Raw genomic sequence first — 56388 nt, forward strand, 5'->3', positions numbered from 1 at the left:
GCTCTCCCACAGCTTGAAAGAGAAGAGGTGTCCAGGTTATGGCCTGGGAGTTCCGCAAGCTCGGCCCCGGTGAGAACGTGGCGGTTGAGGCGCAGCGTGACCCGTTCGCCGCGCCCAAGTGGGCGCCTCCGGTGTGGCACATGCCCGAGGGCCTGGTGCTCATCGTCAACGCCGTCCGCGCGCTGGTGCGGACGGTCGTGTTCCTGGTCCGCAACATCGTCCCCGTCTCGGTCCTGTCCGGTCTGGGCTGGCTCGGCGTCCGGTTCGGGTGGCTCGTCCCCGTCCTGGTCCTGGCCCTCGTCGCCGTGGGCTTGGGCGTGTGGGCGGTGGTGGACCGTCCGTCCTTCGTCCGCTGGATCGCCCGTCGGGCCCGTGCCCGGTGGCGACTCATCTTGGTGTACCGGCGGGACTGGCAACCGGTCCTGGTCACGGCGGGCCTGACCAAGGTCCACAAGGGGCGGGAGTACCTGCCCTCCCTGGTCCGGGTCCGCTGCGGCCCGACCTCGGACCGGGTGCTGGTCCGCATGTTGAAGGGGCAGGCTCCCGACGCGTGGGAGCGGGTCGCGGTCAACCTCGCGCACGGCTTCGGCGCTTCGCTCGTCCGCGTCCGGGTCGGGGACCGTCCGGGACGGATCTGGCTGGAGTTCGTCCGCCGTGATGCCCTTGCCGTCCCGATCCCGGCCTTGCCCGTTCCGGACGCCTCCGCGGTCGACCTTCGGGCGCTGCCGGTCGGGCGCACTGAGGACGGCTCACCCTGGCTCCTGCGGCTCCTCGGGACGCACGTTCTCATTGCGGGCGCGACAGGGGCCGGCAAGGGCTCGGTCATCTGGTCCACCATTCGCGCGCTGCTGCCGCTGATGCTCGCGGGGCTGGTGGAGGTGTGGGCGGTCGACCCCAAACGCATGGAACTGTCCTTCGGCCGTCCCCTGTTCGAGCGGTACGGCCGGTACAGCGATGACCCCAAGGGCGGCATGGTCGAGCTGCTGGAGGCGGCGGCCGAGGACATGAACGCTCGCGCGGAACGGTTCGCGGGGGTGACGCGGTCGTTCACGCCGTCGCATGAGTTCCCGTTCCGGGTCATCGTTGTGGACGAGCTGGCGTTCCTGACCGCCTACTGCCCCGAACGCGACCTACGCAAGCGGGCCGAGTCCGCGCTGGCCGTGCTCACCTCACAGGGCCGGTCGGTCGGCTATTGCGTGATCGGGGCGCAGCAGGACGCGCGCAAAGAGGTCAACAACCTGCGCAACCTGTTCCCCGACCGCATCGCCCTGCGCCTCGATGAAGACGAACAGGTGGACATGGTGCTCGGCGACGGCGCCCGCGACCGTGGCGCCCTCGCAGACCAGATCTCCTCCATCCCCGAGATCGGCGCGGGCGTCGGGTTCGTCCGACTGGAAACCTCACCTGACCCGGTCCGGGTCCGGGCGGCCTACGTCTCCGACAACGACATCCACGACATGGTCGCGCTCGGCCTGCCTGACCTCGACATCAAGGGGGCTGCGTGACCAACTCGGTTCCTCGCGTGACCCAACCCACCCTCGACGCTCCCGAGGTCTCCCCGTCCCCTCCGGCCGAACCCGTTCCGGAACCGGTGGTCAAGACGCTGGCTCCACTGGCGCGGGGTGTGCTGGAAGCGGTCGCGGTCGAACACGGCGTCTGTATCCGACCGGTGCCCATGCGGCGGGTCGACCTGCACACGGGCGCGGCCGAAATGGTCTACGTCCCCTGCGGTCACACCCTGGCCTCCGTCTGCCCGTCCTGCGCCGAACGCAAGCGCAAACTCCGCGCCGTCCAGTGCCGCCAGGGCTGGCACCTCACCGAAGAACCCGTCATCACCCGCGCCGACCCCGACATCGAGCAACGCGCCTGGATGGAACTGCGGGCGCAAGCTGCGGCGGCCCGTGACCGCGCGGCCGAGGACGGGACGGCGGACGGGGAAGACGCCTCGTTCTGGGATGCCGTGGTGCGTGACCTCGACAACGAACTAGAACGAACGGGCGTCCGCGGTGCCCTCAAGACCGAGGAGGGCAAGAGCCGGCGCACTCGGTCGACTCGTCGGAGGCAGGACGCGCCCGACCTTCCCCGGCGTCCGGTCGACTCCCGCACCCTCGGCAAGGTCTTCCACGGCAAGGACGGCCAGACCTTCCGGCCCTCGCTGTTCCTCACCCTCACCCTCGACTCGTACGGGCGGGTGCGGGGTGACGGAACACCGGTCGACCCTGAGTCGTACGACTACGCGCGGGCGGCCCGTGACGCCCTGCACTTCTCCAAGCTGGTCGACCGATTCGTGCAGAACCTGCGCCGGTTCGTCGGCTACGACGTCCAGTACTTCGCCGCCGTCGAACCGCAACGCCGTCTCGCTCCCCACCTGCACATGGCCATACGCGGAACCATCTCCCGCGCTGAACTGCGTCAGGTGGTGGCAGCCACCTACCACCAAGTGTGGTGGCCTCCGACCGACCGCGTCGTCTTCGACGGCGAACACCTGCCCGTCTGGGACGAGATCGCGGGCCAGGACGGCGGCGGCTACCTCGACCCGGCAACCGGCGAAGTCCTCCCCACCTGGGATGAGGCCCTAGACGCCCTCTGCCAGGACGACGATGCCGAACCCCTGCACGTGGTGAAGTTCGGGCGACAGATCGACGCGCAAGGCGTCCTCGCCGACTCGGCCGACTCCCGACGCTGCATCGGCTACCTGACCAAGTACCTCGTCAAGGGCGTGGCCGAGTGCCACAACGCCGAGACAAGCGCGCAGCGTGAGCACGTCGACCGCATGGCCGAAACGCTCCGCTACGAACCGTGCTCGCCCACGTGCGCGAACTGGCTGCGCTATGGCATCCAGCCCAAGAACCCCCGCAAAGGCATGACACCGGGCTACTGCAAGGGCAAAGCACACCGACACGAACACCTCGGCTACGGCGGACGCCGCGTCCTGGTCTCCCGCAAATGGTCCGGCAAAACCCTCGCCGACCACAAAGCCGACCGCAAAGCCTGGGTGCTGGCTCGCTTGGCTGAGGCTGGCGTCCCCGTGTCGAACCCGTCCGACCCGCAAGCGGTCCACGTCTGGGAGAGAGCCGGCCCCGGTGACCCCGACGTGAAACCCGCCGAACAACGGCTCTTGCTGCTGATCAACGAACGCATCCAACGGCGTCGCCAACTCGACCAAGCAACGTCGACCGAACTTTCGGCAACTGAGAGCAGGGAGGCCGCCTGATGGCGAACCAGAAGGGGAAGCGCCGGTTCGGCAGCATCCGCGAACTGCCCTCGGGGCGCTTCCAAGTCAGGTACCAGGGACCGGACGGCAAGATGCGCTCGGCCGGAACGACGTACCCCACCAAGCGTGAGGCGGAACGACAGCTCTCGCTGATGGAAGCGAAGCTAGTCACCGGCGACTGGACGGACCCGCAACGGGCCAAGGTCAAGCTCTCCGAGTACGCGGCCAAGTGGATCAAAGAGCGGCCGGACCTGCGGGCGCGTACGGTCGAGATCTACACAGGTCTTCTCCGCCGTCACATCACGCCCTATCTCGGCAATGTGCCCATCGGCAAGATCGACACGGCGACCGTCCGCGAGTGGCGGGCAACCCTGATCAGCGCTGGCGTCGGGGCGTCCGAGGTGGCAAAGGCGTACCGGCTGCTGCGGGCCGTCCTCATGACGGCGACCGACGACATGATCATCTCCCGCAACCCGTGCCGGATCAAAGGTGCCGGTGAAGAGAAGCCGGACGAGCGGCCGGTCCTCACGGTCGCCCAGGTCCTCAAGCTCGCCGGGATGGTTCCGGAGCATCTGCGCGCCCTCGTCCTCCTCGCGACGTTCGCAAGCCTCCGGTGGGGTGAAGTCGTCGCGCTGCGCAGGATGGACCTCGACCTCAACGCCGGGACGGTCACCGTTCGGCAAGCGCAAGTCGAGTTGGACACCGGCGAACTGATCATCGGGCCGCCCAAGTCACGGGCTGGCCTCCGCACCGTGGCACTCCCCCAAGCGATCATCCCGGACCTGCGGCGGCATCTCGGCAACTTCACCGGGGCCGAGGATGACGCGCTGATCTTCACGGGCAAGCGTGGCGGCGTCCTGCGGCGGGCTAACTTCCGGCGCGCTACCAAATGGGGCGCGGCCGTGGCCAAGCTCGGCGTGCCGAACCTGCACTTTCACGATCTGCGCCACACCGGGAACACGTTCGCGGCCGAGTCCGGCGCGACGCTCCGCGACCTCATGGAACGGATGGGGCATGACAGCGTGCGGGCCGCGATGATCTACCAGCACCGGACGGCGGGCGGTAACCGAGCCATCGCCCAGGCCATGGACAACAAGATCAACAACGAGAACCCGGACGACGACGATGGGGCGGCCGGATCGCTCGCGCTCGTCGGCTAATGGCACGCTAATGGCACGAAGACCCTGTTCCCATGATCGGGAACAGGGTCTTTTCGCTGGTGGGCGCGGACGGTTTCGAACCGCCGACTCCTCGCTTGTAAGGCGAGTGCTCTACCCCTGAGCTACGCGCCCGCGTTGCCGGGAAAGCGTACCCGGTTCGTGGGGGCGATCGCGAAACGGTATTCAGGAGGCGGGGGTGAGGCGGGTCAAGGCGGCGGCCAGGCGGTCGGCGGCGGTGGGGACGGGGGCGGGCGGCATGCCGCCGGCGAGGGTGAGGGCGAAGCGCATGAGGGCGGGGCGGGTGAGGCCGTGCCGGGTGGCCAGGCGCATGACGCGCGGGTCGTCCATGGCGCGGGTGAACGCGCGGCCGAGGGTGAAGGGGCGGCCGTTGGCGCGGCGGACGGCGGACGGGTAGCTCTGGAGCGCGTGTTCGGGGAACGGGGCGTGGAAGGCGGTGGTGATCACCTCGGCGGCGATGCGGCCCGCTTCCAGGGAGTAGGCGATGCCCTCGCCGCTGAACGGGTTGACCATGCCGCCGGAGTCGCCGGCGAGCAGCAGCCCCGGGAGGTAGTGGGGGCGGCGGCTGAAGCCCATGGGGAGGGCGGCGCCGCGCAGCGGGCCCGTGGCGTTGCCGTCGGTGAGGCCCCAGGCGGACGGGACGCGCTCCAGCCAGCGGGAGAGCAGGCGGTGGTAGTCGGGGTGCTGGGTGCGCAGGAGGGCGACGCCGACGTTGCAGGTGCCGTCGCCCACGCCGAAGATCCAGCCGTAGCCGGCGGGGGCGAGGTCCAGCCAGATCTCGAGGTGGGCGTCGTCGTGGCGCGGGCTGCGGTAGTAGCGGCGGCCCGCGATGCCGATGGGGCGGTCGCGGCGGGGGTGCAGGCCCAGCGCGACGGAGAGGCGGGACGAGGCGCCGTCCGCGGCGATGACCAGGCGGGCCGCGTGGGTCCCGGTGGCGGTGCGGACGCCGGTGACGCGGCCGCGGGTGCTGACGGGGGCGGTGACCTTGGTGTTCTCCAGGAGGGTGGCGCCGGCGGCGACGGCCTGGCGGGCCAGGAGTTCGTCCAGGCCGGAGCGGGTGCGGGTGAGGCCGTGGCCGGACGGCCACGGGAGTTCCAGGGTGCGGCCGGCGCCGATGAGGCGGACGCCTTCGGTGCGGAACCAGCCGGAGAGGTCGATGTCCAGGGCGCGGAGCTCGTCGACGGCGCGGGGGGTGAGGCCGTCGCCGCAGATCTTCTCGCGCGGGAACGACGTCTTCTCCAGGACGAGGACGTCCAGGCCGGCGCGGGCCAGGTGGCACGCGGCGGACGAGCCGGCGGGGCCGGCTCCGACCACGATGACGTCGCGCATCACAAGTGCCGGTTGAACCAGTCGGCCGCCTGGGTGGTGACCTCTTCGAGGGCGCCGGGCTCCTCGAACAGGTGGGTCGCACCGGAGACGATGTGGATGTCGGAGCGTTCGAGCTTTTCGTGCGCCTGCTCGTTCAGCCGGAGGACCTCCGGGTCGCGGCCGCCGACGATCAGCAGGACGGGGGCCTGGACGCGCGGCAGGGACGGGCCGGCGAGGTCGGGCCGCCCGCCGCGGGAGACGACCGCGCCGATCCGGGGGCGGGCGGCCGCGGCGGCGAGCGCGGCGGCGGCGCCGGTGCTGGCGCCGAACAGGCCGATGGGGAGGCCGGCGGTGTGCGGGGCGGACTCCAGGCCCTCGGTGAGCCGGTCGACGGCGCCGATCAGGCGGAGGGTGAGGAGCTCGATGTCGAAGCGCAGGGCGGCGGTGACGCGGTCGACCTCGTCCTCGTGCCGGGTGAGCAGGTCGATGAGGAGCGTCCCGATCCCGGCGGCGTTCAGGCCGTCGGCGACGGCGCGGTTGCGGGGGCTCAGCCGGGAGCTGCCGCTGCCGTGCGCGAAGAGGACGACGCCGGTCGCGCCGTCCGGTATCGCCAGGTCGCCGGCGAGTTCGGCGTCCCGCAGCCTGAGTGTGATCATGTGTTGGGCGGCTCGGCGCTGATGTCGGCGAGGGCCGACCGCTCGTCCCGCTGGACGGCCAGGTCGCCGATGGACACCATGCCGATCGGGCGGTCGCCGTCCACGACCGGGACGCGGCGGACGGCGTTCTCGCGCATCAGCCGCACCGCCTCGTCGGCGTCCTCGCCGGGCGCGACCGTGATCATGTTGGTGCTGCAGATCTCGGCGACGGTCGTGCCGGACATGTCGCGCTGCGCGGCGACGGCGCGGACCACGATGTCGCGGTCGGTGACCAGGCCGCGGAGCCGCCCCTCGTGGACGACGAGGACGTCGCCGATGCCGTGCTGCCGCATGAGGTCGCCGACCTCCACCAGGGACGTGTCCGGAGACACCGCCACGGGCACGGGCGTCATCACCTCGTTCACCTTCTGGGCCATGAGCGAACCTCCCCTCTCGGGCGCTCGCCTACCCAGCGGCGGACGGGATATGTCTACCCGGAGGAGTCGGGCCCGTCCTGCTCGGCGAGGAACCGCTCGAACTGGGCGCCGAGCTCGTCCGCGGTGGGCATGTCCTGCGACTCGGCGAGCAGGTTGTCGCGCTCGGCGGCGCCGGCGAACGCGTCGTACTGCTGCTCCAGGGCCCGGACGACCTTCTCGACCTCGTCGTTGCCGTCGACCTGCTCGGCGATGTCGGCGTCGGTGGCGGCGGCGGCCTCGCGGAGCGGGTCGGCGGGCAGCACCAGGCCGGTCGCGGAGACGATCGCCTCCAGCGCGGCGACGGCGGCGGCCGGGTAGGCGGACTGGGCGAGGTAGTGCGGGACGTGCACGGCGAACCCGACGGCGTCGTGCCCGGCCTCGCCGAGCCGCAGTTCCAGCAGCCCGGCGGCGCTGCCGGGCACCTGGACCTTGTCGAACCACGAGTTCTTGGTGATCAGCTCGGGGCGGGTGGCGTGCGCGGTGGTGCCGACGGGACGGGTGTGCGGGACGCCCATCGGGATGCCGTGGAAGCCGACGACGACGCCCACGCCGAGCTTCTCGACCAGGTGGACGACGGACGAGGTGAAGCCCTCCCACAGCCGGTCGGGCTCCGGCCCGGACAGCATCAGGAACGGCGTGCCGGCGTCGTCGCGCAGCAGCCGGACGACCAGCTCGGGCGCGTCGTAGGCGGACCAGTGGTCGCGGTCGAACGTCATCGGCGGCCGGCGGGCCCGGTAGTCGATCAGCGAGTCGACGTCGAAGCGGGCGATCACGCGGTGCTCAAGGGTCTCCAGGAGGTGCTCGCGCACGAGCTGCCCGGTGGATCCGGCGTCCACGAAGCCGTCGAGGCTGTGCAGCAGCACCGGACCCGTCATCTCCGGCAGGTCGGCGTCAAGCTCGTACAGATCCTCAGGGTTAAGCAACTTCTCCCCCACCTCTACATGTCGTAAGCCCAACATTAGGACATGCGGAGGCTCATCCCCGGATCGGACGTGACACCGGTCACCCGAAGACGCGGCTGGCGAGGAAGTCGTCCGGGTGGAGCGTGGTGAGGTCTTCGCGGCCGACCTCGCCGCCCTGGGCGAGGAGGCGGTTGGCGTGGCGGAGGCGGGCGCGCTCGACGGCGTTGCGGACGGACCGGGCGTTGGCGAAGCGGGGCTGCGCGCGGCGCCGGGACAGGTAGTCGCGGAAGACCGCCTCGGTCTCGGCGGCGAGGACGTAGCCCGCCCGCTCGGTCATCAGGCGGCCGATGGCCTCCAGCTCGTCCGGCTCGTAGTCGGGGAAGTCGATGTGGTGGGCGATGCGGGAGCTCATGCCGGGGTTGGACGCGAAGAAGGAGTCCATGCGGTCCTTGTAGCCGGCGAGGACGACGACGAGGTCGTCCCGCTGGTTCTCCATCACCTGGAGGAGGATCTCGATGGCCTCCTGCCCGTAGTCGCGCTCGTTCTCGGCCCGGTACAGGTAGTACGCCTCGTCGATGAACAGGACGCCGCCCATCGCGCGCTTCAGGACCTCCTTGGTCTTGGGCGCGGTGTGCCCGACGTACTGGCCGACGAGGTCGTCGCGGGTGACGGAGACGAGGTGGCCGCGGCGGATGTAGCCGAGGCGGTGCAGCAGTTCGGCGAGCCGGACGGCGACGGACGTCTTGCCCGTCCCCGGGCTGCCGGTGAAGCACATGTGCAGGTTGGGTCGCCCCGAGTCGATGCCGAACCGGGCCCGGACGCGGTCGACGAGCAGCAGCGCCGCGATCTCCCGGATGCGGGTCTTGACCGGGGCGAGGCCGACGAGTTCGGCGTCGAGGGCCTCCAGGACGGAGTCGGCCTGGGACTCGGCGCGTTCCCTGGCGAGGTCGACGCGGGCTCCGGGAGGGAGCGGCTCCCCGGTGGCGGGAGCTTCGGAGGAGTCCACCGGGGAGCCGTTCTGGCGCATCCCGAAGCCGGGGCGTCCGCTCAACGTCCCGCCCCGTAGCGGTCGCCCTCGGGGCGGTCGAGCGCGTACGGGTGGAGCGTGTAGCGGATGCGCCGGTCGGACGTCTCCTCGCGGTCGAGCCGGAAGCCGGGCTCCTCGGCGGGGCGCTGGACGATGAACTGGAGCGCCGTCGTCTGCCGTCCGTAGCGGGCGTCGTAGGCGTTCAGGCGGACGTAGCGGTCCGGGTACGCCTTGCGGCACTCGTTGATCTCGTACAGGACGCCGGCGGGGTCGGCGAGGTCGAACATCGGCAGGCCCCACATCTCCCAGTAGGAGTTGCGCGGGTGCGGGTCGTCGGTGAACTCGACCGAGCAGGGCCAGCCCTGGTCGAGGGCGTAGGCGACCTGCCGGGCGATCTCCTCGTCGGTGAGGTCGGGCAGGAAGGAGAAGGTGCCTTGAGTGATTCGCATCAGATGCTCACCGGGGTCTCGACGACGTCGGGGGTGTCGGTGGATTCGTAGGTGAAGGTGACGTCGCCCCACGTGGACAGGGCGACGTCGAGTTCGCGGCTGTTCTTGGCGGCGGCGCGCAGGATGTCGGGGCCCTCGGCCAGGTAGTCGCGGCCCTCGTTCCGCGCCTTGATCATCGCTTCGAGCGCGACGCGGTTGGCGGCGGCGCCGGCGGCGATGCCCATCGGGTGGCCGATCGTCCCGCCGCCGAACTGGAGGATCGAGTCCTCGCCCAGGTAGTGCAGGAGCTGGTGCATCTGCCCGGCGTGGATGCCGCCGGACGCGACGGGCATCGTCCCGGGCATCGACGCCCATTCCTGGTCGAAGTAGAGGCCCTTCACCGGGTCGGCCTCCACCTTGTCCAGGCGCAGGGTGTCGTAGTAGCCGCGGACGCTGTTCGGGTCGCCCTCCAGCTTGCCGACGACCGTCCCGGCGTGGATGTGGTCCACGCCGGCGAGGCGCATCCACTTGGCGATGACGCGGAAGTTCACGCCGTGCGATTTCTGCCGCGTGTAGGTGGAGTGCCCTGCGCGGTGCAGGTGCAGGATGACGCCGTTCCTACGCGCCCAGTTGGCCATCGACTGGATCGCCGTGTAACCGATGGTGAGGTCGATCATCACGATGACGCTGCCCAGTTCCTTGGCGAACTCGGCGCGCTCGTACATGTCCTCCATCGTCGCGGCGGTGACGTTGAGGTAGTGGCCCTTGACCTCGCCCGAGGCGGCCTGCGCCTTGTTGACGCCCTCCATGCAGTAGAGGAAGCGGTCGCGCCAGCGCATGAACGGCTGGGAGTTGATGTTCTCGTCGTCCTTGGTGAAGTCGAGGCCGCCGCGGAGGGCCTCGTAGACGACGCGTCCGTAGTTGCGCGCGGAGAGCCCGAGCTTGGGCTTGACCGTGGCGCCCAGCAGCGGACGCCCGAACTTGCCCAGGTACTCGCGTTCCATGATGATGCCGTGCGCCGGACCCTGGAACGTCTTCACGTAGTGGGTCGGGATCCGCATGTCCTCCAGGCGGAGGGCCTTCAGCGCCTTGAACCCGAAGACGTTCCCGATGATGGACGACGTCAGGTTCGCGATCGACCCCTCCTCGAACAGGTCGAGGTCGTAGGCGATGTAGGCGATGAACTGGTTCTCCTGCCCGGGAACCGGCTCCACCTTGTAGCACTTGGCCTGGTAGTTCTCGTAGGACGTGAGACGGTCCGTCCAGACGACCGTCCACGTCGCGGTGGACGACTCGCCCGCGACGGCCGCGCCCGCCTCCTCCGGCGGGACGCCCGGCTGCGGCGTGATCCGGAAGGCGGCGAGGATGTCGCTGTCCTTCGGCTCGTAGTCCGGACGCCAGTAGCCCATCTCCGCGTAGGGGATCACGCCCGCCGACCATCTGCCCGAGCTCATCGCCGCTCCTTCCTGGACGACCGGGACGCGGCGCTCCGCCCCAGGTGGAGGACGGCATGTCCCAGGGGATCCGGAGCGGAGCGCCGCGTCCCGGCCGCGTGCAACCGTGACGCCTCGAAGCTTCGCCTCCCGACACTTGCGATGTCCATCAAGTGTTCTACGGTGACCCTGAAGCATTCACTTGAACGAGCACTTCCGAGGGGACGCCCCCGGGGCCGACTTCGTCGGAGACAGGAGGCCGGACGTGACGGAGGCGCGCCTGCGGACGTTCGTCGCGCTCGCCGACGCCGGGTCGGTGCGGGCGGCGGCGCGGCGGCTGTACGTGACGGAGTCGGCGGTCTCGGCGGCGGTCGCGGCGCTGACCCGCGACCTCGGCGTGCCGCTCGTCCAGCGGGTGGGGCGGGGCGTCCGGCTGACCCCGGCCGGGACCGTCTACGCCGGGTACGCGCGGCAGGTGCTCGGGCTGCTGGAGGAGGGGCGGGCGGCGGCGCGCGGCGCGGCCGACCCGGGGCACGGGCCGCTGCGCCTGGCGGCGGTGACGACGGCCGCCGACCAGATCCTCCCCGAGCTGCTCGCCTCGTTCCGGGCCCGGTGGCCGGGCGTCGAGCTGACGCTGGAGGTGGGGCCGCGCCGCCAGGTGTGGAGCAGCCTCGCCGCGCACGAGGCCGACCTGGTGCTCGCCGGGCGTCCGCCCGCCGAGGTCGCGGCGACCGTGCTGGCCAGGCGTCCGAACGAGCTGGTGGTCGTCGGGGCGCCCGGCGTCGCGGACGGTTTCGCGCTGGCCCGCACGCCCTGGGTGATGCGGGAGCCGGGCTCGGGGACGCGGGCGAGCGCGGACGCCTACCTGGCCGAACGCGAGGCCGCGCCGCCCCGGCTCGTGCTCGGCTCGAACGGCGCGGTCATCGCGGGCGCGGCGGCCGGGCTCGGGGTGGCCCTGATGTCGCGGGACGCGGTCGGCGCCGAACTGGACGCCGGGCGCCTGGTGGTGATCGACGCGCCGGGGATGCCGCTCGACCGCCCCTGGCACGCGGTCGCCGGGGCCGCGCCCACCGCGACGACGCTGCTGTTCGTCCGGCACCTGCTGGACGCGCCGGGATGGCGCCCCGCGCGCCCCGCGCGCCCCGCTAGGGCAGGCTCCACAGCGACACCGACAGCAGCCCCAGGCTGACGGCGATCAGCACCATGGCGACGGATCGCCCGCCCTCGTCGGCCTGCGCGCTCCTCCCCCGCGTCAGCAGCACCACGAAGAACGCGAGGAAGCCGACGGCGACCACGTCCATCGCCACGGCCAGCCCGGTCACGACACCACCATTCCCCGTCATCGGGGAAACCTTAGAGGAGTGCGGTGCCTCACATCGGCGGACTGCCGCACATCCGCCCCGCCCGACAGGACAGAATCAGGTTCGGAACCGTGAGAGGGGCATCATGATCGCCGACAGCCCGAACGACTCTGCCCGCCCGAACGACTCTGCCCGCCCGTACGACTCCGCCCGCCCGTACGACGTCGTCCTGTTCGGCGCCACCGGCTTCACCGGCGCGCTGACCGCCGAGTACCTGGCGGAGCACGCCGGCGCGGGGACGCGCTGGGCGCTCGCCGGGCGCAACCGGGCCAAGCTCACGGCCGTCCGCGACCGCCTGGCGAAGATCGACCCGGCCTGCGCCGGACTTCCGCTGCTGCACGCCGACACCACCGACACCGCGTCCATAGAGGCCATCGCCGAATCGGCGCGCGTCGTCATCACCACGGTCGGGCCCTACGTCCAGTACGGCGAGCCCCTGGTCGCGGCGTGCGCGCGCGCCGGGACCGACTACGTCGACCTCACCGGCGAGCCCACCTTCGTCGACCGCATGTACGTGAAGTACCACCGGGACGCGGTGCGCAGCGGGGCGCGGATCGTGCACGCCTGCGGCTTCGACTCGATCCCGCACGACCTCGGCGCCTACTTCACGGTCAAGCAGCTCCCCGAGGGCGTCCCGCTGCACGTCGAAGGGTTCCTGCGGGTGCGCGGGGACGCGTCCGGCGGCACCCTGCACTCGGCCGTCGGCATCTTCGGGGACCCGGCCGGCATGCTGCGCGCCGAACGCGAGCGCCGCCGGCTGGAGGACCGGCCCGCCGGCCGCAGGGTGCGCATCTCGCGGAGCCCGGCGCCCAGGTCCCGCATCGGGGACGGCTGGACGCTGCCGCTGCCCACCATCGACCCGCAGATCGTCACCCGGTCGGCGGCGGCCCTCGACCGCTACGGCCCCGACTTCTCCTACGGCCACTACCTCGCCGTCAAGCACCTCGCCACCGCCGCCGGCCTGGCCGCGGGCTCCGGCGCGCTGCTCGCGCTCTCCTCGCTCCCGCCGACCCGCGGCCTCCTGCTGCGGGCCCGCACCCCGGGCGACGGGCCGTCGCCCGAGCGGCGCGCCGGCAACTGGTTCAGCGTGAAGTTCGCCGGCGAGGGCGGCGGCAGGCGCGTCGTCACCGAGGTCGCGGGCGGCGATCCCGGCTACACCGAGACGGCCAAGATGCTCGCCGAGTCGGCGCTGTGCCTCGCCCACGACGACCTGCCCGCGACGTCCGGGCAGGTCACGACGGCGACCGCGATGGGCGGCGCGCTCATCGACCGGCTCGTCAAGGCCGGGATCACCTTCCGGGTGCTGGAGGCGCGGTGACCGCGCGGCGGCCGGGGACGGGGATGACGGCCTCGACCGTCGTCCCGGCGCCGGGCCTGCTCCGCACCGCGACCCGGCCGCCGAGCAGCTCGGCGCGCTCCCGCATGCCGCGCAGCCCGTAGCAGTCGGGCCGGCGGCCCTGCGCGAGCACGTCCCGGACGGAGAACCCGGTCCCGTCGTCGGCGACCCGCAGCCGGACCCGGTCGGCGGAGTGCTCCAGCAGCAGGTCCACGCAGGTCGCGGACGCGTGCCGCAGGCTGTTGCCGACCGCCTCCTGCGCGATCCGGTACAGCGCGGTCTGCACGTGGTCGGGCAGCTCGTCCTCCAGCTCGCCCTCGATGGTCACCGTCACGTCGATCGCGCCGGACGGGGCCTCCAGCCCGTCCCCGGCCTCCCGGGCGAGGGTGGCGAGCGCCGCCGACAGGCCCAGATCGTCCAGCACGGGCGGGCGCAGGCCGCCGATCGCCGCGCGCGTCTCGGCGGCGGACAGCTCGCACAGCCGCCGCGCCATCATGATCTGCGCCAGCGCCTCGGGATGGTGCTCGGGCAGCGCCCGCTCGGCGGCCGACAGGTGGAAGCCGAGGCTGGCGAGCCGCTGCGCGATGCCGTCGTGGATCTCCCGGCTCAGCCGGGACCGCTCGGCCTCCTGCGCCTCGACGGCCCGCTCGGCGAACCGCTCGGCCGCGTGCTCGCGCTCGCGCGCGGTGCGCAGCCTGCGGCACGACGACAGCACCGGCGCGAACAGCCCGGCCAGCGCGGCGGCGAGGGCGAGGTCCTCCGGCGGCGCGGGACCGGCGGACCGGACGTCCACGACCGCGATCACGCCGCCGTCGCCGTGCACGGGGATCGCCGCCCCGCGCCCGTCCGGGTGCGGGCGGACCCGGCCGTGCGCGGCGACCCAGCCGGCGTCGCCCTCCCCCAGCGGGACGGGCGGGCCCGACCATTCGAGGGCGCGCTCGTCCTCGTCGAGGACGTACACGTCGCAGAACGTCAGCGCCCGCGCCGACCGGACGACGAGGCCGGCCAGCTCCTCGGCCATCCGCGGCAGCTCGCGGTCGGAGCACGCCGCGGCCACGACGCGGACGAGCAGGTCGCTCCCGCGCCCGGCGAGCAGCTCCAGCGGCGACGTCACCGGAACAGGCCCTCGCGCAGCGCGACCGCGATCGCCGCCGACCGGTCGGCGACCTCCAGCTTGCGGTACAGGGCGCGCAGGTGGCTCTTCACGGTCTCCTCGCTCAGCACGAGCCGCGCCGCGATCGCCTTGTTCGACAGGCCCCCGACCAGCAGCGACAGCACCTCGCTCTCGCGCTGCGTGAGGCCCCGGTTGGCGCCCGGCCAGAACTCGCCGCGGGTCAGCCGCGCGGCGGTGACGGCCATCCGCCCGGCGAGCGTCGGGTCGACGACCGTCTCGCCCCGCGCGACCTCCTCCAGCCGCCGGACGAGCTCGGGGCCGTCCACCCGTTTGAGGAGGTAGCCGCCGGCCCCGGCCCGCAGCGCCTCGAAGACGTACTGCTCGTCGTCGTAGACCGACAGGAACACGACGCGGGCCTCCGGGACCCGCCCGGTGATCAGTCGGCACAGGTCGAGGCCGCTCTCCGGGCCGAGCCGCACGTCCAGCAGGACGACGTCCGGGCGCAGCGCGGTCACCAGCCGGGTCGCCTCGTCCCCCGTCCCCGCCTGCCCGACGACGCGCACGCGCCCGGAGAACCCGGCCAGCATCGCCTGCAGTCCGGCGAGGATCATCTCGTGGTCGTCCACCAGGACGACGCGTACGGGGACGCTCATCCCGGCACGATAACAACCGGAAGCTACTCATCAGTAGCCCGGCGCGGAGGGACCCTCCGGCGTTTCACCCCCGCTCTCCCCTGATTGGGGGACGCTCCTCCCCGCGGCCCGCCGTACGCTACTCAGCGAAAACTGAATTCCGCAGGACGGAGGAGCAAGGTGCCCCATCGGATCGTGCATATGCTCCGGGCGCGCGGGTCCGGCCGCCGGCCGGTCATGCTCGCCATCGCGGGAGACAGCGCCGCGGGCAAGACAACCCTGACCAAGGGGCTTGTGCAGTGTCTGGGGGCCGACCGGATGACCGCGGTCTGCGTGGACGACTACCACCGCTACGACCGCGCCGAGCGCGCCGGCAAGCCGTTCACGGCGCTGCACCCCGACTGCAACCACGTCGACATCATGGAGCAGCACCTCCAGCTGCTGTCGATGGGCGAGCCCATCCTCAAGCCCGTCTACGACCACGCGACCGGCGAGCTCGTGCGGCCGGAACTGGTCGAGCCCCGCGACTTCGTGATCGTCGAGGGCCTGCTGCCGCTGCACACCCGGATGGCGCGGGCCTGCTTCGACATCACCGTCTACCTCGACCCGCCCGAGCCGCTGCGCCACTCCTGGAAGGTCCGCCGCGACTGCGACAAGCGCGGCTACAGCCCCGAGCAGGTCATGGCGGAGCTCGCGCGCCGCGAACCGGAGAGCGCCGCCTACATCCGGCCGCAGCGCAAGCACGCCGACATCGTCGTCCGGTTCGCGCCCGTCGCCGGGCGCCTCGACCCGCCCGGCACCCCGCTGTCCGCCGAGCTGCTGCTCCGCCCGACGATCGACCACCCCGAGCTGGCGGACGTCCTGGACAGCGGCCCCGGCGACACCGAGACCGCCATGCACCTGCGGCTGCACCGCGACACCGACGGCCGTCCCGTCGACGCCCTGCACGTCCACGGGTACGTCTCGCCCGAGGAGTCGCAGGTCGTCAAGAAGGCCATCTGGGAGCGGCTCGGCCCGCGCGCCGGCGCCGCGCTCCCCGCCCCGGACGCGCTCGGCAGGCTCGGCGACGCCGGGTCCAGCGACCCCCTGGCCATCACCCAGCTCCTGCTGCTCTACCACCTGCTGGACGCCGACCACCGGCAGGCCGCGTGAGCGCGGACCGGAGGCGCGGGGTCGCCCCCGCGCACCGGACCGCCTAGACTCCGCGGGCGCGCGGGGAGGCCCCGAGGCTTCGGACCTGTGCCTCGGGCCGCGCGCAAGCGGCCGCCGGGAGGGCGCCCAAGCGGGCGCGCGGGCGCCCTCCCGGCAACTCCCTCAGAGCTCCGCCCAGGGGATCTCCGGGCGCTCGGGGGCGACGACCGCCAGCGACTGGCCGCCGCGGATCGTCTCGTCCGGGCGGGACGTCAGCCGGAACCGGGCGTTCGGACGGTGCGACTCGCCGACCGCGAGCAGCGTGCTGCCCCGCCGGAGCAGGAAGATCGCCACCTCCGTCCGCGACCACTCGCCGGCGTCCTCGGGGACGTCCACGCGGTAGAGCGTGCCGTCGGCGTCGAGCGTGCTGGCGAGGTTGTGGTAGATCGCGGCGACGCCCGGGTTGCGGATCGCGACCGCCACGACCGCGGGGTCGTCGATGTCGACCGGCTCGATGTCCGCGCTGACCAGGCTCAGCGCCTCGGTGATCTCGGCGCGGCGGCCGCCGTCGCGCAGCCCGGCCAGCAGGTGGACGGACGGCTCCCCGTTCCGCCGCAGGTAGGCCGACACGCCCAGCATCACGCGGACGGTCTCGTCGTCGGACCGCGCCACCACCAGGGCGGTCCGGGCCTTCTCCAGGCACGCCCGCTCGTAGGCGGTGTCGTCGTTGGCGACCACGTCGTAGAGACCGGGGTCGGGGTTCTCCCCCGCCAGTTCCTCCGGCCAGAAGAGCGCGACGACGGGGGTCTTCGCGAACTGGGGGTCGGCGCGCAGCTGGCCGACGATGGCCCGCAGCGCCTCCCGCTCGTAGCCGATGACCACGACATGACCCCGATTGTGCAACTGCGCCCGGCCGGTGGCCTTCATCATCCTGCCCTTCCCCATCCAGAGCGTCAGCTCGGCGAACATCACGAGCCCCGCGGTGAGCCCCGCCACGATGATGACCACGCCGCCGACGCGGCCGCCGGCCGTCTTCGGGGACAGGTCCCCGTATCCCGTGGTGGTGCCGCTGACGATGAAGTACCAGACGTAGTCGAGCGGGTTCTTGAGCTCGGCGCCGGGCTCCTCGAACACCGCGATCAGCAGCCAGCCCACCAGGAAGGCCGCGGCCAGCACCAGCGCGGGCGCGCGCCAGGACCGCCCGGTGATCCGGTTGACCAGGCGCATCAGCACGATCGGCATCCGCGCAGCGTTGCAGTGAGCAAATCACCACGTCAAGCCGCAAAACCACGGAAAGTGGTCACGCTGCGCGACGCCCCCTGGCCGAACGCGGCCACGAAACGGCGGGCCGGCCGTCCCTCAGCGGGCCGGGCCGCGCTTCAGGACGCGCGACAGGGCCGCCGCCACCTCCTCCGACAGGCCGCCGTCGGACGGCAGGTCCGCGCCGGAGGACGGGGAGCGTCCGGCGCCGGCGGACGAACGCCCGGCGCCGGAGCGCACCAGGTCGGCGCCGCCGAGATCGTCCCGGACGGCGTCGCGGGTGTGCCCGCAGTCGCGGCACTCGACCTCGCCGAGCCGGCACACCAGGGCGGCCGAGCCGCAGGCCGAGCAGCGGTCCAGGTCGTCCGCCCAGTCGCGGGCGGCCTGGCAGCCGGGGCAGATCAGAACCTGGTGGTCCGCCCGGACCCCGCGCTTCCACGGGCTCGCGCCGCGCACGGGATCGGTCTGCCGCGCCCCGCAACGGAAGCAGGGCATCACACCTCCAGAGGTGCGGGGACCGGTTCCGGCCATCCTTCGCGGACGCGCCGGAACCGGTCCGTTCACTCAGAGCCCGGCGAGCGCCTTGCGGTACTCGTCGATGTCACGTGCGTCCGGGATCGCGTTCACTACCTTCCACCGGACCACGCCCTCGGTGTCGATGACGAAGGTGCCGCGCAGGGCCAGCCCCTTCGCCTCGTCGAAAACGCCGTAGCGCCGTGCCGTCCCGCCGTGCGGCCAGAAGTCCGAGAGCAGCGGGAACCAGAAGCCTTCCTGGTCGGACCAGGCCCGCAGCGCGAACATCGAGTCGACGGAGACGGCGAGCACCTGCACATCGCCCTCGCCCCCGTCCCGGAAGTCGTCCCTGAGCCGGGACAGCTCCCCGGTGCACACACCGCTGAAGGCCAGCGGATAGAACACGAGAAGGACGTTCTTGCGGCCGCGGAGGCCCGACAGCCGCACCGGAGCGCCGTGCTGGTCCGCCAGCTCGAAGTCCGGCGCCTCGTCGCCCACGGCGACACCGCCTGCGTCCGGGTCGCCCGCACCGGGTCCGGTCACGTCGCCGATTCCGGTCACGTCGCCGGGTCCGGTCACGTCGTCGCCCGCGTTGGCGGCCAAGTCCCTACCGTCCCCCGCTACTTGCGGACCTTGGGTGCGACCAGCCGCGTGCCCGACCACTCCTTGGCGGCGCTGACGCTGCTGGTCTGCGAGAGTCCGGCCGTCTGCGCGGCCTCGCCGATGTCGCTGGGCTCCACGTGCCCGTCCCTGCCCGCCTTGGGCGTCAGCAGCCAGATGTTGCCGCCGCCGGTGAGCGGGATCATGGCGTCGGTCAGCCCTTCGAACAGGTCGCCGTCCTCCTCGCGCCACCACAGCAGCACGATGTCGACCACGTCTTCGTAGTCCTCGTCGACCAGCTCGTTCCCCGTGAGTTCCTCGACGGATCGACGAAGCTCCTCGTCGACGTCGTCGTCGAAGCCGATCTCCTGCACCACCTGGCCCGCCTTCAGGCCGAGCCGTTCGGCCAGGCTGCGCTCAGACTGCGCCTGACCCGCGGTCGCGCTCACGAAAGTCCTCCCATTGTCGTCGTCCGCACGGTGCCGTGCTCTGTCTCCCAGCCCCCCGGGACGGGTGGCCCGCCCGCACCTGTGCGGTGTTTGCGGGACAGTCCACACAAGTGAGGGCCCCTAGCGCAAGTGTCTTCCCGGCTTTTGGTGGCCTCATTGGCCTGATTACGAAGATCGGCGCAACCGGCCCGCCACGCAGCGTGATGTTCATCCCCTGATGAAGGACAAACGGACCTGCCGGTCGGGATTGTCCACGTTGATGTCGACGAGGGCCACCGACTGCCACGTTCCGAGGGCCAGCCTCCCGCCCACGACCGGCAGGGTCGCGAACGGCGGGACGAGGGCGGGCATCACGTGCGACCGCCCGTGCCCCCGGGATCCGTGCGCGTGCTTCCAGCGGTCGTCCGCCGGCAGCAGGTCGCGCAGCGCGGCCAGCAGGTCGTCGTCGCTGCCGGACCCGAGCTCGATGACCGCCACGCCGGCGGTGGCGTGCGGGACGATGACGTGCAGCAGCCCGTCGCCGCCCGCCGACGCGGCGAACCGCTCGCATTCGGCCGTGATGTCGTGCACGGCGTCGCTCGTACCGGTGGCCACCCGGACCACGGTGCTCTCCATGATCCCGTGTCTACCCCATCCGCGGCACCGGACGCGCCCGCGCCCGCACGGATGTCACCGTCCGCGCTCCCCCGGACCGGCTCCCGGACCGTGTTCCCCGGCCGGGCGGGTCCGGCTAGTGCGGGATCTGCTCCCGGGACTCGATGACCGCGTCCGGCCCCGGGTAGACGAGGGCCTGGTGGCCGTCGTCGAACCGGACCAGGTACGGCGGGCCGCCGTCCGGGCCCCGCACCTCGATGATCTTTCCCGTCCGGTCCGGCTGTCCGACCACGTTCCCGTGGACGTGCAGCCGGTCTCCGACTCGTCCGTTCATCGCTTTCCCCCAAGCTCGTGCGTCCGCCACCGGGACGGACCGTGCCGGGCATGTGGCAGTCGTTGCTCCCGCCCTCATACGTTCCCCGGATCCCGCCGGGGGCAATCCCCGCGAGGCCGGAAAAAGGCCCCGTCCCGGGGTCGGCACCCCGGCTGACCGGCACGAATGGTTACCCATTGGTAGAGATGCGTTAGCCGCCATAAACGGCGACCATGGGATCACCAGACGAGCGACCGACAGTCTGCCGGGGACCGGTGGCCTCCCGCGCGGCGGCCATGGGTCTCACCAGCAAAGACGGTAAGGACAGAGGGGACCCCGTGGCTTCCGGACGTCAACGCTTTTCGATCATCAGCGACGGCCTGCCGAGCCAGCTGCCCGACATCAACCCGGACGAAACCCGGGAATGGCTGGAATCGCTGGACACGGTCATCAAGACCGAGGGCCGGGGCAGGGCGCGGTACGTGATGCTCCGCCTCCTGGAGCGGGCCCGCGAGCTCCAGGTCGGGGTGCCCGGCCTGCGCAGCACCGACTTCATCAACACCATCCCGCCGGAGCACGAACCCTGGTTCCCCGGCGACGAGCACGTCGAGCGGCGCATCCGCGCCTACATCCGCTGGAACGCCGCGATCATGGTGTCGCGGGCCAACCGCCCCGAACTCGGCGTCGGCGGGCACATCGCCACGTACGCCTCCGCGGCGTCGCTGTACGAGGTCGGCTTCAACCACTTCTTCCGCGGCAAGGACCACGGCGAGTCCGGCGACCAGGTGTTCATCCAGGGGCACGCCGCGCCCGGCATCTACGCCCGCGCCTTCCTGGAGGGGCGGCTCCCCGAGAGCCGGCTCGACGGGTTCCGGCAGGAGCACTCGCACCCGGGCGGCGGCCTGTCGTCCTACCCGCACCCGCGGCTCATGCCGGACTTCTGGGAGTTCCCCACGGTGTCCATGGGCCTCACCGCGATCGACTCGGTGTACCAGGCCCGGTTCAACCGGTACCTCTACAACCGGAAGATCAAGGACACGTCCCGCTCGCACGTGTGGGCGTTCCTCGGCGACGGCGAGATGGCCGAGCCCGAGTCGCTCGGCGCGATCGGCCTCGCCGCCCGCGAGGAGCTCGACAACCTCACCTTCGTCGTCAACTGCAACCTCCAGCAGCTGGACGGCCCGGTCCGCGGCAACGGCAAGATCATCCAGGAGCTGGAGTCGTTCTTCCGGGGCGCCGGCTGGAACGTCGTCAAGGTCATCTGGGGCCGCGACTGGGACCCGCTCCTCGCGCAGGACGTCGACGGCGTCCTCGTCAACCAGATGAACACCACCCCCGACGGGCAGTTCCAGACGTTCAGCGTCGAGTCGGGCGAGTACATCCGGGAGAAGTTCTTCGGCGCCGACCCGCGGCTCCGCCGGATCGTCCAGCACCTGTCGGACGACGAGCTCCGCAAGCTGTCGCGCGGCGGGCACGACTACCGCAAGGTGTACGCGGCGTTCAAGGCGGCCCGCGAGCACGTCGGGCAGCCGACCGTGATCCTCGCGCACACCATCAAGGGCTGGACGCTCGGCTCCGACTTCGAGGCCCGCAACGCCACCCACCAGATGAAGAAGCTCACCAAGGCCGAGCTGAAGGAGTTCCGGGACCGCCTCTACCTGGACATCCCCGACTCGGCGCTGGAGGAGCCGCTGCCGCCCTACTACCACCCGGGCGAGGGCTCCGACGAGATCCAGTACATGCGCGAGCGCCGCGCCGCGCTCGGCGGGTTCCTGCCCCGGCGGGTCGTGCGGGCCAAGCCGCTGAAGCTGCCCGGCGACCCCGTCTACGCCGAGATGAAGAAGGGCTCCGGCAAGCAGAACATCGCCACGACCATGGCGTTCGTCCGGCTGCTCAAGGACCTGATCAAGGACGAGAACATCGGCGCCCGGTTCGTGCCGATCGCGCCGGACGAGTACCGCACGTTCGGCATGGACTCGCTGTTCCCCACGTCCAAGATCTACTCCCCGCACGGGCAGACCTACGACGCGGTCGACCGCAAGCTGCTGCTGTCGTACAAGGAGTCCGAGAGCGGCCAGATGCTGCACGAGGGCATCAGCGAGGCCGGCTCGATGGCGTCCACGATCGCCGCCGGCACGACGTACGCCACGCACGGCGAGCACATGATCCCGGTGTACATCTTCTACTCGATGTTCGGGTTCCAGCGGACCGGCGACCAGATGTGGGCGCTCGGCGACCAGATGGGCCGCGGGTTCCTGCTGGGCGCCACCGCCGGCCGCACCACGCTGACCGGTGAGGGCCTCCAGCACGCCGACGGCCACTCCCCCCTGCTCGCGGCGTCCAACCCCGCCTGCGTCCACTACGACCCGACGTGGGCGTTCGAGCTGGGCCACATCGTGCGGGACGCGCTGCGCCGCATGTACGGGACGTCCGACGCCCACCCGGACGGCGAGAACGTCTTCTACTACCTCACCGTCTACAACGAGCCCTACCAGCAGCCCGCCGAACCCGACGGCCTCGACGTCGACGGCCTCCTCAAGGGCCTGTACCGGTACAAGGCGGCGGAATCCGGCAACGGGGAGGCGCCGCGCGCGCAGATCCTCGCGTCCGGCGTCGGCGGCCGCTGGGCGCTGGAGGCGCAGCGCCTCCTCGCCGAGGACTGGGGCGTCGCCGCGGACGTGTGGTCGGCGACCTCGTGGAACGAGCTGGCCCGCGAGGCCCGCGCCTGCGACGAGTGGAACATGCTGAACCCGGACGCCGGGCAGCGCGTCCCGTACGTCACCCGGACGCTCGACAACGTCGCCGGGCCGATCGTCGCGGTATCGGACTTCACCCGCGCCGTACCCGACCAGATCGCCCCGTGGGTCCACACGGACTTCACCTCGCTCGGCACCGACGGGTTCGGCTTCTCCGACACCCGCGCCGCCGCCCGGCGGTTCTTCCACGTGGACGCCGCGTCGATCGTCCTCGCGGTGCTCACCCGGCTCGCCCGGCACGGCGAGGTCAAGCCGGAGACCCTGTCCCAGGCGATCTCCCGCTACCGGTTGGACGCGCAGGTCAGCGACGTCTTCGCGGGCGGCGTCGGCAGCGCCGAGAGCAACACCGGCGGCGACGCGTGACGTACCTGGGGGCGCCCCCGGCCCCCGTCACGAGCCGGTCGACGGTGCGGGTCGGTCGCGACCGTGCGGGTTCGCGTCGCGTCGCCGCGGCCGCCAGGCCCGTGTGCGCGGGTTGATGTTCGGCCGAGAACGGTGATCGCGGAGGTGTAGGCCGCGATGACCGGAAGGGCCCCGAGGTTTTTCGCCTCGGGGCCCTTCGCGTTCAGGACGCCGGAGGCGTGAAGACCCCGAACGTGTTGCCGGACGGGTCTTGCAGGTAGGCGAACTTGAGGCCGTTGCCGGTGGTCAGGGCGGGCATGGCGACCTTCCCGCCGTGCTCCACCGTCTCCCCGCAGGCGGCCTCGACGTCCTCGACCATGACGAGGAACATCGCATGGTTGCGGGACGCGTCCGGCTCGTGCGAGATGCCGCCGCTCGGCGCGCCGGCCCCCGGGTAGCTGACCAGGTCGTAGCCGTCGGCGTCCGGGTCGAGCGCGAACTGCCAGCCGAACATGTCGCCGTAGAAGCGGCGCGCCTCCTCCGGCGCGTCGGTGCCGACCTGGAACCACGTGACGGTGTTGAACGCGGGAACACTCATCGATCTCCTCCTTCGAACGCTGCGGGCACCAGCGTCCTGGAGCATTCCGACAGCCCCCTGTCGGTGTTTCCCCTCAGAATTCCGACCGGCGACCGGAACCGCGCCCGCACGATGGTGCCTACGTCCGCCCGACGGCTCTCCGCGTCCGTACACCCACTGGCGCGAGAGCTCCCTCAGCGGCGCCAACAAAGGTAATTGTGTCGAATTCCCCGACCTGAACGACCGTGTACGCCATCCGTGACAGCAAGGCACAGAGGCCGGCCCCCTCGCCCGCCAACACTTCACCGGCCAGCTCACTCGCCTGGTCAAACTGCCATCCTGACGGCACGGAAACCACCAGCACCGTGGTCGGCAGGGGCTTGACACCGCTGCCCGCTGGAAGCGGTGACGTGGTCGTGTAGGGAGCACACAAATCACCTGAGCGGGTGGGTCTTCTACAAGGGGCGTGCCGCCAGGCGATGGCTGGTCGCGCGGCGCGTCGCACGCACGACCTGCCATTCGCCTGGATGCCCCGTCTGGTGAGGATGCAGTTCAGCGACGGCCGCCGGCCCAGGTCGACTCAGTTGGCGGTGGCTTGGGCGGCTCGAAGGGCCGCCGGGTCCACCTCGGGAACGGCGAGCCTGGGGTTGTGACCCGCAGCGACGACCCTCATGACGAATCCCGCCGCTTCCTCCAGCTGCCGCGAGCTGCCGAGTCCTCCGACCACGGCGGCCTGCCCGCCGAGGTCCCGGATCAGCGCCGCAGCGCGATCGAGCGCATGTGGCTCATCGCCGCAGATGGCCACGACCGGTGCCGAGTCCTGGGATCCCTCGTACGGCCACGAGGCGCCTGCGAACAGGTGGAGTGCCTTCACCACGTGCGCTCCCGCGACGGTGCGGGCCACGAGTTCCGCTGCCGAACCGGTCGCCGGCTTGAGTTCTCCGGTCTCGAAGTCGACCGGGTTGGTGCAGTCGAGCACGGTCTTGCCGGTCAGCGCCCCCTGGGGACCACCGACAAGAGAAAGCCCCGTCTCCAACCCCTCCCACGAGACCGCGACCACGACTACGTCGACCTGGGCCGCGAAGTCTCCCGGGTCGACAGCCTTCGCACCGTGACCGATCTGGTCAGCGGCCTCACTGGCGTGCAGCGCATTCCGTCCTGTCACCGACAACGAGTGGCCGGCCGTGGCCCAAACTCGACCGAGCGTCACGGCGAGGTTGCCCGTACCCAGGATGCCTACGTTCACAGCGATCTCCTTCGTTCGGCGGTGGTGCCTTCGGGAACGCTATGAACGCCGTTCCTACCGTTTGGTAGGCAATCGATGTGACACTGGATGCGTGATCGAGGAGACCTGCCAGACGTTCGTTTCCGACTGCCACGTGCGTGCGGCAGCCGAACTCATCAACCACACCTGGGATCCCGTCGTGCTCTCCGCCCTGCGTCTGGGGCCGACGCGACGCAACGAACTGCTCCTGCGTATCGCGGGAGTCAGCGACAAGGTGCTGACCCAGGCGCTCCAACGGCTGCGATCGCGTGGGCTCGTCACCAAAGTTCACGGCACCGAGCAAGCGTCGGCCCATGCAGGCGCGGTCTACCGACTCTCGCCGCTCGGTGAGTCCTTCACGAACGGCCCCCTGGCCCAGCTCGCACAGTGGGCCGCCGACAACCAAGCCGAACTCGTGGGACCGTCGACAACGTCATGATCTGCAACGGCTGGTTGTACTGACCCCGGAGGTTGTGGACGTGGCGACATGCCGCCGATGATCTCGAAATGAGGGATGGCTCCTCCGGGTGCCCGACCGTAACGCCCCGCTGACTGAGACCGGCAGGCTGCGCCTGGCCCGTCGTGTGGTCGAGGACGGCTAACCGCTGCGTCGGATGCCCGAACGGTTCCAGGTCTCACCCACCACCGCCCGGCGGCGGGCGCACCGGCGGCTGGGCGAGGCGAGGCCGGGATGGCCGACCGGTCCAGCCGCCCGCATCGCAGTCCCCGCCGCACCCCGGCCCGCACCGAGCGATGACCATCCAGCCCTCTGCGGCGGGGACACCGGCCCCGGCGATCGCCCGCCCGGTCGCCGCCACGAGGACACCGCCCCCGTCCGGGAGGTGATCCACGACTTCAACCAGCATGGACTGGCTGTGTGGACCCTGATCGAGCGGGAGGCCACCCCCGCCGCATCAGCGACGATGACACCGCGTCCATCATCCAGACGGCCACCACGCCCGCAGGCCCATTCGGTCGCCAGTGTGCGGTTGAGGCGTTCGGCTTTGCCGTTGGCCCATGGATGGCGGGGGCGAGTGAACTTCCGCCGGGCGCCGAGTTGGGCGCGGGCGTGCCGGAAGGCTGCCGAGACGGAGTAGTTCTTGGCGTTGTCGGTCAGGATCCGCTGGATGCGGGTGATGCCGTGGGTGGCGAAGTAGGCGGCGCGGGTCGGGAACGCCGCACAGGTGGTGCCCTTCTCGTCGGGTAGGACTTCGGCGTAGGCCGGGCGGGGTGTGGTCGTCGATGGCGGTGTGGACGTGGTCGTAGCCGATGCCGCGGCCGCGCCGACGGGTTCGCTGCGGCCGTGCGCACGCCAGCCGCCGCCGTCGGGGATGCGGCGAGCTTCTTGGCGTCCAGGTGGAACATGTCCCCGGCGCGCCACGCTCATAGCGGCGCTCGCTCTTGCGGGACGCGCGGATCTGCCGCCCGGTGACGGGGTCGCAGGCGGCCAGGACCGGGACGTGGTGGCGGCGCAGGATGCGGGTGGACGGTGCGAACCGGCACCCGGTCCGGCGGTGATGCGGCACGCGGCCGAGTCCGGCAGGAAGGCTCTCGCGGGCGGCCAGCACCCGCTGCTCGGTCTCGACATGGGTCCATTGGCGGGATGAGCAGGGGCCACTGCGCCGCTCGGCCAGCCCGTCCTAGCCCTGGCGGCGGAAACGGCCCACTCACCAGTGCGCGCGCTGACGAGACACCCCGAGTTCGGCAGCGACGTGCGCGATCGGGCGCCGGTCGAACTCGACACGGCGAACCAGCAGACACCTGCCATCAAAAGTCAGCCGAGCATGAGCGGTGACCCATTGGGGCCTCCTCGTGACGGGTGAAGTCGGTGGGTTGCGTCCAGGAAGGTGGTGTACGAGTTTCCGCAGGTGAAGAACGTGGCGTCGTGACGTGAGACGGCCACCGCGTAGATCCTTCGAGATGGATGATCAAGAACGAAGGAGCGGAACGCGGTGGCCGTGGACGACAGTGTGGACCCTGCCGAGTGGATTCCGAGCAGATCAGGGCGTGTGAGCCGGATCTGCTGCGGTCGGTGGTCGAGACGATGGCCGAGGCGCTCATGTGGGCCGAGGCCGACGTCGTCTGCGGCGCCGGTTACGGCGAACGCTCCGACGGGCGGGTCAACAGGCGTAACGGCTACCGGTCCCGCGATTGGGACACCCGCGCCGGGACAGTGGAGCCGGCCGTTCCCAAGCTGCGGTCGGGGTCCTACTTCCCCGAGTGGCTGCTGTAGCGGCGCCGGCGGGCCGAGCAGGCCCTGGTCGGCGTGGTGGCCACCAGCTATCTCCTCGGAGTGTCGACGCGGCGGGTGGACAAGCTGGTGGAGCAGATGGGTATCGGGGGGATCTCCAAGAGCCAGGTATCGGAGATGTCCAAGGTGCTGGACGCGCAGGTGGCCGCGTTCCGCAACCGGCCGCTGGAGGGCGGGCCGTACGCGTTCGTACGGGTCGACGCCTTGACCCAGAAAGTGCGTGAGGGCGGCCGCATCCGCCGGGTGGCTGGCGTTCCTGCGCGGGCTGGTCGCCCGCGGCCTGACCGGCGTCCAGCTGGTCATCTCCGACGCCCACGCCGGCCTGGTCGAGGTCATGGGGGCGACCCTGCCCGGCGCGGCCTGGCAGCGGTGCCGGACCCACTACCTGCGCAACCTGGTCGGCGCGGTGCTGATGGAACAGACCGATGAATGGACCGGGGCCCGCCGCTACATGGGCCTGGAATTCCTCGCAAAAGCACGCTCGCGGGTGATCGAAGACACCACACCCGACCCCAAGATCGACAAGCGAGAACTGACCGCTTAACCTGCAGAAAAAGGATCACACGGAGGCAGCTCTTACACACTCCCTGTGTCAACCTCAGGCAGCGTTGGGGGGCGTTGAGGGCTGCCGCGGCTCCGTGTTTGGCGGGGTCGTACGGGGTGCCGTCGAGCCAGCATCGCCAGATCACGCGGATCCATGCGCGGGCAAGAATTCGGATGGCGTGCGCGTGGTCTTTGCCGCCGGCTCGTGCATCGGCATAGATCTTGGCGGCCCAGGGACTGGAGCGTCGGCTGTTGTCGGCAAACGAAGTGAGGGCCCGGCGGAATCTCTTGTTGCAAGCCCAGCGGAACCCCACCGCGCGGTGCCGCCCGGAGGCCCTGGTGACCGGGCACATCCCAGCAAGCGCCGCGACCGAGTCGGGGCCGGCGTAGGCGGCTCGGCAGTCGCCCCACTCGGCAAGGATCTGTGCGGCATTGACGCGTCCTGACCGTGGCAGAGAGGTGAAGATATCGCTGTCTGGGTGCTCGCTGAGGCGGGCGGCGACGGACTTGTCGAGGTCTTTCAGCGCGGCATTCACGGACTTGAGCACGGTGACCAGCGCAAGAACCGCGTCGCGCAGCGCTGGTGTCAGCGTCTGGTCCAGCGTTCCCGCCGGCGCCGCTCGCAGCCGCGCCAGCAGCTCGGCGGGTGAGCGGCGGCCCGAGTAGGAGTGCTTGGCGCAGAACGCCGCCATCCGCCCCTCTCCAAGGCGGGCGGCCGAGGCCGCAGTCGGATAACGCGTCAGAAACTCCAGGCTGATCGGCGACTCCAGGTCCGCGAACAGCGTCTTGGCGCCAGGCCAGTGGGCTTCCAGGAGAGCGGCCAACTGGTTGACCGCTGTCACCCGCATCCCTACCAGGTCATCACGTGTGCGCACCACGGTCCGCACCGCCTTGGTCTGGCTGGAACAGGGCGTGACTACCTGCAGCCGGTGTTGCCGCAATCGAAGGTACTCGGCGATAACCGCGGCGTCCCCGGCGTCGGACTTGGCACCCGACAACACCTCGCCCTCGCGCCAAGTCTTAATCGCGTTCGGACTGACCGGGACGACTGCATGCCCTGCCTCCAGCAGCAGGTCTACCAGGCGACCGTTGGGGCGTTCGATCGCGATCGGCACCTCCTCGGGGCCGCCGTACTTGGCCAGGCGCCGCACCAGTTGGGCGATTCCGTCCGCCGAGTGCTTGATCGTGAACTCGGCCACGATCTTCCCGGCCTCGTCCATCACGCACACGGCATGTTCAGTCGAGGCCCAGTCGATCCCGACAAAGAACAATGCCTCACCCAGCGCAAGTGACAACACGACTCCTCTGATGGCGATGAGATCGACTCGGCGAGGAGGCCGGCTCACGGGTGGTCACTAAGCGGCGCTTCGCGGCGCATCTCCCTGTTGCCGTTCTGCAGCCCCGGGGAGGACCGAGGGCGGCAGTGTGTAAGCGGCCGTTGTCCGGCGACCACTCCAGGCCGTCACCTCGGTCCCCGCCGAGTCTCTTCACCAAGCACCAGCGGTGCCCGGCAAGAGCCATGGTGCCCTAGTGACCACTCCGCCCGACGTGACCAGTCGGTGAAACTCCACTACGCCAGGAGGTCCTCTTGGTGACCAACACCCACCGGTTACGTGCCACCAGGACCATGGCCAAGTACAGCAGCTAAAGGCTTTCCTGTAATGGTGCAGAAGTGCGGCTGGGCGTGCTGCCGGTGATCGGCTGCTTCAGGGCCGGGTCAGTTGGCGATCGTCAGGTTGCGCATGAGGGTGATGCCGCGGGTGGCGTGGTGGACGCCGTCGCGTTTGCGGCGGCAGTTGCGCAGGCTGTTCCTCGACTTCAAGTGTGCGGAGGCTCCAGCGTCGCCCGGTGCCGGTCTGCTCACCACCCCTACCTGCGACCGATCCTCACCAGGCGGCGGAACTGCCGCACCGATAGGCCGATGAACACCGTCACCCACTTGTTTTGGTCGACCGCGATCATCCGCTTCACGTCGAGATCAACGATCTTGATCCCCCGGCGTTACGGGACAGGCTTTAGGCGGCTTGGAGCCAGGGTGGTGGGTGGACGGGCACAGCGTCACGCGATGTCAGAAGGCGGTACGTATATCGTCCGTCGGGGCCGGTCGTGATGCGGACCTTTGTGGGGTTGGTGTGTTTGTAGCGGTTGTGCCATCCGCAGGTGAGGGCGAGTTTGTCGATGTCGGTGGGATTGTGGCCGAGGGCCCAGCCGTGGACGTGGTCGACTTCGCACAGGGTGCCGGGGACTTCACAGTCGTGGACGGCGCATGTGGGATACAGGGTTTCCAGGACCTGGCGTTGTGCTGGGGTGGCGAAGCGGACTTTGTGGCCGAGGTAGAGGGGCAGGTTTCCGTGTCCGAGTAGGAGGGGTGCGATTCCGGCGTTGAGGGCGATCCGGCGGGCTTGGGCGGCGGGGATGGGGATGCCGTCGGTGAGGCGTGCGGGTGCGGTGCCGCCGGTGAGGGTGTCCAGGTCGCAGATGAGGGTGATCTTGGTGGCTTTGTGTCCGCCCGCCAGGACGCTGCTCAGGGCCGCTGCCGTTCGCTCGGGCAGGTCGCGCTGGTCGTCGGTTCCGGCGGGTTTGGCCAGGGCTGCGAGGGTGCCGTCGAAGATGGCGGCGTCTTCGGCGTTGAGCCAGCCTTTGATGTAGCGGCCGCCGTCCAGTGAGCGCGTCGACTCGATCCACGACCGGTCATAGCCCCGCGCCACTTCTTCGGGGGCCTGTTCGCATCCGTCGCGTTCGGCGATGACGTCGCGGATCCGGCGGCCGAAGGAGGCGATCTTTCCGGCGGAGAAGCCCTGCTCGACCATGTCGAGCAGGATGGTCTCGGCTTTCGCGCAGTCGGTGTCGTGGAGTCGGGTGGTGGTGTCGGTGATGGTGGCGGCATATCCGGTCGACAGTTCACCGGCGGTCCACCGCCGCGTCGTCTCCGGTAGGCGGTGGTGCTGGCGGGCGAGGGTCAGGCGTTCTTTGGCGCGGTTTTCGCGCATGCCGAGGCGGGACCGCAGCCAGGACCGGGTGGAGGGGAACCCCCACCGCTGCACCTCCCGCGCGCCGTCGACCACGCGGATGAATCCGGCGAGGGCGGCCTCCTGCCGATCACTGGCGGCGGCGAGGGTTTCGGTGAGTTCCATGCACGCCGCCGCTGATTCGGGTGCGGAGCGGGAGGCTAGTTCGGCGGCGATCGCCGATGCCGCGTCCACCAATTCCATGGTGGACGCGGCGTCCAGGTCGACCGCGATTGAACTCATGTATCAATGATATCCGGCCGGGTGCGGCTTCGCCCTTTCAATTCATAATCCGAGTCATGATTCTTTTCTTTTTCCTTGATCGATTACGCCCGACATTGGGAAGGGTTCCATTTCGGGCATTTCGCCGGGGCGCGTCTGCCCCGGTTGCCGGTTGATGTTTGGTGGTTGTTGGGTTTCTGGTTGGGGTGGGGGCGGCGCGTCGGGCAGAGGGCAGGCGGAGCCTGCCCGACGAAAGCTGCACTCAGGGGCCGCAGAGGCTCCGAAGTCAAGGGTGGGACGGAGTCCCATCGCGAAGCGACGCCGAAGGCGCCCTTGACTTTGGAGGGGCGGCCCCGTACGCAGCGCCGCCCCCACCACGATTCCGCGAATGGCGGTCAGCCAAAAAGGTGATCGGCCGATTAGCCCGGCCCGGTCGAACATCCGATGCACGACGACTAACTAGCCGTTGCGGAGGGCCTTCTCTATGGCGGCCAGGTGCAGCAGGGCGCCTACGGACGGGTCTTCGGTACAGATCGCCGTGATCAGGTCGCCTTGCCTCGGGCGATGGAGAGGTTCATGCGGGTGAAGTCGAGCGTGATGTTGAAGGGCTTGAAGAAGCAGTGGGCGAAGTGGCCGATCACGTCGAACCCCGGCCCGTAGGGCCACGGCACGTTGACCGGCATGTTCGGGTCCATTTCGCAGAAGACCTCCTTGGCGACGGCGTCGCCGAGGCGGATCTCCTTCGGGTAGCAGGGGTAGGTGGTGGTCGCGTGGCTGTGGGCGAAGGTTTCGAACGGGCGGTCGTAGTCGGTGCGGATGCCCAGCCGCTCGGCCACCTCCCCGGGCATGCCGGCGACGGTCGCGCCGCTGTCTCCGCCGAAGTTCACGCCCATCACCCGGGGGCCGGAGCCGACGATGCTTCCGATGCTGCTGACATCGTGGTCGCGGGACAGCCACAGCGGCAGCGACTCGGCTCCCGCCCGTACCCTTCTGGCCGCTTCGGGGGTCGGACGGCGCAGGATCAGCGACCGGCCCGCGTAGTCGAAGGTGGTCAGCAGGTGGTAGAAGACCCACGTGCCGATCATGCCGTCGCTGCCGGTGCCGACGTCTTCGCCCGACTCCGTCGACGACCAGCCCACGGGGACGTTCCGCAGTTCGATGCCGCCCAGCCTGAGGGAGTCCAGCACCCCGTAGTACACCCATATGGCGACGCCTTCGAACTCGCTCTTCTCCTTGTAGACGGGGCTCAGCCCGGCTTCCTTGGCCGTCGTCGCGGTCAAGCTCAGGTTCGGGGCGCCGGTGTAGAACGTGAAGCGCTTCGGCGGCCCGTCGTTGAGCGAGACCTCCACCAGCGGCACCGGGTCCATCTGCTGCCATGGAACACGGCCGATGTCACCGTGGATCTGATACGGCTTGCCGCGGACCGCCGCGAACCATTCGGCATAGCCCGTCTCGCCTGCCGCTCGCCAGTGCGGCACGGAGAGGGAGAGTTTGTCCTGCCGGATGTAGCAGTCGCCCAGCAGTCCGTTGGCCTCCTTGTCATCGGGCGCCAATTCGAGGGCCATCGTGAGGTACTTTTCCGCGTCGGGGAACTTGTTGGCCAGTAGCCCGACATAGCCGCGACGGCGGGCCGCGTGCAGGTTCGCGGGGTCCGTTCTCAGGATCTCCTCGTACGCGCGGCCGGCCTGCTCGAACTTCCCGGCCTTGAACAACGCGTCCGCGTCACCGCCATCGGCATGTGCCGTGCCCGCCTTTCCCAGCAGTGGCGCAGTCGCGGCGGCGCCGGCCACCACGACTGCGCCCCGCAACAGTTTGCGCCGGTCCCACTCTTCGTCAGCGGCCACGGTCTTCTCCTTTTGCGCTCACCGTCCGAAACCGGGGCACGTGCCCTCGGCGCGGACCGCTGCGGTCCGCGCCTCCATGGAAGACAGGAGACTGTTGCGGGGGCGTATGCGCTTTTCGATACGCCCGCGATACATCCCGCGGCCTCGGTGAGCGGCGTGGCCTTGACCGGCTCGGGGAGCGTGGCCGGCCGCCGCATGGTCAGGCGGCCGGCTCCTTGAAGACCCCGAAGCGGTTGCCCGATGGGTCTTGCAGGTGGGCGAAGCGGAGGCCGCTCGCGGCGGTCACCGGCGGGACGATGATCTTGCCGCCGCTCCGCTCGGCATCGGCGCAGACGGCCTCCACGTCCTCGACCAGGACGAAGAACACGGCGTGCGGGCCGCCCTGGCCGGTCAGGCCGCCGCTCGGGGCCTCCGTGCCCGGGTAGGAGATCAGCTCGTAGCCCTCGTCGGCGGTGTCGCCCGCGAAGCGCCAGCCGAACATGTCGCCGTAGAAGCGGCGTGCCTCGTCCGGCGCGTCGGTGCCGATCTGGAACCAGGCGACGGTGTTGTACGCGGGAATGCCCATGATGTGTCCTCCGTGTCGGTGTCTTGGGACCGAGGGTGGACGGAGGGCGCGACAACCCTGTGTCGGGGTTGTCGGCTGAACTTCGAGGACGGTCAGATCCAGGTCAGCGGCGGCGGCAACGGTGGTGGTGTTCTCGTCACACCGGTCGGGGCGGCGTACGGGTCAGGCGCGTCCGCCCAGGGGCGTGCGGTGCGCGCGGACCTTCCGGTGGCTGATCCGCCAGCCCTGCGGGGTGCGGACGACGGTGTCCTCGTACGTCACGCTCCCGTTGGTCCCGTCGGCGTTGACGCCGATCCCCTTGGACCGCACGTGGACCCGGTTCTCGGCGACCTCGGTGAGGACGACGTTCGTGACGTGATGACCGACCGGGTTGAGCTCTCCCAACGCGCGCCCCGCGGCGGCGCAGGCCGCGACGCCCAGCAGGGGCTCCTGCCCGAAGTCGGAGACGTCGTAGACGACATCGGGGGTGAACAGCTCGCCCAGCCGATCCAGTTCCCCGCTGTCGCACAGGTGGCCGTGCATCGAGATCAGCTCGGTGATCGTGGTGCGGTCGTCGGCGGTGAACGCCATCGCTCCTCCTGGAGACGGCCCGGCGGGCGTCGGGCCCGCGGGAAGCGAAACGGGGAACTCCCCGGTCGGCTGCTTCGCTAAGCGAAACGGGGAACTCCCCGGTCGGCTGCTTCGCTAAGCTAAACGGGGAAGTCCCCGTTTAGCAATCCGGGAGTCTCCGTCCAGCGACCATAGAGTCCCGTTCGGCAACCGGGGAGTCTCCGTTCAGCGACCAGGGAGCACGGATGACGGCCGCCTCCGGACGCTCGCGCCGCGCGGACGCCGAGCGGAACGCCCGGCTGCTGCTCGCGGCGGCCAGGGCCCTCTTCGACGAGCGCGGCCCGGACGCCGCCCTGGACGAGGTGGCCCGCCGGGCGGGCGTCGGCAACGCGACCCTCTACCGGCACTATCCGACCCGCGGTGACCTGCTCGTGGCGGTGTACGCCGACGAGGTCGCCGCGCTCTGCGACCGGGGCGCCGCCCTGCTGCGGGACCCGGCGCCAGGGGACGCGTTCTTCGCCTGGCTGGAGGACTTCGCCGTCCACGCGGCGACCAGGCGGACGCTGGCCTTCGCCGGCACCGACGGCGACAGCGAACGGCGCACCGCGCTGTTCGAGCACTGGCACGCCTCGATGACGTCGACGGCGGCGAAGCTGCTCGGCAGAGCACAGGAGGCGGGCGCCGTCCGCGCCGACGTCGCCGTGGCCGAGGTGCTGACGCTCGCGAACGCGGCCGCCCTGGCGGACACCGACGCCGGCCGGGTGCGCCGCCTGCTCACGATCCTTCGCCACGGGCTCGGCGGCTCGGCAACGTCCGGCTGAGCCGCCGAACGGCGCGTGGGGTACGACATCCACTGGGTGACGGAAAACCGGCTTCAGAAGGGTCACGCGCCCTGGGGCGGGATTCCTAGACGAATTCGAGGGGGCGGACGACGTAGTCGGCCGGGATGCCGTCGTGCATGGCCTCGATAGAGCGGTCGGGGGCCGCTTCGTCCAGCAGGGCGGCGCGGCGGACGCGGTCGGTGCGGAAGACGCGGCAGCCGCCCCGCATCCGGCACCAGGCGGTCAGGTACCAGCCCTTTCCGGACGCGGTGAACGTGACGGGCTCGACGTCGCGCTCGGTCTCGATGCCCGTCCGGTCGACGTAGGTGAGGCGGACCACCCGGCGGGCCAGGACGGCCTCCTCCAGCACGGCCGGAACGGACGCCGGGTCGTCGTTCCCGGCGGGGGCCAGGAACCGGATGCGCGCCGCCAGTGCGCGGGCCGAGGCGCCGTCGTCCGCCGACATCGCCGCGACGATCTTGTGGAGGGCGGTGCGGGCGGACCGGGAGTACGGCGAGCCGCCCGCCCGGGACAGGGTGATCGCGACGGCGACGGCCTCGCTGGGGGTGAAGTTCAGCGGCGGCAGTGTGCGGCTCTTGTCGATGCTGTAGCCGCCGCCCCGGCCGACGTCCGCGAAGATCGGCACACCGGCCTGCTGGAGCGCGCTGATGTCGCGCTCGACGGTGCGGACGCTCACCTCGTACCGCGCGGCCAGTTCGCGCGCGGCGAGGCGGCGCGGCGCGCAGGCGCGCAGCTCTTCCACCATGGCGTACAAACGGTCGGTGCGGTTCACGCGGTGACCGTACGCGGCGGCTCCGACATTTCCGAGGCTGGGCGAACCGCCAGAGGCGCACCCTTCCGTCGAAGCTGGGCGAACCGCTAGACGCGCACCCTGCCGTCGAAGCCGCCCGCCCCGGCGGTGAGCGGCCGCTCCAGCCGGTACGGGCCGATCCAGCGGGGGGCGCCGCGCGTCCGGTGGGCGGCTCCCGTGTCCTTTCAGCTGTGATCTGGCAACGGATATTGCCGTCCCCTCCGGCCGTCCCTTCCAGGTGCGGGCGCTCAGAGGGCGCGGAGGAAGGCGAGCATCTCCTCGTTGACCTCGGCGGGGCGTTCCTGCTGCGTCCAGTGTCCGCAACCGGACAGCCAGACGGTGTCGCGGAGGTTGGGCACGAAGTCGGTCATGGAATCGATCGCGTCGCGGGCGCCGACGGCGACGAGGTCGCGGTCCCCGGCGATGTAGAGCGCGGGCGGGCCGATGGGGGCGCGGTGCCAGGCGGCGGTGAGCTCCCAGTTGCGGTCCAGGTTGCGGTACCAGTTGACCGGGCCGGTGAAGCCGCCGGCGGCGTACTCCTCGACGTAGGCGGCGATGTCCGCGTCGGTGAGCCAGCCGGGCTGCTTCTCCGGCTCGGGGAGCGCGTCGAGGAACCCGCCGCCCTCGGGGGCGATCAGGGGCGGGCACGGGCCGTCGCCCGACACGCCGTGGAACATCCGGCGGAACGTGGCGGCCCGGTCGCGGTCGAGTTCGGCCTCCGGGGCGTCCGGCTCCTGGAAGCGCACCATGTAGAACCCGTCGCCGAACAGGCGGCGCATGGACTCGACCGGGGGGCGGCTGCCGCGCGGACGGTGCGGGACCGACATCCCGATCACGCCGCGCACCTTGTCCGGGCGCATCTGCGCGACGGCCCACGCGACGGGCGCGCCCCAGTCGTGCCCGGCGACGACCGCCCGGTCCGCGCCGAGGGCGGCGATGAGCCCGACGGCGTCGCCCGCCAGGTGCAGGATCGTGTACTGGCCGGTCTCGGCCGGGCCGCCCGTCCGGGCGTAGCCGCGCTGGTCCGGGGCGACGGCGTGGAAGCCGGCGTCGGCGAGCGCGATCAGCTGGTGGCGCCAGGAGTACCAGCATTCGGGGAAGCCGTGCAGCAGCAGGACGAGCGGTCCCTCGCCCGCCTCGGCGACGTGCATGCGCAGGCCGCTCTCCGACTGGACGAAGCGGTGCGTGATGTCGGTCATCGATACCCCTCGCGGTGAGCGGGACCAGGCGAGCCCAACGCTAACCCCACGGACTACCGCCCGGTATCCGGGATGGCGCGAACAGTCCGATGCCCTCCGCCCATACCGTCCGCGAAGAGATTGTGTGCGCGGGCCACATGGGAGGGCGGGGGATCGCTCCGTAGTTTCCTCGCATGACGAGCGTGAGCCCGCGGGCGGGCGCGGGGACTTCGGGGACGCTGGATCTGTCGGGCCGGCGCGCCCTGGTCACCGGCGGCGCGGGCGGCATCGGCCGCGCCTGCGCGCGGCGGCTCGCGGCCGCGGGGGCCGAGGTGGTGGTGGCCGACGTGGACGGGGCGGCGGCGGAGCGGACGGCGGGCGAGATCGGCGGCGTGCCGCTGCTCGCCGACCTGTCCGACGTGGACGCGCTCGGCGGGCTGGCGTCCGGCGTCGACATCCTGGTCAACAACGCGGGCATCCAGCATGTGGCGCCCGTCCACGAGTTCCCGCCGGAGGTGTTCGCGCGGATCCTGCGGCTGATGGTGGAGGCGCCGTTCCGGCTGGCCCGGGACGCGCTCCCCGGCATGTACGAGCGGGGCTGGGGGCGCATCGTCAACATCTCGTCCGTGCACGGGCTGCGCGCGTCGCCCTACAAGTCGGCCTACGTGACGGCCAAGCACGGGCTCGAAGGTCTTTCCAAGGTGATCGCTCTGGAGGGCGCCGCGCACGGCGTGACGTCCAACTGCGTCAACCCGGCCTATGTCCGGACCCCGCTGGTGGAGAGCCAGATCGCCGACCAGGCGCGCGCGCACGACATGCCCGAGGACGAGGTCGTCGAGCGCGTCATGCTCGACCACGCGGCCGTGAAGCGCCTGATCGAGCCGGACGAGGTGGCCGAGCTGGTCGGCTACCTGTGCTCGCCGCCGGCCTCGATGGTGACCGGCGCGTCCATCGCACTCGACGGCGGCTGGACCGCCCGTTGAGAATGGCCCGTATGACCTGCGGCGTCTTCCTCGAACTGCTGGCCCGGGAGGCCTCCCCCGTCGAGTTCGAGGGGCCCCTCGTCCAGGCGCGGGCGGACGGCGCGCCGCCCGCCGTCCTGGAGGAGCTGGAGGCGGCCAAGCTGGCGGCCCTCCGGGTCCGGATGATCATGCGGCGGCACGCCCGGCGGGAGGCGGAGCTGGCGGCGCTGTTCGACACCGCGGGCGACCTCGCCGGGCTGCGCGACCTCGACGCGGTGCTGGAGGCGATCACGCGCCGCGCCCGGCGGCTGCTGAGCGCCGACATCGCCTACCTGACGCTGAACGACGACGAGCGCGGCGACACCTACATGCGGGTGACGGACGGGTCGGTGTCGGCGGCGTTCCGGCGGCTGCGGCTGCCGATGGGCACCGGGCTCGTCGGCCTCGTCGCGCAGACCGCGATGCCCTACAACAGCGCCCACTACCTGGGGGACGGTCAGTTCCAGCACCGCGGTTACATCGACGACGCGGTCTCCGAGGAGGGCCTGGTCGCCATTCTCGGCGTGCCGATGCGGCTGGGCAGCCGGGTCATCGGCGTCCTGACGGCGGCGAACCGCAGCGAGCGTCCGTTCGACCAGGAGGAGGTGGCGCTCCTCGGGTCGTTGGCCGCGCACGCCGCGATCGCCATCGACAACGCGCGCCTCTTGGAAGAGACCCGTACCGCCTTGGACGAGCTGAGCGCCGCCAATGTGGAGGTCAGGGCGCGCAGTGCGGCCGTGGAGCGGGCGGCGCGCGCGCACGACCGGATGACGGCCGTCGTCGTCCGCGGCGGCGGTGTGGAAGACGTCGGCGCGGTCGTGACCGAGCTGCTGGGCGGCACGCTGCACGTGCTGGACGCGGACGGCCGCCAGCTCGCGACGACGGGGCTCGTGTCGGGCGTCCTGAGCGACGACGCGCTGGCCGGGGTGTCGGCCTCCGCGCACTCTGCGCGCGCGCAGGGCCGGACGGTCAGGCGCGGCGACCTGTGGATCGCCTCGGTCTCGACCGGCGACGAGATGCTCGGGACGCTCGTCCTGCGCACGGCCGACGAGGTGGACGACGCCGACCAGCGGATCCTGGAGCGCGCCGCGCTCGTCACCGCGCTGCTGCTGCTGTTCCAGCGGAGCGTCACCGAGGCGGAGGGACGGGTCCGCGGCGAGCTGCTGGACGACCTGCTGTCCGGCCGCCGGACCGGCGCGGACGCGCTGACGGCGCGGGCACGGCGCGTGAACGTCGACCTGGGCGCCCCGCACGTGCTGCTGTGCGCGAAGTACGGGTCCCAGGAGCACCGGCAGCGGGCCGCGTTCTGGGCGTCGTCCTACGCGGCGGTGGAGAAGGGCCTCGCCGCCACCCGTGCCGAGGAGATCGTGCTGCTGCTGCCGGGCGACCGCCCCGGTGACGCCGCGCGGCGGGTGGCGAAGGAGCTGGGCGCGTCCCTCGGCGGGCCGGCGACGGTCGGCGCGGCCGGTCCGGTGCGCGGGCCGGCCGCGGTCGCGTCCGCGCACCGGGAGGCGCAGCGCTGCGCGGACGCCCTGCTCGCCCTCGGCCGCGGGGGCGACGGCGCGGGAGCGTCCGAGCTGGGCTTCGTCGGCCTGCTGATCGGGGACGACCGGGACGTGGCGGGGTTCCTCGCGAGCGCGCTCGGGCCCGTCCTCGACTACGACGAGCGGCGCGGCACGGCCCTCGTCCAGACCCTCGAGTCCTACTTCGGGGCGGGCGGGAGCCTGTCGCGGACGGCGGAGCGCCTGCACATCCACGTCAACACCGTGAGCCAGCGCCTGGACCGCATAGCCCGCCTCCTGGGCGACGACTGGCAGGCCCCGGAGCGCGCCCTGGAACTCCAGCTCGCCCTCCGCCTGCACCGCCTCTCCCGTTGATCTGCGGCGTGTTGTTCTTATAGACGAACTCATAAGAACAACACGCCGCAGGTCAACGGTCAGACGGGGGCGTCTACCTTTGGGGCCGGGTCCGGTTGCGGGTCCTTGGGGGTGCTGCGGGCCTTGATCAGGTCGCGGGCGGTGCCCCAGACGCCGCGCCGGAACAGCAGCACGACCAGGATGAAGATCGTGCCGGTGATGATCCCGGTCTCCTCGAACCCGGCCGTGGCCAGGTAGTCGTTCAGCTCCACGACCAGCGCGGCGCCGATGGCGCCGCCCCACAGGGTGCCGATGCCGCCGAGGACGACCATCATCACGGCCTGGCCCGAGGTCGTCCAGTAGACGCCCTGCAGGGACGCGAAGCCGTGCCCGATGGTGAACAGCCCGCCCGCCAGGCCCGACAACGACGCCGACAGGACGAACGCGAGCAGCTTGTAGCGGTCGATGCTGTATCCGAGTGCCCGCGCCCTGTTCGGGTTGTCGCGGATGGACATCAGGACCCGTCCGAACGGGGAACGGACTATGCGCCACGCCGCGAACATCCCGGCCAGCACGAACGGCAGGGCCGCGTAGTAGAAGAAGAACGGGTCGGACAGGTCGACCCCGAAGAAGTCCCTGGGGATGCCTTGGAGACCGTTCTCTCCGCCTGTCGCGTCCCGCCACTGGTTGGCGACGAAGTACACCATCTGCGCGAAGGCCAAGGTGACCATCGCGAAGTAGATGCCGCGCAGCCGCACCGACAGGAACCCGATCGGGACGGCGAGAACACCGGCGAAGACGGCCCCGCCCAGCACGGCCACGGGGAAGGGCAGCCCGGAGTGGAGGGCGATCAGTCCGGTGGCGTACGCCGAGCCGCCCCAGAAGGCGGCGTGCCCGAACGACAGGAGCCCGGTGAAGCCGAGCAGCAGGTCGACGGCGGCGGCGAACAGCGCCCAGCAGGCGATGTCCAGCGCGACCGGCGGGTAGACGAACCACGGCAGGACGAGCGCCGCCAGCAGCCCGGCGGCCGGCAGGACCGGCCGCCCGGCCAGTTTCGAGAGGATCACCGGAACGCCTCCTCGCGTCCGAACAGCCCGGCGGGGCGCCACAGCAGGACGGCGGCCATGAGGATGAACACCAGCGTCTGCGAGAGCGACGGGACGTAGTAGTTGCCGAGCGCCGAGACGAGCCCGACCGCGAACCCGGCGGCGACCGAGCCGAACACCGACCCGAGCCCGCCGATCACGACGACCGCGAACACGGTGATGATCAGGTCGGAGCCCATCAGCGGGTTGACGGCCCGCATCGGCGCGGCGAGGACGCCGGCGAACGCGGCGAGCGCGATGCCGAACCCGAACACCGGGGTCACCCACCGGCCGACGTCGATGCCGAGCGCGCGTGCCAGCTCGGGCCTCTCGGTCGCCGCCCGGACGATCATGCCGACGCGGGTCCGGGTCAGCACCACCCACACGACCCCGCAGACCACCACCGACACGGCCAGCACGAACACCTGGTACGCGGGGTAGGTGAACAGGCCGAGGTCGACCGACCCGCCCAGCGCGGACGGGCGCGGGTACGGCTGCGACTGCACCCCGTACCGCCGTTTCACGAGGTCTTGCAGGATGAGCGCCAGGCCGAAGGTGAACAGGAAGTTGTAGAGGGGGTCCAGGGGCGCCAGCCGCCGGATGAACAGCCGTTCCAGCACCACGCCCGCCGCGCCCAGCACGACGGGGACGAGGGGCAGCGCCAGCCAGAAGTTCAGGCCGAGCGAGTCCAGCGCGATGAACGCCCCGAACGCGCCGAGCATGTAGAACGCGCCGTGCGCGAAGTTGACCACGCCGAGCATCCCGAAGATGACGGCCAGGCCCAGGGCGAGCAGGGCGTAGAACGCCCCGCCCACCAGCCCGTTGAACGCCTGCTGCAGCACGTCGGCCGCCTCAGAGGGCGCAGGCCGCGTCGGGCTGCTGGAACGCCTCGGCCGCCGGGATCGTCTTGACGATCTTCTCGTAGTCCCACGGCTCCTCGACCTCCGCGGACGGCTTCACCTGCGCGATGTAGGCGTCGTGGACGAGCAGGTGGTCGTCGGCGCGGATCGTGCCCGTGGACGTGAACACGTCGTCGACCTTGTGGCCTTCGAGCTGCTTCACCACGCTGTCGGACTTGTCGGTGCCGCCGCGCTGCACGGCCTCCAGGTACTGGAGGGCCGCCGAGTAGTCGCCCGCGTGGACGGCCGTCGGGCGGGCGCCCGTCTCGGCCTTGAACTTGTCGGCCCAGGCGCGGTTGCCCGCGTTGGCGTTCCAGTACCAGAAGTCGGTGAAGTACGTCCCCGACAGCGCGTCCGGGGTGAGGGAGTGGATGTCGGTCAGGAACATCAGCCCCACCGCCAGACCCACGCCCTTGTCGCGCAGCTTGTACTCGTTGTACTGCTTCACCAGGTTGACCAGGTCACCGCCCGCCTGCATGGCGCCGAGCACCTGCGGCTTGGGGTCGAGGCCGGGCGCCTTCAGCAGGAACGTCGAGAAGTTGTCGTTCGGGAACGGCGTCGGGTCGCTCTTCACGACCGTCCCTCCGGCGCCCTTCACGGCCGCCGTGAACGTCTTCTGCATGTCCTGCCCGAACGCGTAGTCCGGGTAGACGATGTACCAGTTCTTCGCGCCGTCCTTGGTGACCTCGGTGCCCGTCCCGTGGGCCAGCATGTAGCTGTTGTAGCCGTAGTGGAAGGTGTACTTGTTGCACTGCTTGCCCTCCAATTCGGTCGTCGCGCCGCCGACGTCGATGAACACCTTCTTCTTGTTCTTCGCGACGGTGGCGACGGCGAGCGCGGCGGACGAGGTGGGCACGTCCACGATCAGGTCGGCCTTCTGCCGGTCGTAAAGCTCCTGCGCCTTGGAGTTGGCGATCTCCGGCTTGTTCTGGTGGTCGGCCGAGACCACCTCGATGTTCTTGCTGACCGCCTTGTCGCCGTACTTGGCCTTGAAGTCGGCGACCGCCATCTTCACCGCCTCGACGGCGTTCTTGCCCGACAGGTCGGCGTAGACGCCGGACTGGTCGGTCAGCACCGCCAGGACGATCTTGTCGTCGCTGATGTCGCCTCCGCCCCCGCCGGGTCCGCCCGCGCAGCCGGCCAGCAGCGCTCCGGCGGTCGCGAGCGCGGCCGAACGTCCGAGAACTCTCATGGGGGTCTCCCTAGATTCCGAGGTACTGGAGGAGTTCGCTCTCCCGGGCGCGGACCTCGTCGTTGTCCATGGACTCGACGATCCGGCCCTCGGCGAGCAGGTGGTGGCGGTCGGCGACGGTGGCGGCGAAGTGGACGTTCTGCTCGATGAGCAGGACGGTCACCCCGGCCGCCTTCACTTCGCGGAGGATTTCGCCGATCTGCTGGACGATCAGCGGCGACAGGCCCTCGGTGGGCTCGTCGCACAGCAGCAGCCGCGCGCCGGTGCGCAGGACGCGGGCGAGCGCGAGCATCTGCTGCTCACCGCCCGACAGCTTCGTCCCGGGGAACCGGCGGCGCTCCTTCAGGCGCGGGAACGTCTCGTACACCCGCTCCAGCGACCACGGGTCGGGGCCCGAGCGCGGGGGGAGCGTCAGGTTCTCCTCCACGGAGAGCGTGGCGAAGATGCCGCGGTCGTCCGGGACGTAACCGAGACCGCGCCGCGCGCGCTTGTGCGGGCCCAAGGCGGAGATGTCCCCGCCCAGGAATCGGACGGTTCCGGACGTCCCCTTATGGAGCCCCATGAGGGATCGCAAGAGGGTGGTCTTGCCGGCGCCGTTGCGGCCGACGAGCGTGACGATCTCGCCCTCGTCGACGTGCAGGGACACGTCGCGGAGGGCTTGCGCCTCGCCGTACCAGGCGGACAGCCCGTCAATGCGCAGCATTGGAGTCTCCGAGGTAGGCGGTGACGACGCGCGGGTCGTGGCGGATCTCGGCGTAGGGGCCCTCTACGAGGACCTGGCCGTGCTGGAGCACCGTGACCCGGTCGGCGAGGCTGGAGACGACGCTCATGTTGTGCTCGACCAGCACGACGGTCCGTCCGGCGCGCACCTTCTTGATGAGGTCGACGGTCCGGCCGACGTCCTCGACGCCCATGCCGGCGGTCGGCTCGTCCAGCAGCAGGACCTTGGGGTCCAGCGCGAGGGCCAGCGCCAGTTCGAGGGCGCGCTTGCGGCCGTACGCCAGCGCGCCCGCCGCCACGTTCGCGTGCTCCCCCAGCCCGACCTGGCCGAGCAGTTCGGCGGCGCGGTCGCCGTAGCGTCCGAGCGCCCGGTCCGACCGCCAGAACCGCCAGCCGAGCCCGCTGCGCCCGGCCAGCGCCAGCTCCACGTGCTGGCGCGGCGTCAGCTCGGCGAACAGGCTCGTGATCTGGAACGACCTGGCGAGCCCCAGCCGGGCGATCCGCTCCGGGCTCCGGCCGGCCAGCTCGTGGCGGCCGAGCCGGACGCTGCCCGCGGTCGGCTTCAGGAACCCGGTGAGCAGGTTGAACAGCGTCGTCTTGCCCGCGCCGTTCGGCCCCACCAGGGCGTGGACGGAGCCTTCCCCGACGTCGAGATCCACGCCGTCCACGGCCCGGAAGCCGCGGAACTCCCTGACCAGGCCCCGCGCTTCCAGCACCGGGGCCTCGGGGACGGGATCGCCCATGCGCCCTCCTCACGCTCGTCGTAGGTGACCCGGAGCACACCGGGCCGCCGTGACCGGGAACGCTAGGTCGCGCCCGCGGGCCGGACCATGTGAGCCGCCCCCACATTCGGACGGCCCGATACGGCTGTGACCCACATCACGCCCAGGTCAGCGCCCCTCGCACATGGCGGGCTTCCGCGATGTGTGGACGGGCCACGTGGTCGCGGTCACAAGGGCCGCCCACCATGGCGGGCATCTGACGTCCCTCCCGAGGAGCCGGAATGCCGCTCGTCCGCACCGTCCTGACCGCCGGGGCCGCCGCCGGCGCCGTCGCCGTCGCCCTGGCCGCGCCGGCGCACGCGCAAGAGCACGATCGCTGCGGGGCCGGGCTCGCCGTCCCCGGGGCGGAGAAGCAGGTGGCCGCCTGCCTGGACGACCTCACCACCGCCGGGACGGTCGCCTCGGGGCACACCGTCCCCGCCGACTGGGCGGGCCTGCACGCCGCCGGAACGCGGAACCCGGCCGGCGTCCCCGGAATCCAGCTGGACGGCTATTTCCCGGACGGGTCGACGTTCAACGCCAACAACGGCTGGAACCACGACGCGCAATTCGTCATCCGCCTGCCCGAGCGCTGGAACGGCGGGCTCGTCGTCGCCGGCACCCCCGGCAACCGCCGCCAGTACGCCAACGACGTCACGATCTCCGACTGGGCTCTCGGCAAGGGCTACGCGTACGCCGCGACGGACAAGGGCAACAGCGGCCTGGAGTTCTCCAAGGACGGCCGCCGCCCCGGCGACGCCGTCGCCGAATGGAACGACCGCCTGACCCAGCTCACCCGCGCCGCCAAGAAGACCGTCGCGAAACGCTACGGGCACGCCCCTCGCCGCACCTACGCGGCGGGCATCTCCAATGGCGGCTACCTCGTCCGCTGGCAACTGGAGAACCGCCCGGACCTCTACGACGGCGGCATCGACGCGGAGGGCACCCTCTGGCGCGCCGGCGGCCCCAACCTGTTCACCTATCTACCGGCCGTGCTCCGCGCCTACCCGTCCTACGCCGCCACCGGCGACCCGGCCGCCCACAAGGCGCTCCTGAAGGCCGGACTGGCGCCCGGATCGGAATTCCTCTGGCCCTTCCACGACCAGGTCTACTGGGAACTCACCCAGCGCATCTACCGCGAGGAGTTCGACCCCGCCTACACGGGCGAAGAGGCCGGCTACGACTACGCCGCCCGGCCGAAGGCGGTCCATCGCGCGGTGGCCCGTGTTTCCCTCACCGGCAGAATCCGCAAACCCCTGATCACCCTCCAGGGGACCTACGACTCGCTGCTGCCGATCAGCACCGACTCCGACGCGTACGCGAAACTCGTCCGGGCCCGGGGAAAGGCGCCCTACCGCTACTACCGGTTGGAGGCCGCCAACCACGTCGACGGCCTCTACGACACTTATCCGGACCGCCTCCGCCCCCTCCTCCCCTGCATGCGCACGGCCTTCACCGCCCTCGAATCCTGGACGCGGAACGGCACGGCCCCGCCGGAGAGCGGCACACTTCCCCGGCCCGCGTCCGGCGACCTCGTCAACACCTGCTCCCTCACCGACTAGCCGGGGACGTCCAAGGGCGCCGGCGTCTTCAGCGCGGCGCCGAGGCGTCCCTGCCCTCCGAGACCGACGGGCTGCGGGTGCTCGTGTCCTATCCGCGCGCGCCGGCCGCGGCGATCGCCGCGGTCAACCGGGAGCGGACGCCGCCGATCAGGCTCCGCGTGTCGATGCACCACGGCCCGCTGTCGGACGGCCTGTTCGGCGCGGTGGGCCGGGCGCCGATCGTCGTCGCCCGGCTGCTCGACTCCGAGGAGCCGCGAGACGAACTGCGCGCCGATCCCGGCCGCGACATGGCGCTGATCGTCTCCTCGTCCCTCTACCAGGACCTCGTCGAGACCGAGTTCGAGGGACTGGACCCCAAGGAGTTCCATCCGGTGGACATCACGGCCAAGGGCGCGGTCTTCCCGGCCTACATCCACCGCGGGTCGCGCTGACCCGTCAGAGCCCGGCGCGCGTCCAGGCGACCAGGTCGCCGGCCGGGAGCGTGTTGACGATCTGGGACGCCGCCACCCCGCACCGGGCGGCCCGCTCGCAGCCGAAGGGCTGCCAGTCGAGCTGGCCCGGCGCGTGGGCGTCGGAGTCGATCGAGAAGCGGCAGCCTGCCTCGACGGCGAGGCGCAGCAGCCGTTTGGGCGGGTCGAGCCGCTCCGGACGCGAGTTGATCTCGACGGCGACGTCGTAGGCGGCGCAGGCGTCGAACACGAGGGCGGCGTCGAACTCCGACTCGGGGCGCAGGCCGCCGCGCTTGCCGCCGGCTTTCACGATCCGGCCGGTGCAGTGGCCGAGGACGTTCACGCGCGGGTTCGCGACCGCGGCGACCATGCGCTTCGTCATCGCGACGCGGTCCATGCGGAGCTTGGAGTGGACGCTGGCGACGACCACGTCCAGCCGTTCGAGCAGGCCGGGCTCCTGGTCGAGGGCGCCGTCCTCCAGGACGTCGACCTCGACGCCCGTCAGGATGCGGAACGGCGCGAGATCCTCGTTCAGCGACGCCACGGCGTCGAGCTGGCGGCGGAGGCGGTCGGCGGACAGGCCGTTGGCGACCTTCAGGCGCGGCGAGTGGTCGGTCAGCGCGAGGTACTCGTGGCCGAGGGCGCGTGCCGTCTCGGCCATCTCCCGGATGGGCGAGCCGCCGTCCGACCAGTCGCTGTGCGTGTGCAGGTCGCCCTTGAGCGCGGCGCGGAGCGCGGCCGCGGCCTCGTCCGGCGGCTCCCCCTCCGTCGCCTCCAGCCGGCGCAGGTAGACGGGGGTCTCGCCGCGCAGCGCCTCCTCGATGACCAGGGCGGTGACCTTGCCGATGCCGGGCAGGGCGGTCAGGGTGCCGTCGCGGGCGCGGCCGGCCAGCTCGTCCGGGGGCGTCCGCTCGGCGAGGTCGGCGGCCGAGCGGAACGCCCGGACGCGGTAGGTCGGCTCGCGGGCGCGCTCCAGCAGGAACGCGATGCGGCGCAGCGCTTCGACGGGCTCCACGCCTCGCACCGTACCCAGGTATGACGGGACGTGTCCCACCATGGTGTCATCCGGGACCCCCCGCGGGTCTCTAGCCTGGTCGTCATGGCCGGGGACGAATCCGAGGAAGAGCCGAACCTGCTGCGCGCGGCGCTGCGGAACGGGATTCCGGCCGCCGCGGTGACGGGCCGGGCCGAACCCGCGCCGCCGCTCGACCGCCCCTGGCCGGCCGGGCTGCGCTGGACGCGTTTCCTCGGCATCGGGCGGCTGCCGTTCGGGCTGGTCGCGAACCTGTGCTGGATCGCGGTCACCGCCCTGGTCACCGGCGGGACGAGTTCGATGCTGCGGGAGCCGGTCCGCGCCGGGGCGGCGGGCTATCCGGGGGACGGCACGGCCCTGCTGATCGCGATCATGGTGACCGCGCCGCTGGCCCTGCGCGACCGGCATCCGCTGGCGGCCTGGCGGTTGAGCTTCGGCGCGCTGGCGGTGCTCGCGCTGAGCCCGTGGCCGCCCGGCATCGAGTACACCGAGGGCGGCGCGTTCGCGGCGCTGATGTGCGTCTACACGGTGACGGTGCGCTGCTCGCGGGACGTCGCGCTGGGCGTCGCGGTCCTGTCCTTCGCCGGTGTGTGGATCAAGGACGCGGACTCGGCGCCCGGGGCGTCGATGCTGCTCCTGCTGCCGCTGGCGGTGGGCTACGCCGTCCGGGTCCGGCGGACGTCGCGGCGCGAGCTGGCCGAGCAGGAGCGGCGGCACCAGGACGCCGAGGCGGTGCTGACGGAGCGGGCGCGGATCGCGCGGGAGCTGCACGACGTCGTCGCGCACCACATGTCGATGATCGCGATCCAGGCGGAGGCGGCCCCCTACAAGGTCGAGGACGTGCCGGACGAGACGCGCCGCGACCTCGCCGAGATCCGCGCGACCGCGCTGGACGCGCTGACCGAGCTGCGCCGCGTCCTCGGCGTCCTGCGCGCGGAGGACGGCGCCGAGACCGCGCCGCAGCCGAGCCTGGAGCGGCTGGACGACCTGGTCGGCAACGCGCGCGGCGCGGGCCTGCGGGTCGAGACGCGGCTGGACGGCGACCTCGCCGGGCTGCCGCCGGGCGTGGGCCTCACCGCGTACCGGATCCTGCAGGAGGCGCTCAGCAACGCGATGCGGCACGCACCCGGTTCGCGAGTGGAGATCCACGTTTTCCGGGATGCCGGAAATAATGGGAATGGCGGGAATGATGACATCGTGGGGCTCGGCGTCGTGAACGGCCCGCCCGGCGGCGGGCAGGTGCCGGGCCCTCCGCTGCCGGGCGGCGGGCACGGGCTGCTCGGGATGCGGGAGCGGGCCGCGGCGCTGGGCGGCGAGCTGACCGCCCGCCCCACGTCCGAGGGAGGATTCGCCGTGGCCGCGACGCTGCCGGTGAGGGCGCGGGAGACGACGTGACGATCCGGGTGGTGATCGTCGACGACCAGGGGATGGTGCGCTCCGGGTTCGGCGTGCTGCTGAACGCCCAGCCGGACATCGAGGTCGTCGGCGAGGCCGTCAACGGCGAGGAGGGCCTGCGCCGGGTCGCCGAGCTGCGGCCCGACGTGGTGCTGATGGACGTCCGCATGCCGGTCATGGACGGTCTGGAGGCGACCCGCCGGCTCCTGTCGGGCCCCGGGAACGGCACTGATAGCGGCGCGGGCGGCGGCACGGATGGCGGCGCGGATGGCGGCGTGCCGAAGGTCCTCATGCTCACCACGTTCGACCTGGACGACTACGTCTACGCGGCGCTGCGGGCGGGGGCCAGCGGGTTCCTGCTGAAGGACGCGTCGGCGACCGAGCTGGCCGACGCGGTACGGGTCGTGGCGGCGGGCGACGCGCTGCTGTCGCCGTCGGTCACCCGCCGCCTGATCGCCGAGTTCTCCCGGCTCGGCGGGCCGCGCGCGCCGTCCCGCAAGCGGCTGGAGGAGCTGACCGAGCGGGAGACCGAGGTCCTGGCGCTGGTGGCGCGGGGGCTGTCCAACGGGGAGATCGCCGGGAGGCTCGTCGTCGCCGAGCAGACCGTCAAGACGCATTTCGGGCGGATCCTGATGAAGCTGGCGCTCCGGGACCGTCCGCAGGCGATCGTCTACGCCTACGAGGTGGGCCTGGTCCGCCCCGGCGACTGATACCTGAGGGCGAGCCGTCACACCGGGGTCGCACGCCGCAAGACCGCACCGCCGGTTGATCTCCGCCACGCCGTCCGGTTCCTAGCTTCCTTGTCAGTGCCGTGAACCACTGACCAGGAAGGACGTGCCGCATGCCGCGCGTTCGCAAGGCCGTCGCCGCCGTCTCGCTGCTCGCGGCCGGTTCGACGGCCGCCGCCGCGCGGCCGGCCGAACTGTACGCCGCCCCGGAGCCGGTGCCCGCGCTGTCGGCCGCGTCCCTGGACGTCCGCTACGAGGCGACCGACCGGAACATAAGCCGGGCCCTGGCCACGGCCGAACGCGTCCACGACGAGGACCGGACGCGCGCGCTCGCCGCTCTCTTGGCTCCGGGCAGGCGTTTCCTGGCGTTCGACCCGCGCGGCACTGGACGAGCCGTCGAAGTCATAGGCGACCTAGAGCACGCCGACCGGATCGCCGTTGTGGTGCCCGGCGCGGACAACACGCTGTCCAACTACGACTCCCCCAAGTTCGTCGGCGACGGCGGCCGGGCGCTCTATCGCGAGGCCCGCGCGGACGCTCCGCGCACACGTCTCGCCGTGATCGCCTGGCTCGGCTACGACTCGCCCTCGACGCTGAGCCCCACCGTCCTGACGTCGGGCCCGGCCGACGACGGCGCGCGCGGGCTGCGGCGCCTCCTCACCGGCGTGCACCACGTGAACGGGCGCGCCCGGTTCGCCCTGCTCTGCCACAGCTACGGCTCGGTGGTCTGCGCGAAGGCCGCCCGGCGCGCGGCGGACCCGCCCGTGGACGACCCGCCCGTGGACGACCCGCCCGTGGACGACCCGTCCGTGGACGACCTGCCCGTGGACGACCTGCCTGTGGAGGACATCGCCCTCTTCGGCAGTCCCGGAACGACGCTGGACAAGGCCGCGGACCTCGGGACGTCCGCGCGCGTCTGGGCGGGCCGGGCGAAGGGCGACTGGATGCGCTACGTACCGAACGTCCGCTTCGCCGGGCTTGGCTTCGGCGCGGACCCCGTCTCGCCCGGCTTCGGCGCCCTCCGCTTCGACGCGGGCACCGGCCCGCACAGCGCCTACCTCAAGCCCGGTTCGCTCGCACTCCGCAACCTCGCCCTCATCGCCCTCGGCCGCGCCGCGGAGGTCACCCGCACTTGAGCGGTCACCCCGTCGGCGATGCGGCGGCGGCTGACCCGCCGGACCGGACCCGTCCCGGCGGGTCACCCCGCCGCCGCGACCGCGTTGACGGGCGTCACCGCGGTAACTCCGGTCACATTGGGTAGCCTGCCGGAAGTGCACGCCGCGCCCGACCGGCCGGGATGAATCGAGTCGCACCTGCACCGGCCGGCCGGCCGCGCGCTCGTGCTCGCCGCGATCGCCGCCCTGGCCGGCCGCTTCTGACAAGCCCTGCCCGCGCGGCGCCGGTCCGCACGCGGGACGCGCCGCCCGCCCGAGATCCTGGATGGTCGACATACGCACGATGCCGCCGCACCCCGCGATGCCGCCGCACCTCGCGAAGCCGGGCACGCCCGTCCGGCGGCCGCGCTCCCGGCGGCTGCGGCGGGCGCTGGCCGGCGCCGCGTCCATCGGCGTGATCATGCTGACGACGGCCGGGACCGGGAACGCCGACCCCTACGCCGCGCCCGTCCCGGTCCCCATGCTGGCGCCCTCGACGCTGGACGTCCGGTTCGCCGCGGAACGCCAGGCCATCGAGGAGGCGTTGGAGACGGCGCAGGCGGTCGGCGACGTCGACCGCGGCAAGGCGCTCGGTGCGTTCCTCCAGCCCGGACGCCGTTTCCTCTACTTCGACCCACGCGGCGGCGGACGAGCCATCGAGGTCGTCGGCGACCTCGCCCGTGCGCGGCGTGTCGCGATACTCGTCCCGGGCGCCGACACCACCCTGTCCGCGTTCGACAGGCGGGGCGCCAAACCGTGGTCGACTCCGGGCGGCGGCGCCCGCGCCGTCTACGCGCAGGCGCGGTCCATGTCCCCGGACCCCGGGCTGGCGGTCGTCGCCTGGCTCGGATACGCGGCGCCCAAGACGTTCAGCAGTGACGTCCTCACCGACGGCAGGGCCTCCGAAGGCGCGGAGAGGCTGCGCCACTTCATGAAGGGGCTGCACCGGGTCAACCCTGGCGCGACCGTGGGGTTGCTGTGCCACAGCTACGGCTCGGTGGTGTGCGGCCGCGCCGCGTTGGACGGCCCCGGAGGCACCGCCTGGCGTCAGGTCACCGACATCGCCCTGTACGGCAGTCCGGGCACGACCGCATGGTCGGCCTCCACGTTGAGCAGCACCGCCCGCGTCTGGGCGGGACGAGGCTCGACCGACTGGATGGAGGACGTCCCCCATGTGCGCATCTTCGGGCTCGGGCTAGGCCCCGACCCGGTCTCCCCCGAGTTCGGCGCGCGCGTCTTCGACGCCGGACCCGGCGGCCACAGCGACTACCTCGCTCCCGGCTCGTCGTCGCTGCGCAACCTCACCGACATCGCGCTGGGCCGCGCGTCCGACGTCGCCCCGGGCTGACCCGTTCGCCCACCTGAGGCCGGGTCACCGCCGGTGTGGTGGCACTCTAGGGTCGTGGACACCGCGAGCGAGGCCGAGATCCGTGACCAGACCACCCAGCGCCTGGAGAAGGCGATGGGGACGTTCGGCACCGCGGCCCTGTCGAGCATGGAGGAGCAGCTCCCCTGGTTCCGGCGCATGCCCGCCGACCAGCGCTCGTGGATCGGCCTCGTCGCGCAGGCGGGCATCGCCGCGTTCGTCGAATGGTTCAAGAACAACGAGAAGACGCGCCCGGCCATCGCCGGCGAGGTGTTCGGCACCGCGCCCCGCGAGCTGCTGCGCTCCATCAAGCTGCACCACACCATCGACATGATCCGCGTCATCATCGAGGTGGTGGAGACCCGCCTCGACGAGCTGGCCGCGCCCGGCGGCGAGGCCCAGCTCCGCGAGGCCATCCTCCGCTACACGCGGGACGTGGCGTTCGGCGCGGCGCAGGTCTACGCGCGCGCCGCCGAGACGCGCGCCGCGTGGGACGCGCGGCTGGAGGCGCTCGTCGTCAACGCGGTCCTCCGCGGCGAGGTCGACGACGGCATGCACTCCTGGGCCGCCGCCCTCGGCTGGACGTCCAAGCCCGTCACCGTCATCGCCGGGTTCACCCCGGAGGACGAGGAGCCCGAGGTCACCATCGACCAGATGCAGCTGGCGGCGCGCCGCGCGCGCGCCGACGTGCTCGCCGGCGTGCAGGGGCACCGCGTCATCGTCATCGTGGGCGGCGAGACCGACCCCATCGAGGCCGCCCGCCCCATCGCCGCCAAGTGCGGCCCCGGGCCCGTCGTCGTCGGCCCGCAGGTCTCCGACCTCTACGAGTCCACCCACTCCGCCCAGGCCGCGGTGGCCGGCCTCCGCGCCGCCGCCGGCTGGCCCGACGCGCCCCGCCCCGTCCAGGCGACCGAGCTGCTGCCCGAACGCGCCCTGGACGGCGACGACGACGCGCGCCGCTACCTGGTGGACGGCGTCTACAACCCGATGCTCGCCGCCGGCGCGCCGCTCCTCGACACCCTCACCACCTACCTCGAGCAGGGGTCGTCGCTGGAGGCCACGGCGCGGCTGCTGTTCGTCCACCCCAACACCGTCCGGTACCGCCTGCGCCGCGTCACCGAGCTGACGGGCCTGTCGCCCACCGACGGCCGCAACGCCTTCACGCTCCGGATCGCGCTCGTTCTGGGCCGCTTCGGGACACGGAGGTTGTAGAGGTCGTACAAAGGGGTCCGGGCAAACTTCGTGCTGATCGGTATCGAGTCCTGCGGGGATCAACGGCAGGGTGGACGCTGTGATACTCCTCGCATCGCCCGGCCAGGGCGCCCAGACCCCCGGCTTCCTGCAGCCATGGCTTGAGATACCCGGAGTCGCCGACCGTCTCGCCTGGTGGTCGGCAGTCACCGGGCTCGACCTGGTCAGGTACGGGACCGAGGCGGACGCCGAGGAGATCCGCGACACCGCGGTGGCGCAGCCGCTGCTGGTCGCCGCCGCCCTCGCCGCCTGCGAAGTCCTCTACGAGGGCGCGCTGCCGGACGCCGTGGCCGGGCACAGCGTCGGCGAGCTGGCCGCCGCCGCGATCGCCGGGGTGCTGTCCCCGGAGGCCGCGCTCGTGCTCGTCCGGGAGCGGGGCCGGGCGATGGCCGAGGCCGCCGCCGTCGCCGAGACCGGCATGACCGCCGTGCTCGGCGGCGACACCGACGAGGTCCTCGCCGCCATCGACAAGCACGGGCTCACCCCCGCGAACGTCAACGGCGCCGGCCAGATCGTCGCCGCCGGGACGATGGAGCGGCTCGCGAAGTTCGCCGACGAGCCGCCCGCGAAGGCGCGGCTCCGCGCGCTGTCGGTCGCGGGCGCGTTCCACACCGAGCACATGGCGCCCGCCGTGGACACGCTCCGCCGCCTCACCGCCGGCGCCCCCGTCGCCGACCCGCGCACGACGCTGCTGCAGAACCGCGACGGCGCCGTCGTCGCGGACGGGCGCGAGTTCGTCGCGCGGCTCGCCGACCAGGTCAGCGCCCCCGTCCGCTGGGACGCCTGCATGGCCGCCATGCGGGACCTCGGCGTCACCGGGATCATCGAGCTGCCGCCCGCCGGGACGCTGACCGGCCTGGCCCGGCGCGAGCTCAAGGGCATCGAGCTGGTGGCCCTCAAGACACCCGGTGACCTGGACAAGGCCCGCGAACTGATCAAGGCGGACGCGTCATGACCGCAGTGCTACAGATCCCCGAGACGACCGCCGGGTCCCGCATCCTGGCGTTCGGCGACTACCGGCCGGACCGCGTCGTCACCAACGACGACCTCGCCGGGAAGGTCGACACCAGCGACGAGTGGATCCGCAGCCGCGTCGGCATCGCCGAGCGCCGCATCGCGGGCGACGACGAGGGCATCGTCGAGCTGGGCGTGCGGGCGGGCGCCAAGGCCCTCGCGGGCAGCGGCCTCGCCCCGTCCGACATCGACCTCGTGATCCTCGCGACCTGCTCCGCGGAGTCGCCGATGCCGGGCCACGCCGCCCAGGTCGCGCACCGCCTCGGCATCGACGCGCCCGGCGCGTTCGACCTCAACGCCGCCTGCGCCGGGTTCTGCTACGCGCTCGCCACCGCCAGCGCCGCCGTCCGGACCGGCAGCTCGCGCAACGCGCTGGTGATCGGCTCGGAGAAGATGTCCCAGTGGATCGACTGGACCGACCGCTCCACCTGCATCATCTTCGCGGACGGCGCGGGCGCGGCGGTCGTGGCCGCCAGCGACTCGCAGGGCATCGGGCCGGTCGTGTGGGGCAGCGCCGGCGACAAGTACGACAAGATCATCATCGATGACCGGCACTCGTTCATCCGGCAGGAGGGGCAGGCGGTGTTCCGCTGGGCCACCACCGCCATCGCCCCCGTCGCGGTGCAGGCGTGCGAGCGGGCCGGCATCAAGCCGGAGGACCTCGCCGCCATCGTCCCGCACCAGGCCAACCTGCGCATCATCGAGGCCATCGCCCGCAAGGTGAAGGCGACCAACGCCGTCGTGGCCGACGACATCGTCCACTCCGGCAACACTTCCGGCGCGTCCATTCCGCTGGCGATGTCCCGCATGATCGAACGCGGCGACGTGCCGTCCGGCGCCCCGGCCCTGCTGGTCGGATTCGGCGCCGGACTGTCCTACGCTGCCCAAGTCATCCAGATCCCGTAGGCCGTCACGCCTGCCCGCAGGGCCTGGACCAACCCACCGAAGGAGAACGCAGAACCATGGCAACCGCCACCGAAGAGCAGATCCTGGACGGCCTCGCCGAGATCATCGACGACATCGTCGGCATCGACAAGTCCGAGGTGACCCCCGAGAAGAACTTCATCGACGACCTCGACATCGACTCGCTGTCGATGGTCGAGATCGCCGTGGCCGCCCAGGACCAGTTCGGCGTCGAGATCCCCGACGACGAGCTGCGCAACCTGAAGACGGTCAAGGACGTCATCAACTTCGTCCAGAGCCTGCAGACCTCGGCCAAGAGCTAGCCGCGGGGAAGGCGCGCCGCCACTCCGGCCGGAGGCGGCGCGCCCGACCTTCACCCCCCCTTCACAGTCCGCAAGGAGCACCCACATGAGCACGAGCCAGACCAGAGTCGTGGTGACCGGTCTCGGTGCAACGACCCCACTCGGCGGAGACCTGCCGTCGACCTGGTCCGCCCTGCTCGCCGGAGAATCCGGGGTCCGCCCGCTGGAATGGGAGGGCGTCGAGGACCTGCCGGTCCGGTTCGCCGCGACGCTGAAGGTCGACCCGTCCGAGATCCTGCCGAAGCAGTCGCTGCGCCGTCTCGACCGCAACCAGGCGATCGCGCTGATCTCCGCGCGGGAGGCGTGGGCCGACGCGGGGTTCGGCCCGCCCGCCGGCAAGCCGCAGAAGGGCATGGAGAAGGCCGGCGTGGACGGCGGCTTCACCGTGGACGGCGAGCGCCTCGGCGTCGTCTTCTCCAGCGGCATCGGCGGCCTGCACACCGCCCTCAACAGCTACGACGTATTCCGCGAGAAGGGCTGGTCGCGGGTCTCGCCGTTCACCGTCCCGATGCTGATGCCGAACGGCGCGTCCGGGCACGTCGGCATCGAGTTCGGCGCGATGGCCGGCTCGCACGCCCTCGTCAGCGCCTGCGCGTCCAGCGGCGAGGCCGTCGGCTACGCCATCGACATGATCCGCGCCGGCCGCGCCGACGTCGTGATCTGCGGCGGCACCGAGTCGTGCATACACCCGCTGCAGATGGCCTCGTTCGGCGCCATGCGCGCGATGTCGACCCGCAACGAGGCGCCGGAGCGCGCGTCCCGGCCCTACGACAAGAACCGCGACGGGTTCGTCCTCGGCGAGGGCTCCGCGGTGCTGATCCTGGAGTCGGAGGAGCACGCCCGCGCCCGCGGCGCGCGGGTGCACGGCATCGCGGCCGGCTGCGGCTACTCCGGCGACGCCTACGACATCGTCCTGCCCGACCCCAGCGGCGCCGGTCAGGCGAAGGCGATGCAGCGCGCGCTGAAGGACGCCGGGCTGGAGCCCTCCGACATCGTGCACATCAACGCGCACGCCACCTCCA

At 71.7% G+C, this 56388-nt stretch carries 53 protein-coding genes, 1 tRNA gene and 3 pseudogenes (1 of these 57 only partly in view); 24 read left to right on the top strand and 33 right to left on the bottom strand.

The window, feature by feature from the left end:
• Positions 1-38: 38 nt before the first annotated feature.
• The 3 genes from ACA511_RS37040 (at position 39) to xerC (ending at position 4374) form a co-directional block, all read left to right on the top strand.
• Positions 39-1505 carry an FtsK/SpoIIIE domain-containing protein gene (locus ACA511_RS37040; protein ID WP_375029397.1) on the top strand — a complete coding sequence of 489 codons (1467 nt, stop codon included), beginning with the start codon at positions 39-41 and terminating at the stop codon, positions 1503-1505.
• 86 nt (positions 1506-1591) lie between these two features.
• Positions 1592-3214, top strand: a complete 1623-nt coding sequence (locus ACA511_RS37045; RefSeq protein WP_375029552.1) for a replication initiator — start codon at positions 1592-1594, stop codon at positions 3212-3214.
• Positions 3214-4374 carry a tyrosine recombinase XerC gene (gene xerC / locus ACA511_RS37050; protein WP_375029398.1) on the top strand — a complete coding sequence of 387 codons (1161 nt, stop codon included), beginning with the start codon at positions 3214-3216 and terminating at the stop codon, positions 4372-4374. Before ACA511_RS37045 ends, xerC begins: the two co-directional genes overlap by 1 nt.
• A 57-nt stretch (positions 4375-4431) precedes the next feature.
• Here xerC and ACA511_RS37055 read toward each other — a convergent pair.
• From ACA511_RS37055 to ACA511_RS37090, 8 genes are all read right to left on the bottom strand, one after another.
• Positions 4432-4506, bottom strand: a tRNA-Val gene (locus tag ACA511_RS37055).
• A 51-nt stretch (positions 4507-4557) separates the two neighbouring features.
• Complete coding sequence (locus ACA511_RS37060; protein ID WP_375029399.1) at positions 4558-5721, bottom strand: geranylgeranyl reductase family protein; 1164 nt, start codon at positions 5719-5721, stop codon at positions 4558-4560.
• Positions 5721-6356, bottom strand: a complete 636-nt coding sequence (locus ACA511_RS37065; protein WP_375029400.1) for a dienelactone hydrolase family protein — start codon at positions 6354-6356, stop codon at positions 5721-5723. The genes ACA511_RS37060 and ACA511_RS37065 overlap by 1 nt, the downstream gene beginning before the upstream one ends.
• Entirely contained in the window at positions 6353-6772 is a 420-nt protein-coding gene (locus ACA511_RS37070; RefSeq protein ID WP_375029401.1) for a CBS domain-containing protein, read from the bottom strand. The genes ACA511_RS37065 and ACA511_RS37070 overlap by 4 nt, the downstream gene beginning before the upstream one ends.
• A gap of 53 nt (positions 6773-6825) precedes the next feature.
• Complete coding sequence (locus tag ACA511_RS37075) at positions 6826-7734, bottom strand: proteasome assembly chaperone family protein (RefSeq protein ID WP_375029402.1); 909 nt, start codon at positions 7732-7734, stop codon at positions 6826-6828.
• Between the two features lie 79 nt (positions 7735-7813).
• Entirely contained in the window at positions 7814-8764 is a 951-nt protein-coding gene (gene cbbX / locus ACA511_RS37080; protein WP_375029403.1) for a CbbX protein, read from the bottom strand.
• Positions 8761-9189 (bottom strand): ribulose bisphosphate carboxylase small subunit, encoded by a 429-nt coding sequence (locus ACA511_RS37085; RefSeq protein WP_375029404.1) that lies wholly within the window; start codon positions 9187-9189, stop codon positions 8761-8763. Before ACA511_RS37085 ends, cbbX begins: the two co-directional genes overlap by 4 nt.
• A complete protein-coding gene (locus tag ACA511_RS37090; RefSeq protein WP_375029405.1) occupies positions 9189-10622 on the bottom strand; it encodes a form I ribulose bisphosphate carboxylase large subunit in 1434 nt (477 codons plus the stop codon). The genes ACA511_RS37085 and ACA511_RS37090 overlap by 1 nt, the downstream gene beginning before the upstream one ends.
• 244 nt (positions 10623-10866) lie before the next feature.
• On the opposite strand from ACA511_RS37090, the gene ACA511_RS37095 reads away from it, so the two are divergent.
• A complete protein-coding gene (locus ACA511_RS37095; RefSeq protein WP_375029406.1) occupies positions 10867-11790 on the top strand; it encodes a LysR family transcriptional regulator in 924 nt (307 codons plus the stop codon).
• Here ACA511_RS37095 and ACA511_RS37100 read toward each other — a convergent pair.
• Positions 11747-11944, bottom strand: coding sequence for a hypothetical protein (locus ACA511_RS37100; protein ID WP_375029407.1), 198 nt, complete (start codon positions 11942-11944; stop codon positions 11747-11749). The two genes, ACA511_RS37095 and ACA511_RS37100, sit on opposite strands and share 44 nt — an antisense overlap.
• Positions 11945-12047: 103 nt before the next feature.
• Between ACA511_RS37100 and ACA511_RS37105 the strand changes: the two genes are divergently transcribed.
• A complete protein-coding gene (locus ACA511_RS37105; RefSeq protein WP_375029408.1) occupies positions 12048-13280 on the top strand; it encodes a saccharopine dehydrogenase family protein in 1233 nt (410 codons plus the stop codon).
• Here ACA511_RS37105 and ACA511_RS37110 read toward each other — a convergent pair.
• On the bottom strand, positions 13252-14412 hold the full coding sequence (locus tag ACA511_RS37110) for a sensor histidine kinase (RefSeq protein ID WP_375029409.1): 1161 nt from the start codon (positions 14410-14412) through the stop codon (positions 13252-13254). The genes ACA511_RS37105 and ACA511_RS37110 overlap by 29 nt on opposite strands.
• Positions 14409-15065, bottom strand: a complete 657-nt coding sequence (locus ACA511_RS37115; RefSeq protein ID WP_375029410.1) for a response regulator — start codon at positions 15063-15065, stop codon at positions 14409-14411. The genes ACA511_RS37110 and ACA511_RS37115 overlap by 4 nt, the downstream gene beginning before the upstream one ends.
• 216 nt (positions 15066-15281) lie before the next feature.
• On the opposite strand from ACA511_RS37115, the gene ACA511_RS37120 reads away from it, so the two are divergent.
• Complete coding sequence (locus tag ACA511_RS37120) at positions 15282-16196, top strand: phosphoribulokinase (RefSeq protein WP_375029553.1); 915 nt, start codon at positions 15282-15284, stop codon at positions 16194-16196.
• A 162-nt stretch (positions 16197-16358) separates the two neighbouring features.
• On the opposite strand, the gene ACA511_RS37125 is transcribed toward ACA511_RS37120, so the two are convergent.
• The 6 genes from ACA511_RS37125 to ACA511_RS37150 all read right to left on the bottom strand — a co-directional run bounded on the left by ACA511_RS37125 (position 16359) and on the right by ACA511_RS37150 (position 19925).
• Positions 16359-17417 carry a potassium channel family protein gene (locus ACA511_RS37125; protein WP_375029411.1) on the bottom strand — a complete coding sequence of 353 codons (1059 nt, stop codon included), beginning with the start codon at positions 17415-17417 and terminating at the stop codon, positions 16359-16361.
• 117 nt (positions 17418-17534) lie between these two features.
• Complete coding sequence (locus tag ACA511_RS37130; RefSeq protein ID WP_375029412.1) at positions 17535-17930, bottom strand: hypothetical protein; 396 nt, start codon at positions 17928-17930, stop codon at positions 17535-17537.
• A gap of 69 nt (positions 17931-17999) precedes the next feature.
• Positions 18000-18491 (bottom strand): peroxiredoxin, encoded by a 492-nt coding sequence (locus tag ACA511_RS37135; RefSeq protein WP_375029554.1) that lies wholly within the window; start codon positions 18489-18491, stop codon positions 18000-18002.
• 77 nt (positions 18492-18568) lie between these two features.
• Positions 18569-18997, bottom strand: a complete 429-nt coding sequence (locus ACA511_RS37140) for a DUF3052 domain-containing protein (protein ID WP_371954489.1) — start codon at positions 18995-18997, stop codon at positions 18569-18571.
• A gap of 207 nt (positions 18998-19204) precedes the next feature.
• Positions 19205-19612, bottom strand: coding sequence for a YjbQ family protein (locus tag ACA511_RS37145; protein WP_375029413.1), 408 nt, complete (start codon positions 19610-19612; stop codon positions 19205-19207).
• A 115-nt stretch (positions 19613-19727) separates the two neighbouring features.
• Positions 19728-19925, bottom strand: coding sequence for a DUF1918 domain-containing protein (locus ACA511_RS37150; RefSeq protein ID WP_375029414.1), 198 nt, complete (start codon positions 19923-19925; stop codon positions 19728-19730).
• A gap of 317 nt (positions 19926-20242) precedes the next feature.
• On the opposite strand from ACA511_RS37150, the gene aceE reads away from it, so the two are divergent.
• Entirely contained in the window at positions 20243-23023 is a 2781-nt protein-coding gene (gene aceE / locus ACA511_RS37155; RefSeq protein ID WP_375029415.1) for a pyruvate dehydrogenase (acetyl-transferring), homodimeric type, read from the top strand.
• Between the two features lie 202 nt (positions 23024-23225).
• Here the strand turns inward: aceE and ACA511_RS37160 are convergent, their stop codons facing one another.
• The gene (locus tag ACA511_RS37160; RefSeq protein WP_375029416.1) at positions 23226-23600 is read right to left on the bottom strand and encodes a VOC family protein; all 375 of its coding nucleotides are present in this window, start codon (positions 23598-23600) and stop codon (positions 23226-23228) included.
• 559 nt (positions 23601-24159) lie between these two features.
• Positions 24160-24825, bottom strand: a complete 666-nt coding sequence (locus ACA511_RS37165; RefSeq protein WP_375029417.1) for an NADPH-dependent F420 reductase — start codon at positions 24823-24825, stop codon at positions 24160-24162.
• A gap of 91 nt (positions 24826-24916) precedes the next feature.
• Here ACA511_RS37165 and ACA511_RS37170 point away from each other — a divergent pair, with 91 nt between their 5' ends.
• Positions 24917-25282, top strand: coding sequence for a winged helix-turn-helix transcriptional regulator (locus ACA511_RS37170; protein ID WP_375029418.1), 366 nt, complete (start codon positions 24917-24919; stop codon positions 25280-25282).
• An 88-nt stretch (positions 25283-25370) separates the two neighbouring features.
• Positions 25371-25597: pseudogene (locus tag ACA511_RS37175) on the top strand (leucine zipper domain-containing protein); the annotation flags it as partial.
• A gap of 210 nt (positions 25598-25807) precedes the next feature.
• Here the strand turns inward: ACA511_RS37175 and ACA511_RS37180 are convergent.
• Positions 25808-26621: pseudogene (locus tag ACA511_RS37180) on the bottom strand (DDE-type integrase/transposase/recombinase); the annotation flags it as partial.
• Positions 26622-26767: 146 nt separating this feature from the next.
• On the opposite strand from ACA511_RS37180, the pseudogene ACA511_RS37185 reads away from it, so the two are divergent.
• A pseudogene (locus ACA511_RS37185) lies at positions 26768-27494 on the top strand (transposase); the annotation flags it as partial.
• On the opposite strand, the gene ACA511_RS37190 reads toward ACA511_RS37185, so the two are convergent.
• From ACA511_RS37190 to ACA511_RS37210, 5 genes are all read right to left on the bottom strand, one after another.
• On the bottom strand, positions 27427-28983 hold the full coding sequence (locus ACA511_RS37190) for an IS110 family transposase (RefSeq protein ID WP_375029419.1): 1557 nt from the start codon (positions 28981-28983) through the stop codon (positions 27427-27429). The pseudogene ACA511_RS37185 and the gene ACA511_RS37190 sit on opposite strands and share 68 nt — an antisense overlap.
• 669 nt (positions 28984-29652) lie before the next feature.
• Positions 29653-30888 carry a DUF222 domain-containing protein gene (locus ACA511_RS37195; protein WP_375029420.1) on the bottom strand — a complete coding sequence of 412 codons (1236 nt, stop codon included), beginning with the start codon at positions 30886-30888 and terminating at the stop codon, positions 29653-29655.
• A gap of 521 nt (positions 30889-31409) precedes the next feature.
• The gene (locus tag ACA511_RS37200) at positions 31410-32711 is read right to left on the bottom strand and encodes an aspartyl protease family protein (protein ID WP_375029421.1); all 1302 of its coding nucleotides are present in this window, start codon (positions 32709-32711) and stop codon (positions 31410-31412) included.
• Positions 32712-32910: 199 nt separating this feature from the next.
• Positions 32911-33276, bottom strand: coding sequence for a VOC family protein (locus tag ACA511_RS37205; protein WP_375029422.1), 366 nt, complete (start codon positions 33274-33276; stop codon positions 32911-32913).
• A 162-nt stretch (positions 33277-33438) separates the two neighbouring features.
• Complete coding sequence (locus ACA511_RS37210) at positions 33439-33846, bottom strand: nuclear transport factor 2 family protein (RefSeq protein WP_375029423.1); 408 nt, start codon at positions 33844-33846, stop codon at positions 33439-33441.
• Positions 33847-34070: 224 nt separating this feature from the next.
• On the opposite strand from ACA511_RS37210, the gene ACA511_RS37215 reads away from it, so the two are divergent.
• Complete coding sequence (locus tag ACA511_RS37215; protein WP_375029424.1) at positions 34071-34646, top strand: TetR/AcrR family transcriptional regulator; 576 nt, start codon at positions 34071-34073, stop codon at positions 34644-34646.
• Positions 34647-34731: 85 nt separating this feature from the next.
• On the opposite strand, the gene ACA511_RS37220 is transcribed toward ACA511_RS37215, so the two are convergent.
• Complete coding sequence (locus ACA511_RS37220) at positions 34732-35439, bottom strand: helix-turn-helix transcriptional regulator (RefSeq protein ID WP_375029425.1); 708 nt, start codon at positions 35437-35439, stop codon at positions 34732-34734.
• Between the two features lie 266 nt (positions 35440-35705).
• Positions 35706-36656: an alpha/beta fold hydrolase gene (locus tag ACA511_RS37225; RefSeq protein ID WP_375029426.1), complete on the bottom strand. Its 951-nt coding sequence runs from the start codon at positions 36654-36656 to the stop codon at positions 35706-35708.
• Positions 36657-36829: 173 nt separating this feature from the next.
• Between ACA511_RS37225 and ACA511_RS37230 the strand changes: the two genes are divergently transcribed.
• Positions 36830-37618, top strand: a complete 789-nt coding sequence (locus ACA511_RS37230; protein ID WP_375029427.1) for a 3-hydroxybutyrate dehydrogenase — start codon at positions 36830-36832, stop codon at positions 37616-37618.
• Positions 37619-37629: 11 nt separating this feature from the next.
• Positions 37630-39513 carry a helix-turn-helix domain-containing protein gene (locus ACA511_RS37235; RefSeq protein WP_375029428.1) on the top strand — a complete coding sequence of 628 codons (1884 nt, stop codon included), beginning with the start codon at positions 37630-37632 and terminating at the stop codon, positions 39511-39513.
• A 59-nt stretch (positions 39514-39572) separates the two neighbouring features.
• Here the strand turns inward: ACA511_RS37235 and ACA511_RS37240 are convergent, their stop codons facing one another.
• Genes ACA511_RS37240 through ACA511_RS37260 form a run of 5 tightly spaced genes read right to left on the bottom strand, consistent with a single transcriptional unit; the run spans position 39573 to position 44131 of the window.
• Positions 39573-40559, bottom strand: a complete 987-nt coding sequence (locus tag ACA511_RS37240) for a branched-chain amino acid ABC transporter permease (RefSeq protein WP_375029429.1) — start codon at positions 40557-40559, stop codon at positions 39573-39575.
• A complete protein-coding gene (locus ACA511_RS37245) occupies positions 40556-41419 on the bottom strand; it encodes a branched-chain amino acid ABC transporter permease (protein WP_375029430.1) in 864 nt (287 codons plus the stop codon). Before ACA511_RS37245 ends, ACA511_RS37240 begins: the two co-directional genes overlap by 4 nt.
• A gap of 10 nt (positions 41420-41429) precedes the next feature.
• Positions 41430-42668: an ABC transporter substrate-binding protein gene (locus tag ACA511_RS37250; RefSeq protein ID WP_375029431.1), complete on the bottom strand. Its 1239-nt coding sequence runs from the start codon at positions 42666-42668 to the stop codon at positions 41430-41432.
• 10 nt (positions 42669-42678) lie between these two features.
• Positions 42679-43371, bottom strand: a complete 693-nt coding sequence (locus ACA511_RS37255; RefSeq protein ID WP_375029432.1) for an ABC transporter ATP-binding protein — start codon at positions 43369-43371, stop codon at positions 42679-42681.
• Complete coding sequence (locus ACA511_RS37260; protein WP_375029433.1) at positions 43358-44131, bottom strand: ABC transporter ATP-binding protein; 774 nt, start codon at positions 44129-44131, stop codon at positions 43358-43360. Before ACA511_RS37260 ends, ACA511_RS37255 begins: the two co-directional genes overlap by 14 nt.
• Before the next feature lie 260 nt (positions 44132-44391).
• Here ACA511_RS37260 and ACA511_RS37265 point away from each other — a divergent pair, with 260 nt between their 5' ends.
• On the top strand, positions 44392-45711 hold the full coding sequence (locus ACA511_RS37265; protein WP_375029434.1) for a tannase/feruloyl esterase family alpha/beta hydrolase: 1320 nt from the start codon (positions 44392-44394) through the stop codon (positions 45709-45711).
• Between the two features lie 83 nt (positions 45712-45794).
• Positions 45795-46142, top strand: coding sequence for a hypothetical protein (locus ACA511_RS37270; protein WP_375029435.1), 348 nt, complete (start codon positions 45795-45797; stop codon positions 46140-46142).
• Positions 46143-46146: 4 nt separating this feature from the next.
• On the opposite strand, the gene ACA511_RS37275 is transcribed toward ACA511_RS37270, so the two are convergent.
• Positions 46147-47175 carry a PHP domain-containing protein gene (locus ACA511_RS37275; RefSeq protein ID WP_375029436.1) on the bottom strand — a complete coding sequence of 343 codons (1029 nt, stop codon included), beginning with the start codon at positions 47173-47175 and terminating at the stop codon, positions 46147-46149.
• 84 nt (positions 47176-47259) lie between these two features.
• Here ACA511_RS37275 and ACA511_RS37280 point away from each other — a divergent pair, with 84 nt between their 5' ends.
• From ACA511_RS37280 to ACA511_RS37320, 9 genes are all read left to right on the top strand, one after another.
• Positions 47260-48588 (top strand): sensor histidine kinase, encoded by a 1329-nt coding sequence (locus ACA511_RS37280; protein ID WP_375029437.1) that lies wholly within the window; start codon positions 47260-47262, stop codon positions 48586-48588.
• Complete coding sequence (locus ACA511_RS37285; RefSeq protein WP_375029438.1) at positions 48585-49298, top strand: response regulator; 714 nt, start codon at positions 48585-48587, stop codon at positions 49296-49298. Before ACA511_RS37280 ends, ACA511_RS37285 begins: the two co-directional genes overlap by 4 nt.
• A gap of 131 nt (positions 49299-49429) precedes the next feature.
• Positions 49430-50452: an alpha/beta hydrolase gene (locus ACA511_RS37290; protein WP_375029439.1), complete on the top strand. Its 1023-nt coding sequence runs from the start codon at positions 49430-49432 to the stop codon at positions 50450-50452.
• A gap of 304 nt (positions 50453-50756) precedes the next feature.
• Positions 50757-51818, top strand: coding sequence for an alpha/beta hydrolase (locus ACA511_RS37295; RefSeq protein ID WP_375029440.1), 1062 nt, complete (start codon positions 50757-50759; stop codon positions 51816-51818).
• Between the two features lie 54 nt (positions 51819-51872).
• Positions 51873-53048: a PucR family transcriptional regulator gene (locus ACA511_RS37300; protein ID WP_375029441.1), complete on the top strand. Its 1176-nt coding sequence runs from the start codon at positions 51873-51875 to the stop codon at positions 53046-53048.
• A 79-nt stretch (positions 53049-53127) separates the two neighbouring features.
• Positions 53128-54042 (top strand): ACP S-malonyltransferase, encoded by a 915-nt coding sequence (locus ACA511_RS37305; RefSeq protein ID WP_375029555.1) that lies wholly within the window; start codon positions 53128-53130, stop codon positions 54040-54042.
• Positions 54039-55007 carry a beta-ketoacyl-ACP synthase III gene (locus tag ACA511_RS37310; protein ID WP_375029442.1) on the top strand — a complete coding sequence of 323 codons (969 nt, stop codon included), beginning with the start codon at positions 54039-54041 and terminating at the stop codon, positions 55005-55007. Before ACA511_RS37305 ends, ACA511_RS37310 begins: the two co-directional genes overlap by 4 nt.
• A 56-nt stretch (positions 55008-55063) precedes the next feature.
• Entirely contained in the window at positions 55064-55327 is a 264-nt protein-coding gene (locus ACA511_RS37315; protein ID WP_375029443.1) for an acyl carrier protein, read from the top strand.
• An 85-nt stretch (positions 55328-55412) separates the two neighbouring features.
• On the top strand, positions 55413-56388 hold the 5' portion of the coding sequence (locus ACA511_RS37320) for a beta-ketoacyl-[acyl-carrier-protein] synthase family protein (RefSeq protein ID WP_375029444.1). The gene runs 329 nt beyond the window's last position; the window shows 976 of its 1305 coding nt (coding positions 1-976); it begins with the start codon at positions 55413-55415; its stop codon lies off the right edge, out of view.

Source organism: Actinomadura sp. GTD37 (genome assembly GCF_041951365.1).
GTDB lineage: Bacteria > Actinomycetota > Actinomycetes > Streptosporangiales > Streptosporangiaceae > Spirillospora.

Excerpts from the sequence above, each read along its gene's own strand:
- ACA511_RS37070 (WP_375029401.1), bottom strand. The coding sequence starts at position 6,772 with ATGGCCCAGAAGGTGAACGAGGTGATGACGCCCGTGCCCGTGGCGGTG.
- ACA511_RS37130 (WP_375029412.1), bottom strand. The coding sequence starts at position 17,930 with ATGCCCTGCTTCCGTTGCGGGGCGCGGCAGACCGATCCCGTGCGCGGC.
- ACA511_RS37205 (WP_375029422.1), bottom strand. The coding sequence starts at position 33,276 with ATGGGCATTCCCGCGTACAACACCGTCGCCTGGTTCCAGATCGGCACC.
- ACA511_RS37260 (WP_375029433.1), bottom strand. The coding sequence starts at position 44,131 with ATGGGCGATCCCGTCCCCGAGGCCCCGGTGCTGGAAGCGCGGGGCCTG.
- ACA511_RS37160 (WP_375029416.1), bottom strand. The coding sequence starts at position 23,600 with ATGAGTGTTCCCGCGTTCAACACCGTCACGTGGTTCCAGGTCGGCACC.
- ACA511_RS37065 (WP_375029400.1), bottom strand. The coding sequence starts at position 6,356 with ATGATCACACTCAGGCTGCGGGACGCCGAACTCGCCGGCGACCTGGCG.
- ACA511_RS37255 (WP_375029432.1), bottom strand. The coding sequence starts at position 43,371 with ATGCTGCGCATTGACGGGCTGTCCGCCTGGTACGGCGAGGCGCAAGCC.
- ACA511_RS37195 (WP_375029420.1), bottom strand. The coding sequence starts at position 30,888 with ATGAGTTCAATCGCGGTCGACCTGGACGCCGCGTCCACCATGGAATTG.
- ACA511_RS37100 (WP_375029407.1), bottom strand. The coding sequence starts at position 11,944 with ATGACGGGGAATGGTGGTGTCGTGACCGGGCTGGCCGTGGCGATGGAC.
- ACA511_RS37235 (WP_375029428.1), top strand. The coding sequence starts at position 37,630 with ATGACCTGCGGCGTCTTCCTCGAACTGCTGGCCCGGGAGGCCTCCCCC.
- ACA511_RS37125 (WP_375029411.1), bottom strand. The coding sequence starts at position 17,417 with ATGCCGATCGTGCTGATGCGCCTGGTCAACCGGATCACCGGGCGGTCC.
- ACA511_RS37215 (WP_375029424.1), top strand. The coding sequence starts at position 34,071 with ATGACGGCCGCCTCCGGACGCTCGCGCCGCGCGGACGCCGAGCGGAAC.
- ACA511_RS37210 (WP_375029423.1), bottom strand. The coding sequence starts at position 33,846 with ATGGCGTTCACCGCCGACGACCGCACCACGATCACCGAGCTGATCTCG.
- ACA511_RS37145 (WP_375029413.1), bottom strand. The coding sequence starts at position 19,612 with ATGGAGAGCACCGTGGTCCGGGTGGCCACCGGTACGAGCGACGCCGTG.
- ACA511_RS37060 (WP_375029399.1), bottom strand. The coding sequence starts at position 5,721 with ATGCGCGACGTCATCGTGGTCGGAGCCGGCCCCGCCGGCTCGTCCGCC.
- ACA511_RS37150 (WP_375029414.1), bottom strand. The coding sequence starts at position 19,925 with ATGAACGGACGAGTCGGAGACCGGCTGCACGTCCACGGGAACGTGGTC.
- ACA511_RS37280 (WP_375029437.1), top strand. The coding sequence starts at position 47,260 with ATGGCCGGGGACGAATCCGAGGAAGAGCCGAACCTGCTGCGCGCGGCG.
- ACA511_RS37085 (WP_375029404.1), bottom strand. The coding sequence starts at position 9,189 with ATGCGAATCACTCAAGGCACCTTCTCCTTCCTGCCCGACCTCACCGAC.
- ACA511_RS37295 (WP_375029440.1), top strand. The coding sequence starts at position 50,757 with ATGGTCGACATACGCACGATGCCGCCGCACCCCGCGATGCCGCCGCAC.
- xerC (WP_375029398.1), top strand. The coding sequence starts at position 3,214 with ATGGCGAACCAGAAGGGGAAGCGCCGGTTCGGCAGCATCCGCGAACTG.
- ACA511_RS37290 (WP_375029439.1), top strand. The coding sequence starts at position 49,430 with ATGCCGCGCGTTCGCAAGGCCGTCGCCGCCGTCTCGCTGCTCGCGGCC.
- ACA511_RS37090 (WP_375029405.1), bottom strand. The coding sequence starts at position 10,622 with ATGAGCTCGGGCAGATGGTCGGCGGGCGTGATCCCCTACGCGGAGATG.
- ACA511_RS37230 (WP_375029427.1), top strand. The coding sequence starts at position 36,830 with ATGACGAGCGTGAGCCCGCGGGCGGGCGCGGGGACTTCGGGGACGCTG.
- ACA511_RS37105 (WP_375029408.1), top strand. The coding sequence starts at position 12,048 with ATGATCGCCGACAGCCCGAACGACTCTGCCCGCCCGAACGACTCTGCC.
- ACA511_RS37250 (WP_375029431.1), bottom strand. The coding sequence starts at position 42,668 with ATGAGAGTTCTCGGACGTTCGGCCGCGCTCGCGACCGCCGGAGCGCTG.
- ACA511_RS37115 (WP_375029410.1), bottom strand. The coding sequence starts at position 15,065 with ATGAGCGTCCCCGTACGCGTCGTCCTGGTGGACGACCACGAGATGATC.
- ACA511_RS37265 (WP_375029434.1), top strand. The coding sequence starts at position 44,392 with ATGCCGCTCGTCCGCACCGTCCTGACCGCCGGGGCCGCCGCCGGCGCC.
- ACA511_RS37040 (WP_375029397.1), top strand. The coding sequence starts at position 39 with ATGGCCTGGGAGTTCCGCAAGCTCGGCCCCGGTGAGAACGTGGCGGTT.
- ACA511_RS37315 (WP_375029443.1), top strand. The coding sequence starts at position 55,064 with ATGGCAACCGCCACCGAAGAGCAGATCCTGGACGGCCTCGCCGAGATC.
- ACA511_RS37310 (WP_375029442.1), top strand. The coding sequence starts at position 54,039 with ATGACCGCAGTGCTACAGATCCCCGAGACGACCGCCGGGTCCCGCATC.
- ACA511_RS37120 (WP_375029553.1), top strand. The coding sequence starts at position 15,282 with ATGCTCGCCATCGCGGGAGACAGCGCCGCGGGCAAGACAACCCTGACC.
- ACA511_RS37225 (WP_375029426.1), bottom strand. The coding sequence starts at position 36,656 with ATGACCGACATCACGCACCGCTTCGTCCAGTCGGAGAGCGGCCTGCGC.